General features: G+C 69.6%; 55 protein-coding genes and 1 pseudogene (1 of these 56 running past the window's edge). 41 read left to right on the top strand and 15 right to left on the bottom strand.

Annotated features, from left to right (window positions below):
• The 3 genes in view from ON21_RS17850 to ON21_RS17840 are tightly spaced (at most 29 nt apart) and all read left to right on the top strand, a layout consistent with a single transcriptional unit that may run on beyond the window.
• On the top strand, positions 1-439 hold the 3' portion of the coding sequence (locus ON21_RS17850; RefSeq protein WP_039799280.1) for a VOC family protein. It extends 23 nt beyond the left edge of the window; the window shows 439 of its 462 coding nt (coding positions 24-462); its start codon lies beyond the left edge, outside the window; its stop codon occupies positions 437-439.
• A gap of 29 nt (positions 440-468) precedes the next feature.
• Positions 469-1,350 (top strand): pyridoxamine 5'-phosphate oxidase family protein, encoded by an 882-nt coding sequence (locus tag ON21_RS17845; RefSeq protein ID WP_039799278.1) that lies wholly within the window; start codon positions 469-471, stop codon positions 1,348-1,350.
• A 24-nt stretch (positions 1,351-1,374) separates the two neighbouring features.
• Positions 1,375-1,824: a nuclear transport factor 2 family protein gene (locus ON21_RS17840; protein ID WP_039799276.1), complete on the top strand. Its 450-nt coding sequence runs from the start codon at positions 1,375-1,377 to the stop codon at positions 1,822-1,824.
• Between the two features lie 69 nt (positions 1,825-1,893).
• Here the strand turns inward: ON21_RS17840 and ON21_RS17835 are convergent, their stop codons facing one another.
• Positions 1,894-3,303, bottom strand: a complete 1,410-nt coding sequence (locus ON21_RS17835) for an MFS transporter (protein WP_039799274.1) — start codon at positions 3,301-3,303, stop codon at positions 1,894-1,896.
• 99 nt (positions 3,304-3,402) lie between these two features.
• Between ON21_RS17835 and ON21_RS17830 the strand changes: the two genes are divergently transcribed.
• The 3 genes from ON21_RS17830 (at position 3,403) to recX (ending at position 6,491) form a co-directional block, all read left to right on the top strand.
• Positions 3,403-4,425, top strand: coding sequence for an Lrp/AsnC family transcriptional regulator (locus ON21_RS17830; RefSeq protein ID WP_039799273.1), 1,023 nt, complete (start codon positions 3,403-3,405; stop codon positions 4,423-4,425).
• 169 nt (positions 4,426-4,594) lie between these two features.
• A complete protein-coding gene (recA, locus tag ON21_RS17825) occupies positions 4,595-5,638 on the top strand; it encodes a recombinase RecA (protein WP_039799269.1) in 1,044 nt (347 codons plus the stop codon).
• A 196-nt stretch (positions 5,639-5,834) separates the two neighbouring features.
• The gene (recX, locus tag ON21_RS17820; RefSeq protein ID WP_083880698.1) at positions 5,835-6,491 is read left to right on the top strand and encodes a recombination regulator RecX; all 657 of its coding nucleotides are present in this window, start codon (positions 5,835-5,837) and stop codon (positions 6,489-6,491) included.
• Between the two features lie 486 nt (positions 6,492-6,977).
• Here recX and ON21_RS17815 read toward each other — a convergent pair whose 3' ends face one another.
• The 8 genes and pseudogenes from ON21_RS17815 to ON21_RS17785 form a co-directional block, all read right to left on the bottom strand.
• Positions 6,978-7,430 carry a GlcG/HbpS family heme-binding protein gene (locus tag ON21_RS17815; protein WP_039799266.1) on the bottom strand — a complete coding sequence of 151 codons (453 nt, stop codon included), beginning with the start codon at positions 7,428-7,430 and terminating at the stop codon, positions 6,978-6,980.
• Entirely contained in the window at positions 7,378-8,331 is a 954-nt protein-coding gene (locus tag ON21_RS17810) for a DMT family transporter (protein ID WP_039799264.1), read from the bottom strand. Before ON21_RS17810 ends, ON21_RS17815 begins: the two co-directional genes overlap by 53 nt.
• Positions 8,321-9,334, bottom strand: a complete 1,014-nt coding sequence (locus tag ON21_RS40175) for a flavin monoamine oxidase family protein (RefSeq protein WP_245562641.1) — start codon at positions 9,332-9,334, stop codon at positions 8,321-8,323. The genes ON21_RS17810 and ON21_RS40175 overlap by 11 nt, the downstream gene beginning before the upstream one ends.
• A 169-nt stretch (positions 9,335-9,503) precedes the next feature.
• Positions 9,504-9,842 (bottom strand): annotated as a pseudogene (locus ON21_RS40170) (FAD-dependent oxidoreductase); the annotation flags it as partial.
• A 198-nt stretch (positions 9,843-10,040) separates the two neighbouring features.
• A complete protein-coding gene (locus tag ON21_RS17800; RefSeq protein ID WP_039799261.1) occupies positions 10,041-10,943 on the bottom strand; it encodes an amino acid ABC transporter permease in 903 nt (300 codons plus the stop codon).
• Entirely contained in the window at positions 10,940-11,620 is a 681-nt protein-coding gene (locus ON21_RS17795) for an amino acid ABC transporter permease (protein ID WP_039799259.1), read from the bottom strand. The genes ON21_RS17800 and ON21_RS17795 overlap by 4 nt, the downstream gene beginning before the upstream one ends.
• 108 nt (positions 11,621-11,728) lie before the next feature.
• The gene (locus tag ON21_RS17790; protein ID WP_039799258.1) at positions 11,729-12,565 is read right to left on the bottom strand and encodes a glutamate ABC transporter substrate-binding protein; all 837 of its coding nucleotides are present in this window, start codon (positions 12,563-12,565) and stop codon (positions 11,729-11,731) included.
• A 51-nt stretch (positions 12,566-12,616) separates the two neighbouring features.
• Positions 12,617-13,345 carry an amino acid ABC transporter ATP-binding protein gene (locus tag ON21_RS17785; protein ID WP_039799304.1) on the bottom strand — a complete coding sequence of 243 codons (729 nt, stop codon included), beginning with the start codon at positions 13,343-13,345 and terminating at the stop codon, positions 12,617-12,619.
• A gap of 260 nt (positions 13,346-13,605) precedes the next feature.
• On the opposite strand from ON21_RS17785, the gene miaB reads away from it, so the two are divergent.
• On the top strand, positions 13,606-15,159 hold the full coding sequence (gene miaB, locus ON21_RS17780) for a tRNA (N6-isopentenyl adenosine(37)-C2)-methylthiotransferase MiaB (RefSeq protein ID WP_083880697.1): 1,554 nt from the start codon (positions 13,606-13,608) through the stop codon (positions 15,157-15,159).
• Entirely contained in the window at positions 15,156-15,887 is a 732-nt protein-coding gene (locus ON21_RS17775) for an Rv2732c family membrane protein (RefSeq protein ID WP_245562640.1), read from the top strand. The genes miaB and ON21_RS17775 overlap by 4 nt, the downstream gene beginning before the upstream one ends.
• A gap of 18 nt (positions 15,888-15,905) precedes the next feature.
• Here the strand turns inward: ON21_RS17775 and ON21_RS17770 are convergent, their stop codons facing one another.
• Positions 15,906-17,282 carry a DUF349 domain-containing protein gene (locus ON21_RS17770; protein WP_039799257.1) on the bottom strand — a complete coding sequence of 459 codons (1,377 nt, stop codon included), beginning with the start codon at positions 17,280-17,282 and terminating at the stop codon, positions 15,906-15,908.
• A 240-nt stretch (positions 17,283-17,522) separates the two neighbouring features.
• On the opposite strand from ON21_RS17770, the gene ON21_RS17765 reads away from it, so the two are divergent.
• The 8 genes from ON21_RS17765 (at position 17,523) to ON21_RS17730 (ending at position 26,324) form a co-directional block, all read left to right on the top strand.
• The gene (locus ON21_RS17765; RefSeq protein ID WP_039799255.1) at positions 17,523-18,287 is read left to right on the top strand and encodes a class III extradiol ring-cleavage dioxygenase family protein; all 765 of its coding nucleotides are present in this window, start codon (positions 17,523-17,525) and stop codon (positions 18,285-18,287) included.
• Positions 18,284-19,216 (top strand): tRNA (adenosine(37)-N6)-dimethylallyltransferase MiaA, encoded by a 933-nt coding sequence (gene miaA / locus ON21_RS17760; RefSeq protein ID WP_039799254.1) that lies wholly within the window; start codon positions 18,284-18,286, stop codon positions 19,214-19,216. The genes ON21_RS17765 and miaA overlap by 4 nt, the downstream gene beginning before the upstream one ends.
• Positions 19,213-20,049 (top strand): TrmH family RNA methyltransferase, encoded by an 837-nt coding sequence (locus tag ON21_RS17755; RefSeq protein ID WP_039799253.1) that lies wholly within the window; start codon positions 19,213-19,215, stop codon positions 20,047-20,049. The genes miaA and ON21_RS17755 overlap by 4 nt, the downstream gene beginning before the upstream one ends.
• 33 nt (positions 20,050-20,082) lie before the next feature.
• On the top strand, positions 20,083-20,964 hold the full coding sequence (dapF, locus tag ON21_RS17750) for a diaminopimelate epimerase (RefSeq protein ID WP_039799301.1): 882 nt from the start codon (positions 20,083-20,085) through the stop codon (positions 20,962-20,964).
• A 190-nt stretch (positions 20,965-21,154) separates the two neighbouring features.
• A complete protein-coding gene (gene hflX, locus ON21_RS17745; protein ID WP_051020909.1) occupies positions 21,155-22,582 on the top strand; it encodes a GTPase HflX in 1,428 nt (475 codons plus the stop codon).
• Positions 22,583-22,820: 238 nt separating this feature from the next.
• A complete protein-coding gene (locus ON21_RS17740) occupies positions 22,821-23,717 on the top strand; it encodes a lysophospholipid acyltransferase family protein (protein ID WP_051020907.1) in 897 nt (298 codons plus the stop codon).
• A 442-nt stretch (positions 23,718-24,159) separates the two neighbouring features.
• Positions 24,160-25,305 (top strand): acyl-CoA dehydrogenase family protein, encoded by a 1,146-nt coding sequence (locus tag ON21_RS17735; protein WP_039799252.1) that lies wholly within the window; start codon positions 24,160-24,162, stop codon positions 25,303-25,305.
• Between the two features lie 116 nt (positions 25,306-25,421).
• The gene (locus ON21_RS17730) at positions 25,422-26,324 is read left to right on the top strand and encodes an alpha/beta hydrolase fold domain-containing protein (RefSeq protein WP_039799249.1); all 903 of its coding nucleotides are present in this window, start codon (positions 25,422-25,424) and stop codon (positions 26,322-26,324) included.
• A 33-nt stretch (positions 26,325-26,357) separates the two neighbouring features.
• On the opposite strand, the gene ON21_RS17725 is transcribed toward ON21_RS17730, so the two are convergent.
• The gene (locus ON21_RS17725; RefSeq protein ID WP_039799248.1) at positions 26,358-27,842 is read right to left on the bottom strand and encodes a sensor histidine kinase; all 1,485 of its coding nucleotides are present in this window, start codon (positions 27,840-27,842) and stop codon (positions 26,358-26,360) included.
• Positions 27,835-28,512 (bottom strand): response regulator, encoded by a 678-nt coding sequence (locus ON21_RS17720; RefSeq protein ID WP_039799247.1) that lies wholly within the window; start codon positions 28,510-28,512, stop codon positions 27,835-27,837. The genes ON21_RS17725 and ON21_RS17720 overlap by 8 nt, the downstream gene beginning before the upstream one ends.
• A gap of 115 nt (positions 28,513-28,627) precedes the next feature.
• Between ON21_RS17720 and ON21_RS37180 the strand changes: the two genes are divergently transcribed.
• From ON21_RS37180 to ON21_RS17620, 21 genes are all read left to right on the top strand, one after another.
• The gene (locus ON21_RS37180; protein WP_051020906.1) at positions 28,628-29,002 is read left to right on the top strand and encodes a PepSY domain-containing protein; all 375 of its coding nucleotides are present in this window, start codon (positions 28,628-28,630) and stop codon (positions 29,000-29,002) included.
• Positions 29,003-29,247: 245 nt separating this feature from the next.
• Complete coding sequence (locus ON21_RS17710) at positions 29,248-29,622, top strand: hydrogenase maturation nickel metallochaperone HypA/HybF (RefSeq protein ID WP_039799245.1); 375 nt, start codon at positions 29,248-29,250, stop codon at positions 29,620-29,622.
• Positions 29,580-30,425 carry a hydrogenase nickel incorporation protein HypB gene (gene hypB / locus ON21_RS17705; RefSeq protein ID WP_051020905.1) on the top strand — a complete coding sequence of 282 codons (846 nt, stop codon included), beginning with the start codon at positions 29,580-29,582 and terminating at the stop codon, positions 30,423-30,425. The genes ON21_RS17710 and hypB overlap by 43 nt, the downstream gene beginning before the upstream one ends.
• Before the next feature lie 92 nt (positions 30,426-30,517).
• On the top strand, positions 30,518-31,573 hold the full coding sequence (locus ON21_RS17700) for an NADH-quinone oxidoreductase subunit B family protein (RefSeq protein WP_039799244.1): 1,056 nt from the start codon (positions 30,518-30,520) through the stop codon (positions 31,571-31,573).
• An 11-nt stretch (positions 31,574-31,584) separates the two neighbouring features.
• Entirely contained in the window at positions 31,585-33,381 is a 1,797-nt protein-coding gene (locus ON21_RS17695) for a nickel-dependent hydrogenase large subunit (RefSeq protein ID WP_039799243.1), read from the top strand.
• Between the two features lie 32 nt (positions 33,382-33,413).
• Complete coding sequence (locus ON21_RS17690; protein ID WP_039799295.1) at positions 33,414-34,328, top strand: NifU family protein; 915 nt, start codon at positions 33,414-33,416, stop codon at positions 34,326-34,328.
• Positions 34,325-34,960, top strand: coding sequence for a DUF5947 family protein (locus ON21_RS17685; protein WP_039799242.1), 636 nt, complete (start codon positions 34,325-34,327; stop codon positions 34,958-34,960). The genes ON21_RS17690 and ON21_RS17685 overlap by 4 nt, the downstream gene beginning before the upstream one ends.
• Positions 34,957-35,604, top strand: a complete 648-nt coding sequence (locus tag ON21_RS17680; RefSeq protein ID WP_039799241.1) for a DUF6084 family protein — start codon at positions 34,957-34,959, stop codon at positions 35,602-35,604. The genes ON21_RS17685 and ON21_RS17680 overlap by 4 nt, the downstream gene beginning before the upstream one ends.
• The gene (locus ON21_RS17675) at positions 35,601-36,929 is read left to right on the top strand and encodes a hypothetical protein (RefSeq protein WP_039799240.1); all 1,329 of its coding nucleotides are present in this window, start codon (positions 35,601-35,603) and stop codon (positions 36,927-36,929) included. Before ON21_RS17680 ends, ON21_RS17675 begins: the two co-directional genes overlap by 4 nt.
• Before the next feature lie 13 nt (positions 36,930-36,942).
• Positions 36,943-37,062: a DUF6893 family small protein gene (locus tag ON21_RS41015; protein WP_085994907.1), complete on the top strand. Its 120-nt coding sequence runs from the start codon at positions 36,943-36,945 to the stop codon at positions 37,060-37,062.
• A gap of 22 nt (positions 37,063-37,084) precedes the next feature.
• The gene (locus tag ON21_RS40165; RefSeq protein ID WP_051020904.1) at positions 37,085-37,402 is read left to right on the top strand and encodes a hypothetical protein; all 318 of its coding nucleotides are present in this window, start codon (positions 37,085-37,087) and stop codon (positions 37,400-37,402) included.
• A gap of 13 nt (positions 37,403-37,415) precedes the next feature.
• Positions 37,416-37,919, top strand: a complete 504-nt coding sequence (locus tag ON21_RS17665) for a hydrogenase maturation protease (RefSeq protein WP_039799239.1) — start codon at positions 37,416-37,418, stop codon at positions 37,917-37,919.
• Positions 37,920-37,921: 2 nt separating this feature from the next.
• Positions 37,922-38,164 carry a HypC/HybG/HupF family hydrogenase formation chaperone gene (locus ON21_RS17660; RefSeq protein ID WP_039799237.1) on the top strand — a complete coding sequence of 81 codons (243 nt, stop codon included), beginning with the start codon at positions 37,922-37,924 and terminating at the stop codon, positions 38,162-38,164.
• Entirely contained in the window at positions 38,161-40,491 is a 2,331-nt protein-coding gene (gene hypF, locus ON21_RS17655) for a carbamoyltransferase HypF (RefSeq protein WP_039799235.1), read from the top strand. The genes ON21_RS17660 and hypF overlap by 4 nt, the downstream gene beginning before the upstream one ends.
• 16 nt (positions 40,492-40,507) lie before the next feature.
• Positions 40,508-40,834 carry a HypC/HybG/HupF family hydrogenase formation chaperone gene (locus ON21_RS17650; RefSeq protein ID WP_039799234.1) on the top strand — a complete coding sequence of 109 codons (327 nt, stop codon included), beginning with the start codon at positions 40,508-40,510 and terminating at the stop codon, positions 40,832-40,834.
• A complete protein-coding gene (gene hypD / locus ON21_RS17645; RefSeq protein WP_039799233.1) occupies positions 40,831-41,943 on the top strand; it encodes a hydrogenase formation protein HypD in 1,113 nt (370 codons plus the stop codon). Before ON21_RS17650 ends, hypD begins: the two co-directional genes overlap by 4 nt.
• Complete coding sequence (gene hypE / locus ON21_RS17640) at positions 41,936-43,012, top strand: hydrogenase expression/formation protein HypE (protein WP_039799232.1); 1,077 nt, start codon at positions 41,936-41,938, stop codon at positions 43,010-43,012. Before hypD ends, hypE begins: the two co-directional genes overlap by 8 nt.
• Positions 43,013-43,099: 87 nt before the next feature.
• Complete coding sequence (nicT, locus tag ON21_RS17635; protein WP_218004103.1) at positions 43,100-44,158, top strand: Nickel transporter NicT; 1,059 nt, start codon at positions 43,100-43,102, stop codon at positions 44,156-44,158.
• A complete protein-coding gene (locus ON21_RS17630; RefSeq protein ID WP_039799290.1) occupies positions 44,158-44,904 on the top strand; it encodes a DUF6390 family protein in 747 nt (248 codons plus the stop codon). Before nicT ends, ON21_RS17630 begins: the two co-directional genes overlap by 1 nt.
• 694 nt (positions 44,905-45,598) lie before the next feature.
• A complete protein-coding gene (locus tag ON21_RS17625; RefSeq protein ID WP_039799230.1) occupies positions 45,599-46,108 on the top strand; it encodes a DUF2231 domain-containing protein in 510 nt (169 codons plus the stop codon).
• Between the two features lie 28 nt (positions 46,109-46,136).
• A complete protein-coding gene (locus ON21_RS17620) occupies positions 46,137-46,547 on the top strand; it encodes a hypothetical protein (RefSeq protein ID WP_039799228.1) in 411 nt (136 codons plus the stop codon).
• Positions 46,548-46,619: 72 nt separating this feature from the next.
• On the opposite strand, the gene ON21_RS17615 is transcribed toward ON21_RS17620, so the two are convergent.
• Together ON21_RS17615 and lexA are read right to left on the bottom strand one after the other, a co-directional pair.
• Entirely contained in the window at positions 46,620-48,650 is a 2,031-nt protein-coding gene (locus ON21_RS17615; RefSeq protein WP_051020902.1) for an ArnT family glycosyltransferase, read from the bottom strand.
• Positions 48,651-48,770: 120 nt separating this feature from the next.
• Positions 48,771-49,499 (bottom strand): transcriptional repressor LexA, encoded by a 729-nt coding sequence (lexA, locus tag ON21_RS17610; protein WP_039799288.1) that lies wholly within the window; start codon positions 49,497-49,499, stop codon positions 48,771-48,773.
• Positions 49,500-49,767: 268 nt separating this feature from the next.
• Here lexA and ON21_RS17605 point away from each other — a divergent pair, with 268 nt between their 5' ends.
• The 3 genes from ON21_RS17605 to nrdR all read left to right on the top strand — a co-directional run bounded on the left by ON21_RS17605 (position 49,768) and on the right by nrdR (position 52,293).
• Positions 49,768-50,235 (top strand): hypothetical protein, encoded by a 468-nt coding sequence (locus ON21_RS17605; protein ID WP_039799227.1) that lies wholly within the window; start codon positions 49,768-49,770, stop codon positions 50,233-50,235.
• Between the two features lie 125 nt (positions 50,236-50,360).
• Complete coding sequence (locus ON21_RS17600; RefSeq protein WP_039799226.1) at positions 50,361-51,614, top strand: hypothetical protein; 1,254 nt, start codon at positions 50,361-50,363, stop codon at positions 51,612-51,614.
• Positions 51,615-51,822: 208 nt separating this feature from the next.
• On the top strand, positions 51,823-52,293 hold the full coding sequence (nrdR, locus tag ON21_RS17595) for a transcriptional regulator NrdR (protein WP_039799225.1): 471 nt from the start codon (positions 51,823-51,825) through the stop codon (positions 52,291-52,293).
• Position 52,294: 1 nt separating this feature from the next.
• On the opposite strand, the gene hrpA is transcribed toward nrdR, so the two are convergent.
• On the bottom strand, positions 52,295-56,398 hold the full coding sequence (gene hrpA / locus ON21_RS17590; RefSeq protein ID WP_039799224.1) for an ATP-dependent RNA helicase HrpA: 4,104 nt from the start codon (positions 56,396-56,398) through the stop codon (positions 52,295-52,297).
• 210 nt (positions 56,399-56,608) lie between these two features.
• On the opposite strand from hrpA, the gene ON21_RS17585 reads away from it, so the two are divergent.
• The coding region (locus ON21_RS17585; RefSeq protein WP_039799223.1) for an aminotransferase family protein at positions 56,609-57,671 on the top strand (1,063 nt) is incomplete at its 3' end.

Genomic DNA, 57,671 nt, shown 5'->3' with positions numbered 1-57,671 from the left:
GCTCAGCACCGGGCACATCGGCCTGAACGTCTCCGATCTGGATCGCTCGGTGGACTTCTACCGCCGGGCCCTCGGTTTCGAACAACTCGCCGCGAGCGGCGATCACCAGCGCCGCTGGGCCTTTCTCGGTCGCGACGGCAAGCTGGTCGTCACGCTGTGGGAGCAGAGCGACGGCGCGTTCTCCACCGAAACGCCGGGACTGCATCATCTTTCGTTCCAGGTAGACAGCATCGACGAGGTGCGCGCGGTGGAGCGGGTGCTGCGTGAACTCTCGGTCGCTTTCGCCCACGACGGGGTGGTGGCGCACGGCGAGGGCGTCGCCTCCGGTGGAATCTTCTTCACCGATCCCGACGGCATCCGGCTGGAGGTATACGCGCCCAGTGGCGCCGAGTCCGCTCCGGCGCCCAGCGGTGCGGCCCCGACCTGCGGATTCTTCTGATTCTTCTGGGTGACGAAGGGAGTACCGCGATGGAGGCGTTCCACCGTGGGGAGGTCGCCGTGCAGCGCAGGATGGGGCAGGCGGATATCGCCGAACGGGTCGGCCGCATGATCCGTCCCGATATCCCCGCGGTCGCCGCCGGGTTCCTGGCCGAACAGCGGATGGTGGTGCTCGCCGCCGCCGACGCGGCGGGCAGGCTGTGGGCGAGCGAGCTGGTCGGGCAGCCGGGATTCGTCCGGGCGGTGGACGACCGGACCATTTCGATCGGCACCCGGCCCGCCGCCGCCGATCCGCTGCACGAAGCGCTGACCCACCGCTCGCGCGTCGGCATGATCGCCCTGCAACCGCAGCGGCGCAGGCGGATGCGCGTCAACGGGAGGTCGGCGCCGGACGGCGCAGGCTTGCGCATCGTCACCGATCAGGTGTACTCGAACTGTCCCAAGTACATCTCCCGGCGGGACATCGAGAGTTACACATCCGGCGCGGCGTCCGAGGTGCGTCACGGCGCCGAACTGGATGAGGATCAGCGGGCGGCGATCGTCTCGGCCGACACGTTCTTCGTCGCGACCGCGGACGAGGAGGGCAACGCCGACGCCTCGCATCGCGGTGGGAATCCCGGTTTCCTGCAGGTGCTCTCGCCCACGCGGCTGCGCTGGCCGGACTACCGGGGCAATTCGATGTTCATGACGCTCGGCAACCTCGCGGTCGATCCCCGCTGCGGGATCCTGATCCCGGACTGGTCCACGGGCGCCACGTTGCAGCTCACCGGCACCGCCGAACTGGTCTGGGCGCCGGAGACTTTCACAGCCGGTGCGCAGTGCTCCCTCGATTTCACCATCGAAGAGGTGGTCGAGCGATCCGCGGGAGCGCTGCGGTGGGGTCCTGCCGAGCTCTCCCCCGTGAATCCCTGAAACTTCGAGAAAAGGAACTGCCCCATGCGACCTCCGCTACCACCGTTCGATGCGGAATCTGCGATAGCCAAGGTGCGGGCTGCCGAGAACGCCTGGAACACGCGCGATCCCGAACGGGTCGCCGCCGCATACACCGAGGACTCGGTGTGGCGCAATCGCGACGAGTTCTTCACCGGCCGCGACGCCATCGTCGAGTTCCTCGCCAGGAAGTGGTCCATCGAGAACGGTTACGCGCTGCGCAAGGATCTGTGGGCCTTCGACGGCAACCACATCGCCGTGCGGTTCCAGTACGAATGGCACGACGAGTCCGGCCGGTGGTTCCGCAGCTACGGCAACGAGCAGTGGGAATTCGCGCCGGACGGGCTGATGTCCCGGCGCGAGGCCAGCATCAACGATGTCCGGATCGAAGAAGCCGAACGGCGCATCTTCGGGCCGCGTGATCCGGGCGACGAGTCGGTGCTGCCTCTGCGCTAGGGCGGCCGGATCCACGCGAAACGGCGGCGCCCGGCCGGGACGCCGCCGTTTCTTCGTGCCGGATCGCGATCAGGCGGCGACGGCCTGCCGCTCGGCTTCGGACGATCCGGCGTCCGCCCGCTGCCGGTGGAACAACCCGAACGCGACCAGTCCGAATCCGATGCCCACCGCCGCCGCGACGCCGAACGCCGCGTCGAGTCCGGCGACGAAGTGCGGCAGCGTCATCGGCTGTTCGGCGTCGGCCACCCCGCGGAAGACGGTGCCGAGCACCGCGACGCCGAGCGCGAGGCCAAGTTGCCGGGCCGTGTTCACCGCACCCGCTGCGGTGCCGGCCTGCTCGGGAGCGACCGCCGCCATGCCGACCGAGACCAGTGCGGGCGCGTTGACGCCGATCCCGGTGCCGATCACCACGAATCCGGGGATCAGCGCGACCCAGGAGGACTCGGCGCCCACGATCATCAGCAGCCAGCTACCCAGGCCGACCACCACCAATCCCGCGCCGATGGTCCACTTCGGCGCGACATCGTGCAGCAGCCGACCGAAGGCGCCCGCCACCACGAACGCGGTCGCCGCCATCGGGAGCATGGCCAGACCCGCGTGCAGTGGTGACATGTGCAGTTGCTGTTGCAGCCACAGCGAGATCAGGGGAGTGCTCGCGAACGCGGCGAACGTCTGCCCGGACGCGCCGAACAGGGTCGCGCTGAACTCGCGGTTACGCAGCAGCGCCAAGGGGAACATCGGGGCGGCGCCGCGCGCTTCGACCCAGCCGAAGATCGCCGCGGCGGCAGCGCCCAGCGCGAACGCGGTCACGGCGGCCGTGTCGGTCCAGCCGTGCTCGCCGCCGCGGATGACGCCGTAGGTGACCGCCGTCGCCGCGGTTGCGAAGGCCGTCATGCCCGGCACGTCCACCGCTCGGCCCCCGCGCCGCCGGGCGGGCGGGAACACGGTGGCGGTGAGTCCGATCGCCAGCACGGCGATGGGCAGGTTGACGAAGAAGATCCAGCGCCACGACAGCGCCTCGGTGAGCACGCCGCCGAGGACCACTCCGATGCCCGCCGCCGCACCGGACACCGCGCCCCAGACGCCGAAGGCGACGCCGCGGTCGCGGCCGGTGTAGGTGGCGTGCAGCAGTGACAGTGTGGTGGCGAACATGGCCGCGCCGCCGACGCCTTGCAACGCCCGCGCCGCGACCAGGCTCGCCGCGCTCTCGGCGACGCCGCACCCGAGCGACGCGATCGCGAAGACGACCAGTCCGGCCAGGTACGCGCGCTTCGCGCCGACCCGGTCGGCGAGCGAGCCGAGCACCAGCAGCAGCGCCGCGAGCGCCAAGGCGTAGCCGTCCACCACCCACTGCAGGCCGGACAATCCGGTGTCCAGATCGGCGGCGATGTCCGGTAGGGCGACGTTCACGATGGTGACGTCGATGAGCAGCATCAGCGTGCCGAGGCACGCGGCGAACAAGGGGAGCCATTTCCTCACGGGAGCCTCCACGGCGGATTCGAACGATTTTCGACGCCAAGCGTGCGGGAATCGGATGGATCCACCTAGTCGCAGCGATATCCGCGTTAGATTCCTCCTATGCGTGCCGACAGCCCGAGGGAATCCTCCGAATTGGATGTGCTGGACAAACAGATCGTGCACGCGCTGGTGCACGACGCCCGGATCCCGTTCGCCCGGCTCGGCGGCGCGCTCGGCGTCTCCGAGCAGACGGTGGCGCGGCGTTACCGCGCGCTGCGGCAGCGCGGGATTCTGCACGTGGCCGGACAGGTGAACGCGGCGCCGCTCGGCCACGCGCGCTGGGTGCTGCGCCTGAGATCGACACCGGACAAAGCGCTGCGGCTGGCCGAATCCCTGGCGCGGTTCCCGGATCTGAGCTGGGTGACCCCGTTGTCCACCGGCTCCGAGGTGACCTGCGTGGGCAGGCCGCGCTCGACCGAGCGGCGCGACGCGCTGCTGTTGCAGATCCTGCCGCGCGCCCCGCAAGTGCTGGCACTGACCGCGTACGAGGTCATCCACCGTTTTCCGCTCGACGAGGAGTGGCCGCGCTATCGGCACCTGCTCACCGCGGCTCAGCTCGACGAGCTCGGCCCCGCTCGGCCCCGGGCCGCGGATGCGGGACCGGACGCGCCGGTGGACCTTTCGGCGGCCGACGAGGCGATGCTCGCCTCGCTCGGCCGGGACGGGCGCGCTCCGTATGCCCAGCTCGCGGCCGTGACCGGGTGGACGGCGCCGCGGGTCGCGCGGCGCATGGCCGAGCTGACCGCGGCGGGGGTGCTGTATTTCGACGTCGATTTCGCGATCGAGCGGATGGGCTACGGCGTGCGGGGGGCGCTGTGGCTGCGCGTGCGGCCCGCCGATCTGGACGCCGTGGGGCGCGCGATGGCGACGCACCCGGAGATCGTCTTCGTCGCCGCCACCACCGGGCCGTCCAACGTGTTCGCTTCGATCATCTGCCGCGACACCGCGGACCTCTACCGGTACGTGACCGAGCGGCTCGGCGCGCTGGACGGGATCACCGACGTGGAAGTGACGCCTTCGCTGCGCGTGCTCAAACAGGCGCAGACACTGCTGGACACCGACCGGATCGCGCTCGTGCGCTGATCGCGGGGCGTTCGCCGGGGGCGGAGGGAGCGGCGTGATGCACGCCGGGCGCGTCGCTTGACTCGAACATCTGTTCGTCTAGGCTGGGCGCCAGAACTTGTCGGTGCCGCGCTCTACTGTAGGCGCCAACCACAGAACGAGACTTACCCGTCGAAAAGGGGATCAGGACATGGCACCACAGGCGTACGACCGGGACAAGGCGCTCGAGCTCGCGCTGGCCCAGGTGGAGAAGAGCTTCGGCAAGGGCGCCGTCATGCGCCTCGGCGAGGAGGCGCGCCAGCCCATCTCGGTGATCCCCACCGGCTCGATCGCGCTCGACGTGGCGCTGGGCATCGGCGGCCTGCCGCGCGGCCGCATCGTCGAGATCTACGGTCCGGAATCCTCGGGTAAGACCACCGTGGCGCTGCACGCGGTGGCCAACGCGCAGGCCGCGGGCGGGGTGGCGGCGTTCATCGACGCCGAGCACGCGCTCGATCCGGACTACGCCCGCAAGCTGGGCGTCGACACCGACGCGCTGCTGGTCTCCCAGCCCGACACGGGTGAGCAGGCGCTGGAGATCGCCGACATGCTGGTGCGCTCCGGCGCCATCGACATCATCGTCATCGACTCGGTGGCCGCGCTGGTGCCGCGCGCCGAGATCGAGGGCGAGATGGGCGACAGCCACGTCGGCCTGCAGGCCCGCCTGATGAGCCAGGCGCTGCGCAAGATGACCAGCGCGCTGAACAATTCCGGCACCACCGCGATCTTCATCAACCAGCTGCGCGAGAAGATCGGCGTGATGTTCGGCTCGCCGGAGACCACCACCGGCGGCAAGGCGCTGAAGTTCTACGCGTCGGTGCGTCTGGATGTGCGCCGCATCGAGACGCTCAAGGACGGCAGCGACGCGGTGGGTAACCGCACCCGCGTGAAGGTCGTGAAGAACAAGGTCTCCCCGCCGTTCAAGCAGGCCGAGTTCGACATTCTCTACGGGCACGGCATCTCCAAGGAGGGCTCGCTCATCGACATGGGCGTCGAGCAGGGCTTCATCCGCAAGTCCGGCTCCTGGTACACCTACGAGGGCGATCAGCTCGGCCAGGGCAAGGAGAACGCCCGCAAGTTCCTGCTGGAGAACGTCGACGTCCGCGACGAGATCGAGAAGAAGATCAAGGAGAAGCTCGGCATCGGCGCCGACGTGACGGCCGATGCGGCCGCGGAGGTGCCCGCCGATTTCTGAGCCGACGCACAGCCGTCGCTCGCCCGGAACGGCTCCGGCCGATTCCGGGCGGTCACGGGCCGACGCGGTGCAGGAGATGCGGCGTCGGCTGGAAGAACTTCTGTCCGCCTCCGGGTCGCCAGACGGGGTCCGGTCCCGCGGACAGGACATCGAGCTCGTCCGGAGAGCCGAAGATGGTTCGGTTGCGCCGGACACCATGGGAACTCGGCCGGACGCGTCCGATCCGCAGCGGGCGCGTCCGGCTGGGTCCCGGCCTGGTCCCCGGGGCGCGCGGGCACGTTCCGGCTCGCCTTCGGCCGACGCCGGTCTCGCCGAAGGACGCTCAGCCGATCCGGGAGCGGCCGGATCCGAAGGCGGAACGGTCGAACAGGCGAAGGAGGCGTGTCTCCGCTTGCTCGCCGTTCGCGCCCGCAGCCGTGCCGAGCTGGCTCGGCGTCTGGCCGCCAAGGGGTACTCGGCCGAAGTGAGCGAACGGGCGCTCGATCGCCTCGGCGAAGTGGGTCTCGTCGACGACGCCGCCTTCGCCGAGCAATGGGTGCACTCCCGGCACACCTTCTCCGGTAAAGGCAAACAGGCGCTCGCGCAAGAACTCCGGCGCAAGGGCGTCCCGCGATCGGATGCCGCGGCGGCGCTCGACGCCATCACCACCGACGACGAGGAAACCCGCGCCGCCGAGCTGGTCCGCCGCAAATTGCGCTCGCTACCGCGAGATCTGGACCGGGACAAGATGATTCGCCGCCTCGTCGGCATGCTCGCCCGCCGTGGCTACGGCCAGTCCACGGCGTATCGGGTGGTCAAGGCCGAACTTGCCGATCAGGGGTTCGAGGGCGACCTCGACGAGACCATCGACTGAACTCGCCCATGCGGCTCCCGGCGATCGGGAGCCGTACTCCACCAGTTCGAGGTGTTGTCGTGTACCGGCGGCAGGCGAACCGCGCGAGTTGGTGGAAGTTCGTCGGCCGTACCGACCTCACCGGAGTCGGCACCTGGTCACCACCGCCGAAGCCTTGCGCGGTCGTGCGGGGAGAGCGCGCACGGTCGGCGCCGACCGGATCCGGCCCGGTGGGGCGAAGCCGTATCCCGCTCACAACTGCGCTCCACGCCGGTCGGCTGTGCGGGATACGGATGGTCGATGTGCGGCTATTGCTCGGGGTACGGCCCGGCGCAGCCGCCGTGCTAGCGAAATCGCGGGCGACTACGGCGTTTTCGATCGGTTTGCTGATTGTCGCTGCTCGGACAGCCGATCGGGGCTCGGCCCGCGGCGGTCGAGGTCTGTACCCTTCGTACCGCCGCGGCGGAGGTGCAACGCTGCGCGGGTTTGGGGTGCGGCATCGTCGGGCTACACCTCTCCTGTGTCGGCGAATAGACCGGCGGCCTCGATGCCCGCCACGGCGGCGCGTTCGTCCTCCAAGGAGGTCGCCGCCCCCGTGGAACCGACCGCGCCGAGGATCCCGCCCGCCGCGTCCCGGATGAAGACACCGCCGGGCACGTCGAGAATGCGGCCTTCGGCGAGCGCGGCCACCGAGGTGAAGAACGTCGGCGCGGCCGCCGCGCGGCGGGCGATCTCGCGGTTGGAGACGCCGAGGCCGAGCACGCCCCAGGCCTTGGCGATCGCGATCTGCGGTCGCAGTATGCCGGAGCCGTCCTGGCGTTGTAATGCGACGAGATGGCCGCCGGGATCGAGAACCGCCACCGTGAGCGGGTCGAACCCCTGCGCGGCGCCGTAGGCCAGCGCCTCGCTAACGATGAGCGTCGCGTGTTCCAGCGTGATCGAGGTCGTGGTTACCGTCATTTCCTACTCCTGTGTCGAGGATTTTCGAATCGTGCTGGCTGTAGGTCAGCGCCGCGAGCACGAGACCCGCACCGGCGATCTGCGGCCAGGTGATGCGTTCCGCGCCGGCCGTCACCGCGAACACCGCCGCCGCCACCGGCACCGCGAACATGAAGACCATCGTTTGCGCCGACCCCACCCGCCGCACGCCCCAGTACCACGCCACGAGGCCGTAAATGGTCACCGCCAGCACGGAAAAGGCGAGCGAGACCACGGTCGTTCCGGACCACCTCGGCAGCTCGCGCGGCGGTGCCGGTGCGGATGCCACGGGCAGCAGCAGCAGTATCGCGGCGCCGATCACCGAAGCCCACGCTGTCACCCGCAGGGGGCTGTGGTCGGTGAGCAGGGGGCGGGTGACGACCGGGTAGGCGCCCCACAGTGCCGACGCGGCCAGGGCAGCCGAGTCACCGAGCACGCGGTTCGGCGCAGAGTGGCCCGCCCCGCGGCCGAGGACCACCAGGATCACACCGGCCATCGCCACGCAGGCGCCGATCAGCACGGCGGCGCGGACGGGCTCTCCGGTCAGCCGCGCCAGCAGCGCGGTCCACAACGGTGACAGCGCGATCAGGATGGCGGACTCGGTGACCGTGGTGAGCGCGACGGCGGCGCTGAAGGCCAGCTGATACGCCACGATGCCGATCGCCGCCGACAGGGCCAGGCGTGGCCACCACCGGCGTGCGATGACGGGCCTGCCCTCCACGGCGAGCGTGAGGAGCAGCAGTAGCGGCGCGGCCGCGGCGAAGCGGATCGCGTTGAAGGTCACCACGTCCAGTTCGCGCAGGCCCCAGCCGGTGACCGTGTAGCTGGCGCCCCACACGGCGCTCACCGAGGCGAGCACCCAGGTCGCGCGATCAAGCCGCACGTGGCACGCTCACCTGATCCAGCACTTGGCGCACCGACTCCAGCGCCGATTGCAGCGCGCCTTGGATCCAGGCGTGCGCGACCGAGAGATGCTCGCCGGCGAAGAACACCCGCGGCGCCGAATGCGGATGCGGGGCGCCGATTTCCGCGAGGTAGCGCGCGTGCTGTCCCGGCGCGAGGTAGGCGAACGCGCCGCCGCCGATGCCGACCTGCTCGTCCCAGGTCCAGTGCACGACGTCGTCGACGACGCCGGTCAGGCCGGGATGCAGCTGCTCGAGCGAGGCGAGCACGATTCTGGTGCGGTCGCTCTCGGGCAGCGCGGCGAACCGCCTGGCGTTGTTCTCCCACAGGTATGCCGCGGTGAGCACGGCCGGCGCGTGCGAGCGTTCGGGATCCGCGGCGCTCCAGCGGGTCGTCCCGGGAGCGAGCCGGGCGTTGTCGGACGGGTACCACACCTGCTGGATCGGCAGATCGGTGAAACTGCCGCCGCCGAAGATGCCGTCGACGTGCTCCCAGTGCCGCTCCCGGACGTGAACGAGGGTCTTCGTGCTGCTGGCGTAACTGATGCCGCGGATCGCCTGCCGCTGGGGCGCGGGCAGCACGGGGGAGATGTCGATCTGGTCCAGGCCGGGTGCGGGCACCGCGCAGATCACGAAGTCGACCTCGTCGGTGAGCGCGGCGCCGTGCCGCTCGCCGCGCAATCGCACGCCCTCGCCGGTGACGTGCAGCTCGGTGATGCGGGTGGCCAGCCGCAGGCTGCCGGGGCGCAGCGCGTCGGTGAAACCGCGGATGAGCGCGTCGGTACCGTCCACCAGTTCCAGCTGGTCCACATTGAACAATCCGAAGTAGTCCACGAGCACCTCCAGCAGCGAGGCGTGCTCGTAGTGCAGCAGTCCGCTGGCATGCCCGATCAGATCCCAGGCGTCCGGCGAGAGGCCGTTGCCGGGTGAACTGCCACAGCGAGGTCGCCGCGAGCCGGTCCAGCTCCGGGTCGGCCACGTCACCGGCCAGCAGGGCCTTGCGTCGATGATCGCCGAGGCCGAGCCAGGCGTCGCGCAGCAGCCGCTCGAGCACCAGCAAGGGGTCGGTGCGCTCGGCCTCGTACAGCTGATAGGCGGGCAGCACCTGTTCCACCTGGGACCTGCGCACCCGGTGGCCACGCAGCAGATAGTACGCATCCGGATTCGCGTTGACGAAAGGCCTTGTGGCCAAGCCGAACTCGTCGACGTAGTGCAGCGTGCAGTGATGGTTGCCCGGAATCCGCATCGCACCGAGTTCACCGTGGGTGCCGTCCCAGAACCGCCAGGTGCGCACCCGCCCGCCGGGACGCGCCGTGCGCTCGTAAACGGTCACATCCAGACCGTGGCGTTGCAATTCGTAGGCGGCGGCCAGACCGCTCGCGCCCGCGCCGATCACCGCGACCCGCGCGGGGCCCGCGTGGCCCGGGCGGCGCAGTTCGCCAGGGAAGGAGAAGGACTCGTCGAAGAGAAGGTCGGAGGTACGGCTGGTCATCGATCAACTCCCGTAGGTATGACGCATTGATGACCGTCCCACCGGTCGAATACCGGGGATCGGCGTATGCCTACGAGATTGACCGGGCGCCGCCGGGGGCACGAGTGTTGCGCTCAGCTCGAGCGCAACACTCCGGCGCCGTGCACTATTGCCGCGCGGTAACCAGTTCGCTTGCGCGGCAACGATTTCGCAGTCGGCTCAGGGTTTCTGCCCGAGGTCGACGCCGGGCGCGGCGTCGGTGATGACCGAGTCCGCGGCGACGACCGCGCCGCCGCCCTTCCCGCGCTTGCGTGCCCGCAGCCGCTGCTCCAGCTTGGTCGCCACCAGCGTCAACGCGCTGTTGAGCGCGATCATGATGATCGCGATGACGATCAGCGCCGGAATCGTGTTCTGTTCGGCCGCGCCGAGTTGCTGGCCGGAACGCACGATTTCGACATAGGTGATCTGGTAGCCCAGCGCCGAATCCTTGAGCGCCACCACCATCTGCGATACCAGCGCGGGCAGCATGGCCGTGATCGCCTGCGGCAGCAGGATCAACCGCATCAGCTGGTTCTTGCGCAGGCCGAGCGCGACGGCCGCCTCGGTCTGCCCCTTCGGCAGCGAGCGGATGCCCGCGCGCACGATCTCCGCGATGACCGAGCCGTTGTAGACGGTCAGCGCCGTGACCACCGCGGCGAGGGCGAGATCCTCGGATTCGAACACGTCGTACTCGGAGTACATCGCGAACAGGAAGATCATCAAGATCAGCACGGGGATGGCGCGTGCCACCTCGACGACGGCTCCCGCGACCCAGCGCACGATGCGATGGTCCGACAGCCGCAGTACGCCGAAGATCATGCCGATGATCAGCGCGAACACGATGGACAGCAGCGCGGCGACGACCGTGCCGCGCAGACCGGGCAGCAGGTAGGTCGACCAGACCTCCGCCTCCAGGAACGGCTTCCATTTCTCGGCGGTGAACTGTCCCTTGTCGGCGAAACCGCGATAGAGCACCCAGCCCGCCGCGACCACGGCGACCACGACCAGCAGGGAGTAGACGTTGTTGCGCAGCCGAGCCTTCGGGCCCGGCGCGTCGAACAGGACCGAAGCGCCTGCGCTCATCGGGCCACCTCGTATTTCTTGGCAAGCCAGCCGAAGAACAGGCCGGTCGGCAGGGTCAGGATCACGAAGCCGAGCGCGAAGATCGCGCCGATCGCCAGGACCGCGGCCTCGGTCTCGGTCATCTCCGCCATCAGGGTCGCGGCTTCGGCGACGCCGATCGCCGAGGCGATGGTGGAGTTCTTGGTCAGCGCGATCAGCACGCTGCCCAGCGGGGCGATGACCGATCGGAAGGCTTGCGGCAGCACGACCAGCCGCAGATTCTGCAAGAAGCCGAACCCGAGCGAGCGGCCCGCCTCGGACTGGCCCATCGGCACGGTGTTGATGCCCGCGCGCAACGACTCGCAGACGAAGGAGGCTGTGTAGATGCTCAGGCCGACGACCGCGAAGCGGAAATTGTTCTGTGCCAGCGAGTTCGGCCCCTCACCCGCGAGGCGCCAGCCCATCGTGGTGTAGAGGCCCAGCGACATGAACACGATGATCAGCGTGAGCGGAGTATTGCGGAAGATGGTGACATAAGCGGTGCCGACCCAGCGGGCGACCGGCACGGGAGACACGCGCAGCGCCGCCACGACGGTGCCGAGGATCAGCGCGCCGACCGCGGACAGCACGGTCAGCTGGATGGTCACCCAGAAGGCTTCGAGGATTTGGCTGTCGTACCTCGAGATCAGGTCGAACACGGCGGACGCGTTCCTCCGATCGGGTCTCGATGGTCAGGGGAGGTGCGGCGGGTGGCCCGGCCCGGTCGGGGACGGGCCACCCGTACTGGGGCGAACGGGTGCGGACGCTCAGTACCGGTTCACCGTCGGCGGCTGCGGGGCCTGGTAGCCCGAGGCGCCGACGGTCGAGTCGAACGCCTTCTTCCAGGAACCGTCGGCGATCATCGCCTCGATCGCGTCGTTGACCTTGTCGCGCAGTTCCTTGTCGCCCTTCTTCAACCCGATGCCGTAGTTCTCCGTGGTGAACGGCTTGCCGACCACCTTGAACGCGCCGCTGCTCTGCGCCGCGTAACCGGCGAGGATGATGTCGTCGGTGGTGACCGCGTCCCACGATCCGGCGCGCAGGCCCTCGAGGCACAGCGAGTAGGTGTCGTTGGTCTGCAACTGCGTGTCGGGGTAGTTCTTCTCGATGTTCTGGGCCGGAGTGGAGCCCTTCACCGAGCAGACCTTCTTGCCCTTCAGGTTGTCCGGGCCGTTGATGTCGGTGTTGTCGGCGCGCACCAGCAGCGACTGTCCCGCGACGTAGTAAGGCCCGGCGAAGTCGACCTTCTCCTTGCGCTTGTCGTTGATCGAGTAGGTGGCGACGATGTAGTCGACCTGTCCGTTCTCGATCAAAGTCTCACGCTGCGGCGACGGCGCTTCCTTGAACGTGATGTCGTTCGGCTGCACACCCAGTTTCCCGGCGACGTACTTGGCCACCTCGACATCGAAGCCGCTGTAGGACCCGTCCTTGTTCCGCAGGCCGAGGCCCGGCTGGTCGAACTTGATGCCGATGGTGAGCTTGCCGTCCTTGGCGTGATCAAGGGCGGATTTGTCGCCGCCGCCGCCACACGCGGTGGCGGTCGCGGCGGCGAGTGTCAGGGCGATCGCTCCGACACCGATGCGCAGAGCGCGATTGATCCTCATCGAGTTCCTTCTCCCTATCCAGTGGGTGTGCTGGCCGCTGTGTCCGGCAGGTCAGTGGCTCAAGATCTTGCCCAGGAAGTCCTTCGCTCGCTCGGACTTCGGGGCGGTGAAGAAGGCGTCCGGCGCCGCGTCCTCCACCACCTGGCCGTCGGCCATGAACAGCACCCGATTCCCCGCGCGGCGCGCGAAGCCCATCTCGTGGGTGACGACCAGCATCGTCATCCCGTCCTTGGCCAGAGACACCATGACTTCCAGCACCTCGTTGACCATCTCCGGGTCCAGCGCGGAGGTCGGTTCGTCGAACAGCATCACCTTCGGGTTCATCGCCAGCGCCCTGGCGATGGCGACGCGCTGCTGCTGGCCGCCGGACAACTGCGCCGGGTACTTGTCGGCCTGGTCGGCGATGCCGACCCGGTCGAGCAACTCCATGGCGCGGGTCCGGGCATCGTCCTTCTTGATCTTGCGGACCTTGACCGGCGCGAGCATGACGTTCTCGAGGATCGTCTTGTGCGCGAAGAGGTTGAACGACTGGAAGACCATGCCGACGTCGGCGCGTAGCGCGGCCAGAGCGCGGCCCTCGGCGGGCAGCGGGACGCCGTCGATGGCGATGTCGCCGGAATCGATCGGCTCCAGCCGGTTGATGGTGCGGCACAGCGTCGACTTACCGGACCCCGATGGCCCCAGCACGATGACGACCTGCCCTTTGGGCACCTCGAGGTTGATGTCCTTGAGTACGTGCAGGTCGCCGAAGTGTTTGTCCACTTTGCGCATCAAGATCATCGGCGGTCCGCTTGTGGCGGCATTGACGGCCCCGGCAGAGGCGTCCCCGGTCGTGGCGGGCGCGGCGTCGTCGTCGGTCATGGTCATGACCTTAGGCAAAAATCGGAAATTTGCCCGACTTTCCGCGACACACCGTCCCGCCGCGCCGATCCGACACGTGGGTGTAACCTCCCGGTTCCTCCGCCGTCGACCGCGGATCGCCCCGAGTCCTGCGTCGATGCCCGCGAAAGCCGCTGGAGGCCGCCCCGTACCCTGGACGGGTGGATTCGATCGGACAGGCAGTGTTGTCTCCTGCGCCCGCCGAGGGCACAGCACGCAGCTACGAGGTCCGCACCTTCGGTTGCCAGATGAACGTGCACGATTCCGAACGCTTGTCGGGTTTGCTGGAGGACGCGGGCTACGTGAAGGCCGCGCCCGGCGCGACGGCCGACCTCGTCGTCTTCAACACCTGCGCGGTGCGCGAGAACGCCGACAACAAGCTCTACGGCACGCTCGGTCACCTGGCGCCGATCAAGGCGGGCCATCCCGGCATGCAGATCGCCGTCGGCGGCTGCCTGGCGCAGAAGGATCGCGACGTCGTCGTGCGCAAGGCGCCGTGGGTGGACGTGGTCTTCGGCACCCACAACATCGGTTCGCTGCCGGTGCTGTTGGAGCGGGCGCGGCACAACCGGGAAGCTCAGGTGGAGATCCTGGAGTCGCTGGAGGCGTTCCCGTCCACGCTGCCCGCCAAGCGCGAATCCGCTTACGCGGGCTGGGTGTCCATTTCGGTGGGCTGCAACAACACCTGCACCTTCTGCATCGTGCCCTCGCTGCGCGGCAAGGAGGTCGACCGCCGCCCCGGTGACGTGCTCGCCGAAGTGCAGGCGCTGGTGGACCAAGGCGTGCTCGAGGTGACGCTGCTCGGCCAGAACGTGAACTCCTACGGCGCCTCGTTCGCCGACCCGGACGAACCCCGCGACCGCGGCGCGTTCGCCAAGCTGCTGCGCGCGTGCGGGCACATCGACGGCTTGGAGCGGGTCCGCTTCACCTCGCCGCACCCGGCGGAGTTCACCGACGACGTGATCGAGGCCATGGCCGAGACCCCGAACATCTGCCCGCAGCTGCACATGCCGCTGCAATCGGGTTCGGACCGGGTGCTCAAGGCGATGCGCCGCTCCTACCGCAAGGCGCGCTACCTCGGGATCATCGACAAGGTGCGCGCCGCGATGCCGCACGCCGCGATCACCACCGACATCATCGTGGGCTTCCCCGGCGAGACCGAGGAGGATTTCCAGGAGACCCTCGACGTGGTCCGGCAGGCGCGTTTCACCAGCGCGTACACCTTCCAGTACTCCAAGCGGCCGGGTACGCCCGCGGCCGACATGCCCGATCAGCTGCCCAAAGCCGTAGTCCAGGAGCGCTACGACCGGCTCATCGCGCTGCAGGAGGAGATCTCCCTTTCCGCCAACCGCGAGCTGGTCGGCACCGAGGTGGAATTGCTGGTCGCCGAGGGCGCCGGCAAGAAGAATGCCGCCACCGCGCGCATGAGCGGTCGCGCCCGCGACGGCAGGCTGGTGCACTTCCGCCCGGGCGGCACCGCCGAGCCGATTCGCCCCGGCGATCTGGTCACGGTGGACATCACCGCCGCGGCGCCGCACCACCTGGTGGCCGATGCCGCGATCAAGAGCCACCGCCGCACCCGCGCCGGTGACGCGCACGAACGCGGTGTCACGCCGAAGACCGCGCCGATCGGGGTCGGTCTCGGGCTGCCCCGCATCGGCGCACCCGCCCCGGAACCCGCGGCCGCGGGCTGCTCGACCGGCTGCGGCGCATGACCACGAGCCCGGACGACAACGACGACGCCACCCGTGGCGCCGATGGGGCTGTCCCCGCGTCCGGCGAGAACCAGCGCGGCGCGTCCGCGGCCGACCAGGGGCACGAGCCCGCGCGCCCCGACGCAGACGAACGAAACGAGGACTCAGTGAGCTCCGCCGAGAGCACCGCCGATTTCGAACAGTTCCGCGACGATCTCGACGCCGTCGAGCGCAAGATCGCCGGTGAGATCGATCCGGGTGTCCGCGCGATGGTCGTGGCCGGGGCGGTCTTTCTGCTGCTGGCCTCGCTGGTGCTGCCGCACGCGGGCGGGGCGCGCGGCTTCGACGTGCTGCTGAACACCGACGTCGCGCGGGCCGAGCACATCGGGCTGCCCTCGCGGATCTTCGTCTGGTTCGTCGTGGTGTTCGGCATCGGGTTCTCGATGCTTGCGCTGATGACCCGCCGCTGGGTGCTGGCTTGGATCGCGGTCGCGGGCAGCGCCGTGGCCGGCGTGTTCGGCGTACTGTCCATCTGGCACCGCCAGACGCCCGGGCTCGGCAACTACGTCGGCGCGGGCCCCGGCATCGGCCTGATCCTCGGCGCGATCGTGACCGTCGTGCTCACCTTCCATTGGATCCGGGTGGTGTGGAGCCGTACCGCGCTGCACCTGGCCGCCGAGGAGCAGCGCCGCAACGCCGCCGCGGCCGCGGAAGAACGCGACCGCCGTCGCCTCATGGGCGATTCCTGACCGCACCGGCCTGCGATCTCAGCGATTGCTGACGGCGCCCTCGGCGGCCTCGGCCCACTCCCGCCACTGCTTGGCCTGTTCCAGCGCCTTCTCCGCGTCGCGGGCCTTGCCCGCGGCCTGCGCCTTCGCGGCTTGCTCCTCGAACTGTGCCACCCGCTCGCGGAACTGGGCGGCGCGGGCCATCGCCTCGGGGTCGGTGCGCCGCCATTGCGCGTCGACCGCGTCGCGCACACGCTTCTCGATCGACCGCAGCTTGCCTTCCAGCTCCTGCATGCGCTCGCGCGGCACCTTGCCGATGGCGTCCCACTTCTCCTGGAGTTCGCGCAGCGCGCTGCGGGCCGTTTCCAGGTCGGCGGAGGGATCGATGAAGGCGTAGTCGTTCAGCAGTTCCTCCTTGGCGGCCGCGTTCTGCTCGAACTCGGCGTCGCGCTCGGAGACCGCGGCGTTGCGGGCGGCGAAGAAGACGTCCTGCGCGCTCTTGAAGCGCCGCCACAGCGCCTCGTCGGCTTCACGTGGTGCGCGCCCGGCGGCTTTCCACTCGGTGAGCAGGTCGCGGAAGACGCCCGCGGTGGCCACCCAGTCGGTGGAGCCGGACAGTTCCTCGGCCTGCACGCACAGTTCTTCCTTGCGAGCCTTGGCGGCGGCGCGTTCGCGATCCAACTCGGCGAAGTGCGCGCCGCGACGGCGGTTGAACGCCTCGCGCGCCTTGGAGTAGCGCTTCCACAGCGCGTCGTCGACCTTGCGGTCCACGCCCCTGATCGACTTCCACTCGTCGAGGATCTCGCGCAACCGATCGCCCGCGGCCTTCCACTGGGTGGACTCGGCGGCGATCTTCTCCGCCTCGGCGGCCAGCGCCTCCTTGCGTTCGGTGTGCTCGTGCCGGGCGCGTTCCTTCTCTTCCTTCGCGTGCGCGGCGGCCTCTTCGGAGTGCTCGGCGATGGCCTGCAGGCGCCGGGCCAGGCCCTCGATGTCACCGATCACGGCGGCGGTCGGCAGCGACTCGGCCAGCGCGACGGCGGCGGCCTTGGTCTTACGCGCGTCCGCGCCCGCGGCCAGTCTGGCCTCCAGCAGTGCCACCTCGGTGGCCAGATCATCGAACCGGCGGCCGAAGTGGGCCAGGCCCTCGGCGGCGTCACCGGCCTGCCACGAGCCGACCTGGCGTTCGCCCTCGGCGGTCTTCACCCACGCGGTGCCGTCTTCGTCGACCCGGCCCCACAGGCTCGGATCGGAGACGGTGGGCACGACGACGGGATGGGGATGCTGCTGGGCCGGGCCCGGGGCGGGTTTGACCGCGTGCGGTTTGGGCGGTTGAATCGAGCGGCCCGGTTTCGGGGCACCGGAAGAACGGGGCATCTTGCCGGGGCCGGCTTTCGCGGTTCCGTTGCTGTCGGTCATTTTTCCTCGTCCCTGCCGCGCGTCACGGCTGCCTGATTACGCCCTAGCTCATCCCATTCAACCCGGTCCGAGCCCTTGTGACCATCGATCCATGCCTTCCCACGGAGGAATCCCGGGGATTCCAACCCCTGATGACCTGGGTTGTAGCTCCTCGAACACTATCAATCCCGGCGGTGTTTCCGGCAGAGACACTCGAAGCCGGGAGGTACCGGTGGTCCCCGCAACGACTACGGTTACGACGTGTTCTCCGTCGCCGCCCTCGTTCCATCGCCGCCCGTGCTGGTCCCCGAGCTGTGCGGTGGTCCGGCGGACACGGCGGGAACAGCGGATTCGGATCCGCGCGCGGTGCTGCGGTCCGCCGTGCTCGACATCGTGCGCGCCTTCGCGGCCGTGACGGGCGACTGGACGGTGGTCGGCGTCGGCGCCGGTGACCGTACGTTCGGTCCCGAGACCGTCGGCACGTTCCGTGGCTTCGGCGTGGACGTGCGGGTCGGCCTTTCGCGTGCGGCGGTCGCCGGAACGCGACCGGCCGACGCCGAATTGCCGCTGGCCGTCCTGATCGGCGGGTGGTTGCGCGGGCAGGTCGCTCCGGACGCGGTCGCCGAGGCGCGCATCGTTCCCGCGGACGCGCCCGCGGAGCATTGCCAGGAGACCGGGGCGAAGCTGCGTGCCGAGCTGGACGGCGACGACGAGGCGCGCGGTGTGCTGGTCGTCGCCGACGGCGCGGCGACGCTGTCTGTCAAGGCCCCCGGCTACCTCGATGAACGGGCCCGTCCGGTGCAAGACCGGCTGGACCACGCGCTGAGCGCGGGTGATCGCGCCGCGTTGCGGGCCCTGGACCCCGGGTTGTGCTCCGAACTGGGCTTGGCGGGCCGCCCGGCCTACCAGGTGCTGGCCGGCTTGTTCGGCGCCGACCCGCTGGTCGAGACGCGCTACTGCGACGCACCGTTCGGCGTCGGCTATCACGTGAGTCTCTGGCGGCCCGCGGGAGACGACGCGCCGTGACGGCCCGCGGCATCACTCCGATCGCGGTCGTCGGCCCCACCGCCACCGGCAAATCCGATCTGGCCCTCGACCTGGCCGAACGACTCGGCGGCGAGATCGTGAACATCGACGCCATGCAGCTGTACCGCGGCATGGACATCGGCACCGCGAAGCTGCCCGTCGCGCAGCGGCGGGGCATCCCGCACCACCAGCTCGACGTGCTCGACGTGACCGACACCGCGTCCGTGGCCGCCTACCAGGCGGCGGCGAGCGCGGACGTCGTCGCCATCATGGGACGCGGCCGGGTGCCGGTCATCGTGGGCGGCTCGATGATGTACGTCCAGGCACTGTTGGACCAATGGGAGTTCCCGGCCACCGATCCGGCCGTGCGGGCGCGCTGGGAGTCGGTGCTCGCCGAACAGGGCGTCGCGGCCGTGCACGCGGCGCTGCGCGAGGCCGATCCCGCGGCCGCGGCCACCATCCTGCCCACCGACGGGCGCCGGATGGTGCGTGCGCTCGAGGTCGTGGAACTCACCGGTCAGCCGTTCGCCGCCTCGGCGCCCACCATCGGGCAGCCGCGCTGGGGCACCGTCATCATCGGCGTCGACCGGGAGACGGCGGCCTTGGACGCGCGGATCGAGCGGCGCACCGCCGCCATGTTCGAAGGCGGACTGGTCGAGGAGGTACAGGGCCTGATCGAGTGCGGCCTGCGCGAGGGCGTCACGGCCCGGCGGGCCATCGGCTACGCACAAGTCCTGGCCCATCTGGACAACGAATACGACCTGAACCACGCTCAGGAACGCACCCTGATCGGTACCCGGCGCTACGTGCGCAGGCAACGCTCCTGGTTCCGGCGCGATCCCCGGGTGCGGTGGGTGGACGGCGCTGCCCCGGATCCGGCCGCGACCGCGCTGGCCCTGCTCGACGAGAAAGAACGGACTCCGCAGTGACCCGACGTGTGAGCACGCGCAACGCCTCCGTCCAGGTGTGGCAGGCCTACCTCAACAACCGCACCAAGCGTCATCGCGACGGTCGTTTCCTGGTGCAGGGGGTGCGTCCGATCACGCAGGCCATCGCCAACGACTGGCCGCTGGAGACGCTGCTGTACCGCCTCGGCGGCCCCGAGCTGTCCGGCTGGGCGCGCGAAGTGCTGGACACCTGCGGTGTGCCGCAGGTCGGCCTGGTGCCCGAGTTGATGGCCGAACTCGGCGAGAAGTCCGGCGCGGTACCGGAGCTGGTGGCGGTCGCGGAGTCGCGGCAGCCCGAGCTGGAGACCTTCGAACCGGGTGAGCCGGGGGAGGACGCGCCGGTGGTCGTGGTGTTCGACCGGCCCAACTCGCCGGGCAACTTGGGCACGCTGATCCGCTCGGCCGACGCGTTCGGCGCCAGCGGCGTCATCGTCACCGGGCACGGCGCCGACCAGTACGACCCCCAGGCCGTGCGCGCGTCGACCGGTTCGCTGTTCGCCGTGCCGGTGATCCGCGCCGCCGGGCCCGCGCAGGTGCTGGAGTTCCGCAACCGGCAGATCCGCCGCGGCATCCCGACCCGCATCGTGGGGACCGACGAGCACGGCACGCACGCCGCCTACGACTACGACTTCACCGAGGCGACCATCCTCGTCGTCGGCAACGAGACCAGCGGCATGAGCGCCGCCTGGCAAGCGGCCTGCGACGACATGGTGCACATCCCGATGGGTGGCACGGCCAGCTCGCTGGGTGCGCCCTCGGCGGCCGCGGTGACGCTCTACGAAATTTCCCGGCAGCGCCGGACGTTTGCCAAGTGACGACGAGACAGGGAGACATCGCACGTGCCGGATATCGAGTTCACCAAGGGCCACGGCACCGAGAACGATTTCGTGGTGCTGCCGGACCCGGAAGCCGCCCTCGCGCTGACGGCCGAGCAGGTCGGCGCGCTGTGTGATCGCAGGCGCGGGCTCGGCGCGGACGGCGTGCTGCGGGTCGCGCGGGCCGGTGCGCTGCGGGCCGCCGGTGTGCTCGCGGAGCTTCCGGAGGAAGTCGGCGCCGACGACTGGTTCATGGACTACCGCAATGCCGACGGCTCGATCGCCGAGATGTGCGGCAACGGCGTGCGGGTGTTCGCGCACTACCTGCACGCCTCGGGGCTGGAGACCCGCGACAGTTTCGTGGTCGGCAGCCGCGCCGGGGCGCGCCCGGTCACCGTACACACCGGGAACACGGTCACCGGGGACGTCACCGTCGGCATGGGCCGCGTGCGCGAACTCGGCCCGTCCACCGCGACCATCGCGGGCTGGGCGCTGCCCGGCATCGGTATCGATGTCGGCAATCCGCATCTGGCCTGTGTCGATCCGGGCATGTCCGCGGACGCGCTCGGCAAGCTCGACCTCACCGTGCCGCCCGGCTTCGATCCGGACCTGTTCCCGCATGGAGTGAACGTCGAGATCGTCACGGCGCTGGACGCCGAGCGGTCGGTCGACATGCGGGTCTACGAGCGCGGCGTGGGCGAAACTCGTTCCTGCGGAACGGGAACCGTCGCCGCGGCCGCCGCGGCGCTGGCCGCCGACGGCTTCCGGATCGGCGCGGATTCCGGCCGCGTGACGGTCCGGGTGCCCGGCGGCGCACTGACCGTCGGGCTCGAACGCGGCTCCGCCTGGCTGCGCGGGCCGTCGGTCCTGCTGGCCACGGGCCGCCTCGCCGGGTCCTGGTGGGACGGCCGGTAGCGGCATCGCGCCCGATAACCGGGTGCGTGCTGCGGTGATGTCGTGGCAGCATGGATGGTGTATGAGGAAATCAGAGACGTATGAATTCACTCCGGCGGACGCGAGCGACCGCGCCGCCGAAGCGGCCGACGGCGGCGTATCCGGCGGAGACACGGTGACCGGCGACGTCGTGGCCGAGCACCGGGCACGGATGGAGCGATCGGGCTGGTCGGCCGATCCCACCACCGGTGAACTGCAGTTGGAGGACCGTAGCTCGCTGCGCCGCGTGGCGGGCCTGTCCACCGAGCTCACCGACATCACCGAGGTCGAGTACCGGCAGCTGCGCCTGGAGCGCGTCGTGCTGGTCGGAGTCTGGACCACGGGAACCGCCACGCAGGCCGAGGCCAGCATGGCGGAGTTGGCGGCGCTCGCCGAGACCGCCGGTTCCGAGGTGCTGGAAGCGCTGATCCAGCGCCGCGACCGGCCGGATCCGGCCACCTACATCGGCTCCGGCAAGGCCGACGAGCTGCGCTCTGTGGTGCTGGAGACCGGCGCGGACACCGTCATCTGTGACGGTGAGCTGACCCCGGCCCAGCTGACCGCACTGGAGAAGGTGGTCAAGGTCAAGGTGGTCGACCGGACCGCGTTGATCCTGGACATCTTCGCCCAGCACGCCACCTCCCGGGAGGGCAAGGCGCAGGTCTCGCTGGCCCAGATGGAGTACATGCTGCCCCGGCTGCGTGGCTGGGGTGAGTCGATGTCCCGGCAGGCCGGTGGCCGCGCCGGCAGCAACGGCGGTGTGGGTCTGCGCGGTCCCGGTGAGACCAAGATCGAGACCGATCGTCGTCGCATCCGGGAGCGCATGGCCAAACTGCGCCGGGAGATCCGCGAGATGAAGACCGCGCGCGACACCATGCGGGCGCGCCGCACTTCCAGTGGCATCCCGTCCGTGGCGATCGTCGGCTACACCAACGCGGGCAAGTCGAGCCTGATGAACAAGCTCACCGGATCCGGCGTGCTGGTCCAGGACGCGCTGTTCGCCACCCTCGATCCGACCACCCGCCGGGCCGAGTTGGACGACGGGCGCGAGGTCGTGTTCACCGACACCGTGGGCTTCGTGCGGCACCTGCCGACCCAGCTGGTCGAGGCGTTCCGCTCCACCTTGGAGGAGGTGACCGGCGCCGACCTGCTGCTGCACGTGGTGGACGGCTCCGACGCGTTGCCCGCGGAGCAGATCAAGGCGGTTCGGGAGGTGATCACGGACGTGATCAAGGAATCCGGCACGCCCGCCCCGCCCGAACTGCTGGTGGTGAACAAGACCGACGCGATGGGGCCGACCGAGCTCACCAACCTGCGTGCGCTGCTGCCCGACGCGTCGTTCGTCTCCGCGCGCGGCGGCCAGGGCATCGACGCGCTGCGCGAGCGGCTCGCCGAGATGCTCGGCGGCTTGGACGTGGAGATCAGCGTGCTGCTGCCGTACACGCGCGGTGACCTGCTGGCCCGCATCCACGCCGACGGCCGCATCCTGGGCTCCGACCACGAGGAGGGCGGAACCCGCGTCCGCGCGCGTGTGCCGCATGCTCTCGCCGCCGCCCTGTCGGAGTACGCGCACGCGGGGACGAACGGTACGCAGGAGTAGGGCGAGCGCCCGTTTCGACAGTGAACGTCAGTGGTCCGTGCCGTGTGGACGTGCCTCGGAACGTGCGCCGACGCCCGCGTTGCCGTCCCCGAAGTGCGAGTTCGCGGCGGGCTTGCCGGGACGGCGAACGAGCTGGTCGATCGACCGGATCGGGCGTGTCGGGACGCGACGCGCACATCCGGTGCGACGCAGTCGATTTCGTTGCGCTATCGTCATCGAATCGACACCAGGAGGGTTCATGTCGGACGTCCGCTCCGATTCCCGCACCCGGCGCTCCGGCACCGCGAACAGCGCCGATCCGGCGCTCAGCGACGGTGCGCCGCTGTCGGTTTCGCTGACCGACACCGATCTGCGGGTGATCGACACCCTGCTCGCGCCACTGCGCGCGTGGACCAGCCCGCGCTTCTACGGCTTGGAGAACATCCCGGCCGACGGCCCGGTGCTGCTGGTCGGTAACCACAACCTACTTGGCGGCATCGACGCTCCCATGCTGCTGCCCGAGGTGCTGCGCCGCCGCGGCCGCCTGATCCGCGGTCTCGCGGAGAACGTACTGATCAATGTGCCCGGTGTCCGTCACATCCTGCACCACTACGGCGCGGTGCGGGGGACGCGGTCGAACTGCCTGGCCCTGCTCCGGCGTGGTGAGGCCGTGATGGTGTTCCCCGGCGGCGGCCGGGAGGCGGTCCGGCGTAAAGATGAGAAGTACCTGCTGAAGTGGGAGGGACGCAGCGGTTTCGCGCGCATGGCCATCGAGGCGGGCGCGCCCATCGTCCCGGTCGCGATGATCGGCGTCGACGACGCCTACGACATCGTGGTCGACGGCGACCATCCGGTCCTGCGCCCGCTGCGCTGGACAGTGGAAGCGCTCGGTCTCAGCCGCGACCTCACGCCGCCGCTGATCCGGGGCGTCGGCCCCACCGTCATCCCGCGGCCGGAGCGCTTCTACTTCTCCGCGGGCGCGCCCATCGACCCGGCGCCCTGGCGCGATGCGGGCGACATACACGCCGCCACCTTGGAATTCCGCGACGTGGTGCGCAAAGCGCTGGAGGAGGAGATGAACTTCCTCTTCGCCGAGCGCGAGCGCGACGAAGGCCGCACTCTGGTGGGCCGCTTGCGGGGCTGGCTGAAACGCTGACGTCGGGCTCGGTGAGCAGCGGTCGGTGGCGATCCAACCCCGGCGCCCGGAGCGCGCTCACCAGCGCAGGACAGCCTCTGTTTCGTCATCGACCAATTCTCCGGTGGGCTCGAAGCCGAGCGAGCGATAAAGCTCGCGATCATGAAACGCCACAGGGATACACCCGGCTCGTCGGTGTCCATGCCGAGGTCGAGCATGAGGAAGCCGGTCGCCGCTGCGGATACGACGCGCGCGCCGCCTGTCGCGGACGATGCTGTGCGATGCCTCGGCGTCCTCCGCCGTGTTTGCCGGAAATCTCGTCTCCTGAACTCGACGCAGGCAACCGCTCCTGGTGAGACCATGGTTCTGGCCCCAGAAGTGAACAGCGATTCTCTTTCCGGGTACGGTATGGGGCAACGACTGGTCGGTGTGGACCGGCCGGTGTGGTCACTAGGAGGTTGGCGTGGAACGCACACTGTTCGAACCCGAGCACGAACTGTTCCGGGAGTCGTTCCGCAAGTTTCTCGATCAGCACGTCGCGCCCGATCACGCGAAGTGGGAGGAGCAGGGGATCGTCGACCGGGAGGTCTGGCTCGAGGCGGGCAAGCAGGGCTTCCTCGGCATGGCCATGCCGGAGCAGTACGGCGGCGGCGGGGTGAAGGACTTCCGCTACAACGCCATCGTCTCGGAGGAGTGCGTACGCGGCCAGTACTCCGGCCTCGGCTTCTCGCTGCACAACGATGTGATCGCGCCTTACCTGCTCGAGTTGGCCAACGACGAGCAGAAGCAGCGCTGGCTGCCCGGCTTCTGCGCGGGCGAGATCATCACCGCGATCGCGATGACCGAACCGGGCACCGGTTCGGACCTGCAGGGCATCAAGACCCGCGCGGTGCGCGACGGGGACGACTGGATCCTCAACGGCGCCAAGACCTTCATCACCAACGGCATCAACTCCGACATCGTGATCGTGGTGGCGCAGACCGACCCCGAGAAGGGGGCGATGGGCTTCAGCCTGTTCGTGGTCGAGCGCGGCATGCCCGGCTTCGAGCGCGGCCGCAACCTGGACAAGCTCGGCCTCAAGGCCCAGGACACCGCCGAGCTGAGCTTCACCGACGTGCGCGTGCCCGGCAAGAATCTGCTCGGCACCGAGGGGATGGGCTTCATCCACCTCATGCAGAACCTGCCGCAGGAACGCCTGTCGATCGCCGTCATGGCGGCGGCGGCGATGGAGTCCTGCCTGGATATGACGGTGCAGTACGTCCGCGACCGCAAGGCGTTCGGCAAGCCGATCGGCGCGCTGCAGAACACCCGGTTCGTGCTCGCCGAACTGGCCACCAAGACCACCGCGGTGCGCCTGATGGTCGACAAGTTCATCGAACTGCTCAACGAGGGCAAGCTGACCGCGGAGGACGCGGCGATGGCCAAGTGGTGGAGCACCGAGGAGCAGCTCGACCTGATCAACCGCTGCCTGCAGCTGCACGGCGGATACGGGTACATGAAGGAATACCCGATCGCCAAGGCCTACATGGACGCCCGCATCCAGACCATCTACGGCGGCACCACCGAGATCATGAAGGAGATCATCGGGCGCAGCCTGAAGCTCGCCTGATCACACGAGGTCCGGCTCGGGGCGACAGCTGGCGTCGGCCCGGGTTGCGGCACAATCGCCTCCCGAGGTGATGACGGACTCGTCGTCCGCCGGTCGCCCGGAGTGGAGGAGTTGCGATGCCGAGTCTGGCCAACCAGGTCGTGCGCGGGTACCTGAAAGCGACCCGGGCCAATCGTGTGTTCATCGATGCCGACGCGGCGCGCAGGCGGGTCCTCGAGCGGAGCGTGCGGCCTCGCAACTACGGTCCGCCGCGGCGGCTGCGCGCGGATGTGACGATCACGGTGGAGCGTCGCGGCGGCTGGCCGGTCTACACCCTGACCCCGCGCGGCCACAGGCCACGGGGGAACGTGGTGTACGCGCACGGCGGCGGCTGGGTGCACGAGATCGCGCCGCAGCACTGGGCGCTCTGCGCGGCGGTCGCCGCGGAAGCCGGTGCGGCCGTGACGGTGCCGATCTACCCGCTGATTCCGTTCGGGACGGCGGGGCAGGTCGTCGCGGGCTTCGTGGAGCTGGCGCTCGCCAACCGGGAGACCTACGGAAATGTGTGCGTGGCAGGGGATTCCGCCGGAGGGCAGATCGCACTGTCGGCCGCGGTGGCTCTGCGGGACGAGCACGACGTGCGGCTGCCCGGCACCGTGCTCATCGCCCCCGCGCTCGATCTGTCGCTGACCAATCCGGAAATCGAGGTCGTGCAGCCACGGGACCCGTGGCTGGGCGTCGCGGGATCGCGGGTGTTCATCGAACACTGGCGCGGCGATCTCGAGCTCGCCGACCCGCGCGTCAGCCCACTGGCCGCCGACCCGCGCGGACTCGGCCCGCTGACGGTCTTCTGCGGCACCGATGACATCCTGTGGCCGGACACCCTCCTGCTGGTCGAGGCGGCGCGCGGCGCCGGGGTCGTGGTGGACTACCACGAGGCACCCGGCCTGCCCCATGTCTATCCGCTGACCCCGACCCCGGAAGGGCGTGCTGCGCGTCGGGTCGTCATAGAGAGTCTGCGTGGCGCGCTCGCCAGTTGAGCGACGGTTCGGTGCCGAATCGCGCGCGCCCGGCTACGTACCGGCTGCGGGCAGCGTGACCACGAAACGGGCTCCGGGCGCGCCGTCGGCGACGTGAATGGTGCCCCCGTGGCGTTGCACGACGTCGCGGACGATGGCCAGGCCGAGGCCCGCGCCGCCTTCGTCGCGGCTGCGCGCGTCGTCCAGGCGGACGAATCGCTGGAAGATCCGCTCGCGGTCGGCGGGCGGCACACCCGGCCCGTCGTCGGTGACCGATAGCACCACCGGCCCGTCGGCATCGCGGTCCACGGCGACGTGAACGGTCTTCGCGGCATGCCGCTGCGCGTTGTCGACCAGGTTGCCCAGAACGCGGGCGAGCTGGGTACGGCTGCCGGTGACCGCCACGGGCTCTTCCGGTATCGAGATCCGCACGGCCACCCGGTCCCGGACGCGGTGCTCCAACTCCTCACGGACCAGCACGGTCAGGTCCACCCGATCCGCGCGCGGTTGCTCACCAGCGTCGAGCCGGGCCAGGAGCAAGAGGTCCGCCGCGAGATGTTCCAGCCGGATGGTGTCGCCGATCAGTCCGTCCAGTTCCAGCAGTTCGGGGTGCGCCTGGGCCACCTCGAGCTGGGTGCGCAGGCTCGCGATGGGGCTGCGCAACTCGTGTGCGGCGTCGGCGATGAACCGCCGCTGGCGCTCCGCGGACTCCTCCAGCGCGGCGAGCGTGACGTTGGTGGTGCTCGCCAGCCTGCCGATCTCGTCGCGAGAGCCCGGTTCCGGCACGCGGCGGGAGAGATCGCCGTCCATGATCTCGGCGAGCTGCCTGCGAATCGCCTCCACCGGGCGCAGGGCGCGCCGGGTGACCAGCCAGATCACCAGGGCGACCACGGCGAGCAGTGGGGGCAGGCCGATCAGCATCGCTTGCCGTGCGTCCGCCACCGCGCTGTCGGCGGTCTCCAGCGAGGAGCCCGCGTAGACGGTGGCGGGCTGTCCGCCCCGGATGGTCACCGCGAGCGCGGCGACCCGGAACGGATGCGGCCCGTCCTCGTCGTCCACCGTCAGCCGCACGTCGCCGAATTCGGCGTCGGCCGCCGTGGGGTCCGTGGGTTGCGCCAGGCTTTCGCGGTCCGGCTTCTCGTCCTCGTCCTCTTCGTCGTCCTCCTCGTCGTCCTCTTCTTCTTCGTCATCGTCATCGGAAGTCTCGGCGTACGGGCCGAACTCGGCCATGGGCGGTTTGCCCGCGAGGTCGTCGTCGGCCGCGAGCACGCGGCGGTCGAGCGAAACGACCTGCACCGGTTCGCTTTCGGCATCGGGAAGCCGCAGCCGGGCGAGATCCGTGCCCGTCGCGAGCTGCGTCGCCACGTCCTGCGCGGTGGACTCCGCCTGCACTTCGGCGCTGTGCACCAGGTTGTGCCGCAGCACGGCCAGCACCACGAGCCCGGCCGCGGTCAGCGCCACCGCGACCACGACCGTCGCCGCGACCGTGGTGCGCACGCGGACCGAGCGCCACCAGGCCCGTGCGGCTCGCTCAGGCACGATCGGCCGTCAGCCGGTAGCCCGCACCGCGAACGGTGGTGATCGATCGGCGCCCGAACGGCGCGTCGATCTTGCGGCGCAACGTGCTGATGTAGACCTCGACGATGTTCGGGTCGCCGTCATAGGCGAAATCCCAGACATGGTGCAGGATATCGGCTTTCGACACCACCTCCCCGGCACGCACGGCCAAGTGCTCGAGTACGGCGAACTCCTTGGCGGTGAGCGTCACGTCCTGCACGCCGCGACGGCAGGTCCGGGTGCTCGGGTCCACGGTCAGATCACCGACGCGCAGCACACGGGCGCCGCCACGGGTCCGGCGGCGCAACAGCGCACGGATGCGGGCCAGCAGCACCAGATAGGAGAACGGCTTGCTGAGGTAGTCGTCCGCGCCGGTGTCCAGTCCCTCGGCCTCGTCGTATTCGCCATCTTTCGCGGTCAGCATGAGCACGGGCGTCTCGTGGCCACCGGCACGCAGCGCGGCGCAGACGCGGTAGCCGTTCATGCCGGGCAGCATGATGTCGAGGATGATCAAGTCGTAATCGGTGGTCGTCGCCAGGTGCAGTCCCTCGGCGCCATCGTGTATCACATCCACGGCGAATCCCTCCGCCGACAACCCTTTTGCCAGCGTGAGAGCCAGACGTTTCTCGTCCTCGACGATCAGCAGACGCATTCCCCAAGAGTGGCAGACCGATCCTGAAACCGTCTTCAGGTGACTTCAGCTCGCCTTCAGTTCCGTTCGCCACAGTGGACGCATTCGAGATCAGCACTCCCGCAGGAGGTTTCCCATGACAACCGTAATCCGCCGCGCCTACGCCGGTCTTCGCTGGCTGCTCGTCGGCACGGCCGTCGCGGCCGCCGTCGTCGGTCTGAGTGTGGTCCTGGCCGCGGTCGCCACCGGCGGTCCGGACGATCACACCGTCGCGTTCCGGTCGGTCACGGCGGACTGGTCGCTGGTGGCCGACACCGGGATCAGTAGGCAGCAGGCCATCGACAAGGCGCTGGCAGCCGTGCCGGGCGGACAGGTCGTGTCCGTGGATCTCGACACCGACCGCGGGGTCGCGGTGTGGGAGGTGGAGCTCACCACTCCCGCGGGCGTGGAGCACGACGTGACGATCGATGCGAACAGCGGCCAGGTCCGCGCCGTGGTCGACCACGACTGACCGGCTCGGCCCTTCCGCCGGACGCAGGTGTGACGGGTCGGTGCACGGGTAAGCACGAGGTGTTTGCTGCCGGGCGGCAGGGATCCGGAGGGAGATCCCGGCCGCGGCTTCACCGGTAGCCGAGACCGTGGCGCACGGTAGGTATGACGCCATGCGGACGCGTTCGCCGAGCATCGAGGATTCGCCACGCAGAGGGTTTGCCCGGGAGTAGCCTCAAGTTGTCCACTCGAGGAATCGAGGTCCGGATGCACGAGATGGCCATCACGCGCAGTGTCATCGACGCCGTTTGTGAGCACGCGGCGGGCCGGCGGGTCCACTCCGTCACCGTCGAGGTCGGCGCGCTGTGCGCCGTCGTGCCCGATGCCATGCGGTTCTGTTTCGAAGTCGCGGCCGAGGCGACGGTCGCCGAGGGCGCGGAACTGGTTGTGGTCGAGATCCCGGGTGTGGCGGCATGCCGTAGTTGCGGCGCCGAGTTCCGGCTGCCCGACCCCATCCTGCTGTGTCCCTGCGGCAGCGCCGATGTCGAGATCCGCTCCGGGCGCGAGCTGCGTATCCGATCCATGGAGGTGAGTGAGGCATGTGCGCAACCTGCGGTTGCGGCGACGACGCCGCCGCGCTGATTCGCGTCCCACACGATCACCAGCACGCCGACGGGCACGACCACACCCATGCGGACCATGAGCACCACCATCCCCACGAGCACGGCCCCGGCGCCGACCACGTCCACGTGCCCGCCACCGAGACGGTCACCCTGGAACTGAAGGTCCTCGCCAAGAACGACGAACTGGCGCAGCGCAACCGGGCCTGGCTGGCCGAGCGCGGCATCGTCGCGCTCAACATGACCAGCTCGCCCGGTGCGGGTAAGACCACGCTGCTGGAGCGCACCATCCGGGAGTCCGGCCAGGCCCCGATCGCGGTGATCGAGGGTGACCAGGCGACGTTGCTCGACGCCGAACGGATCGAGGCGACGGGGTGCGGTGTGGTGCAGGTCAACACCGGGGCTGGATGTCATCTCGACGCCGAGATGATGTATCGCGCGCTGGAGACGCTCGACCCCGCGCCGGGCACGCTGCTGTTCGTCGAGAACGTCGGCAATCTGGTCTGCCCGGCGCTGTTCGATCTGGGGGAGCGGGAGAAGGTGGTCGTCATCTCGGTGACCGAGGGGACCGATAAACCGCTGAAGTATCCGCACATGTTCCAGGCCGCAGGGCTGGTGCTGGTGAACAAGACCGACCTGCTGCCGTATGTCGATTTCGATCTGGACCGATGCCGGGAATACATCCATTCGATACATCCGGGCGTCGAGGTCCTTCCGCTGTCGGTCAACAGCGGTGAAGGCCTGTCTACCTGGTACGACTGGCTGGCCGGGCAGCGTCGCGCGGCCGGTCCGGCGGCTCTTGAGGATGCCGCCGGGCGCGCTTAAGGTGAAGTGATCAGGATCACATCTGCGGGTGACCCCTTCTTCGAGAAAGGCGAGATTCGGCCCCCGTGGTCCGCTGCGGAAGGTGGCGAGAGATGCCCACTCGCGAAGCAGTACGAGCCGAACAGACGCTGATCCACGTTCTGTGGATCAACGCGGGACTCAGTTGTGACGGTGACTCGGTCGCCTTGACGGCGGCCACGCAGCCGAGCGTCGAAGAGATCGCCCTCGGCGCGCTCCCCGGTCTGCCCAAGATCGCCGTGCATTGGCCGCTGATCGACTTCGAGTGCGGACCCAACGGCGGTGCGGACGACTTCCTGGAGTGGTTCTTCAAGGCCGACCGCGGGGAACTCGAACCGTTCGTTCTGGTGGTCGAGGGCTCGATTCCGAACGAGCAGTTGAAGAAGGAGGGCTACTGGTGCGGGTTCGGCAACAATCCCGCCACCGGCCAGCCCATGACGACCAGCGAATGGCTCGACCGTCTGGCGCCGAAGGCCACGGCCATCGTGGCGGCGGGCACCTGCGCGACCTACGGTGGCATCCACGCCATGGCGGGCAACCCCACCGGCGCGATGGGCGTGCCGGACTATCTCGGCTGGGACTGGAAGAGCAAGGCGGGTATTCCGATCGTCTGCGTGCCGGGCTGCCCGATCCAGCCGGACAACTTGTCGGAGACGCTGACCTATCTGCTCTACATGGCGACCGGCCAGGCGCCGATGATCCCACTCGACGAGGCGTTGCGGCCCAAGTGGCTGTTCGGGGCGACCGTGCACGAAGGCTGCGACCGCGCGGGTTACTACGAGCAGGGTGAGTTCGCCACCGAGTACGGCTCGCCGAAATGCATCGTGAAACTCGGCTGCTGGGGACCCGTGGTCAAGTGCAACGTGCCCAAGCGTGGCTGGATGAACGGCTTGGGCGGCTGCCCGAACGTCGGCGGCATCTGCATCGGCTGCACCATGCCGGGATTCCCGGACAAGTTCATGCCGTTCATGGACGAACCACCCGGCGGGAAGTTCTCGTCCACCGCATCGGGGCTCTACGGATCGGTGATCCGCAGCCTCCGTCATATCACCGGACGCACGGTCGACAAGGAGCCGCACTGGCGGCACCGGGGCCGGAAGCTGGAGACCGGCGCGACCCGCACCTGGTAGGAGGTTCTCTGATGACCCAGATCATCCCGGAGCCGTCGCACAAGACGATCGAGCCGGACCGCCTCGTCGAGATGGCGTGGGATCCGATCACTCGTATCGTCGGCAGCCTCGGCATCTACACCAAAATCGACTTCGAGAATCGGGAAGTGGTCGAGTGCCACAGCACCTCGTCCATCTTCCGCGGCTACTCGATCTTCATGAAGGGCAAGGACCCGCGCGACGCGCACTTCATCACCAGCCGCATCTGCGGCATCTGCGGCGACAACCACGCCACTTGTTCGTGCTACTGCCAGAACATGGCCTACGGCGTGCGCCCGCCGCACCTCGGCGAGTGGATCGTCAACCTGGGCGAGGCCGCCGAGTACATGTTCGACCACAACATCTTCCAGGAGAACCTGGTCGGCGTCGACTACTGCGAGAAGATGGTCTCCGAGACCAATCCGGGCGTGCTGGCCAGGGCCGAGAACACCGAGGCGCCGCACGCGGGCGACCACGGGTATCGCACCATCGCCGACATCATGCGGGCGCTCAACCCGTTCACCGGTGAGTTCTACCGGGAGGCGTTGCAGGTCAGCCGGATCACGCGCGAGATGTTCTGCCTGATGGAAGGCAGGCACGTCCATCCGTCCACGCTGTATCCCGGCGGGCCGGGCACGGTCGCGACGATCCAGTTGATGACCGACTACATGTCCCGGCTGATGCGCTACGTGGAGTTCATGAAGAAGGTCGTGCCGATGCACGACGATCTGTTCGACTTCTTCTACGAGGCGCTGCCCGGCTACGAGAAGGTCGGCCTGCGGCGCACGCTGCTGGGTTGCTGGGGCTCGTTCCAGGACCCGGAGGTCTGCAACTTCGAGTACAAGGACATGGCGGACTGGGGCCGCAAGATGTACGTGACCCCCGGCGTTGTCGTCGACGGCAAGCTGCTGACCACCTCCCTGGTCGACATCAACTTGGGACTGCGGATCCTGCTGGGCAGTTCGTACTACGAGGACTGGACCGATCAGGAGATGTTCGTCAAGACCGATCCGCTGGGCAACCCGGTGGACCGCCGCCATCCCTGGAACCAGCACACCAACCCCCGGCCGCAGAAACGCGACCTGGACGAGAAGTACAGCTGGGTCATGTCGCCGCGGTGGTTCGACGGCACCGATCACCTCCCCCTGGACACCGGCGGCGGCCCGCTGGCCCGGCTGTGGTCGACGGCGCTGGCCAACCTCATCGACATCGGCTACGTGAAGGCCACCGGGCACAGCGTGCAGATCAATCTGCCCAAGACCGCGCTCAAGGGCCCGGTCACGCTGGAGTGGAACATCCCGGTGCACGGCAGCAACACCCTCGAGCGCAACCGCGCGCGCACCTACTTCCAGGCGTACGCGGCGGCCTGCGCGCTGCACTTCGCGGAGAAGGCGATGGCGGAGATCCGAGCCGGCCACACCAAGACCTGGGAGAAGTTCGAGGTGCCGGAAGAGGGCATCGGCTGCGGCTTCACCGAGGCGGTGCGCGGCGTGCTGTCGCATCACATGGTGATCCGCGACGGCAAGATCGCCAACTATCACCCGTACCCGCCGACGCCGTGGAACGCCAGCCCGCGCGACAGCTTCGGCACGCCCGGACCGTACGAGGACGCGGTGCAGGGCCAGCCGATCTTCGAGGAGAACGACCGCGAGCATTTCAAGGGCATCGATGTCATGCGCACCGTGCGCAGTTTCGATCCCTGCCTGCCCTGTGGCGTGCACATGTATCTCGGCAAGGGCAAGACGCTGGAGAAGCTGCACTCACCGACGCAGACGCTCACGCCCGAGTGAGTCCGCGTCGGGCGAAACGACCGGAGGTGACGGTGGAGGATCGCCCGGACGACCGGGACGACGCGACGCTCGACGATTCCCGGTGGCGCGAAGCCGGTGATCGCATCGAGACCTTGCTGGAAGCGAGTTCGGCGGGCGGTGCGCTCGCCCGCGAACGCGCGGAGCAACTCGTGCGCGAACTGGTCGGACTCTACGGCGCGGGACTGACCCGCGTCGTCGAGCTGCTCGACGACGCGGCGGTCGAGCGGTTGACCCGCGACGATCTGGTCGCGAGCCTGCTGCTCGTGCACGGGTTGCATCCGCACGATGTGGCCACCCGCGTGGGGAACGCGCTGGACAGCGTGCGCCCGTATCTCGGTTCCCACGGCGGCGACGTCCACTTGGTCGACATCGTCGACGGCGTGGTCCGCTTGGAACTGGCGGGTAGTTGCAAGAGCTGTCCGTCCTCGTCGGTGACGCTCGAACTGGCCGTGGAGGACGCGGTGCGGGCGGCCGCGCCGGAGATCGAGTCCATCGAAGTAGTCGCCGCACAAACCGAGTCGGCGGGGGTGATCTCCGCCGATTCGCTGTTCTCGCGCGTGCGCGCGGACGGCGCGCGGTCCGGCAACTGGGTGGCCGTCCCCGAACTGGCCGAACTGAACGCGGGCGAGGTGGGTGGTTTCACCGTCGCCGGGCTGACCGTGCTGGCCTGCCGGGTCGGCGCGGAGGTGTACGCCTACCGGGACCACTGCCCCGCGTGCGATCGCTCGCTCGCGGGTGCGGCACTGGAGCGGCGCCTGGGGTTCCCGGCCGGTGACGCGGTGCTGCGGTGTCCGGCCTGCCGGGCGCACTACGACGTGGTGCACGCGGGCGCCCGAGTCGACGGCGAAGGGCACCTCGAGCCGCTGCCCGTGCTCGTGCGCTCCGGCGAACTGTCGGTGGCGGTGCCGGTGGAGGTCAACGGGTGAGCACACCGTTCCGCGCGCTCCAGCGGATCGCCGCCGATCGCGGACCCGCCCCCCGGCCCGGCGAGCGGTGCGAGATGTGCGCCGAACCGATCGCCGAGCGGCACCAGCATGTGGTGAACGTCGAGGGCAGGCAGCTGATGTGTGTGTGCCGCGGTTGCTACCTGCTGTTCGTCGACCAGAACGCGGCGCTGCGCTATCGAGCGGTGCCGGACCGGTATGTCTCGTTCCCCGATTTCACGATCAGCCAGGGGGAGTGGGACGCACTGGACATCCCGGTGAATCTGGCGTTCTTCTTCCGCAACTCCGCGCTGGACCGGACGGTGGCGTTCTATCCCGGGCCCGCGGGCGCGACCGAATCGGAATTGCCGCTGGAGCAGTGGAATTCGATCCTGCGCCGGCATCCCGAGTTGGACGTGCTCGCCCCGGATGTGGAAGCGCTGCTCATCCGAGTGCCCGACCGCCGCACCGAGCAGGCCGCCTGCCTGCTGCTGCCGATCGACGCCTGCTACGAGTTCGTCGGCCGGATGCGGCTGCTGTGGCGGGGATTCGACGGCGGCCAGGACGTGCACGAGTACCTGGAGCAGTTCTTCACCGAGGCGTCGGCGCGCGCGAAACCCGGTGGTGCGGCATGAGCCCGGTGTACTCGACGACATTCGCGGTGCTCGAGATCAAGCCCGAGCCGTACGCCGTCGCGCCGATCCTGTCCGCGCGCGTCGGCATCGCCGCGCTCGCGGAGGAACCCGTGCACGCCATCGCCCTGCGCGCGCAGGTGCGCATCGAGCCGTTCCGCCGCGGTTACTCCGACGAGGAGGCCGCGGGGCTGGTCGACCTGTTCGGTCCGCGCGAACGGTGGCACGAGACCCAGCGGTCGTTTCTCTGGATGCACTGCGCCACCATGGTGCCGAGCTTCTCCGGCGGTGCCGAAGTGGACCTGCCGATGCCGTGCACCTACGACTTCGAGGTGACCGGATCGAAATACCTGCACGCGTTGCGCGAGGGTGTGGTTCCGCTGTTGTTCCTGTTCAGCGGAACGGTCTTCATCCGGGGCACGACCGGATTCGCCATCCAGCAGATTCCGTGGGACCGCGAGGACAAGTTCGAGATGCCCGTGTCGGTGTGGCAGGGCCTGATGGACGCGTACTACCCGAATTCCGGGTGGGTGCGGCTGCACAACGACACGCTCCGGGCGCTGGCCGGCTACAAATCCAGCCACGGCCTGCCCGGCTTCGACGACGCGGTGACCCGGCTGCTGACCAGCACCGAGGAGACGCCGTGACGACCGCCGAAGCCCGAGCCCGAGCCCGCGCCGTGGCCGACGCGGTGCTCTACGAGGGTTACCTGCTCTATCCCTACCGGGCCGACGCGCGCAAGAACCAGTCGCGTTGGCAGTTCGGTGTACTCGGGCCGCACGGGGCCGCCGCGGCGGGGCTCGGCGAGGAGCCGACGCTGTCGGCCCAGTGCCTGATCGACCCGGGCGAGAATCCCGAGCTCACCATGACCGTGCGGTTCCTCCAGCTCCAGCGCCGCCAGGTGGTGGACGGCGACGGCGCGCCCGTGGCGGAACTGACCGACGGTGCGCGGTCGTGGCTGTCCTGGGACGAGGCGGTCGAGCAGGAGGTCGTCGTCGGCCCGCTCGCGCCCGGCCGCCTGGTCCGGCCGCTGGACATCCCGGGCGGCTCCGACGCCGAGCGGATCGCCACGGACGTTGCCCCCGTGCCGGGCACCTTCGTGCGCAGCAGGCTGCCGCTGGCGGGTGAGCTGGAACTCGCCGCCGACCGCGACGACGGCTTCCTGCGGCTGACCGTCGTCCTGCGCAACGTGGGCGCACCCGCGACCGACAAGCGCGACGCCATCGCTCGCTCGCTGATCGGCGCGCACATCATCGCGGAGATCACCGACGGCCGGTTCGTTTCCCTGTTGGAACCGCCGCCCGACGCCACCGCCGTGGCTGCCCGCTGCGATCGGTACCGGTGTTTCCCGGTGCTCGCGGGGCCGCCCGGGGACTACAGCGTGCTGCTCATCTCGCCGATCATCCTCTACGACCATCCGGAGATCGCGGAGCAGAGCGAAGGCGCGCTGTTCGACTCCACCGAGATCGACGAGATCCTCACGCTGCGCATACTCACCATGACCGACGCGGAGAAGGCGCGGGCCCGGGCCACCGACCCGCGCGCGGCGGAGATCATCGACCGCTGCGAGGCCATGTCGCCGGACGCGATGCGGCAGCTGCACGGGGTGCTGCGCGACCCGCATGCCGAGGGGCCCGGGTTGATCCCGGAGGTCCCCGAGGGCGTCGATTGGTGGGACCCGCTGGCCGACGGCGCCGTTCGCCCGGATCTCGACGCCGTGCCGGTCGCGGGAGCGCTGGTGCGCAAGGGCAGCCGGGTCCGGCTGCATCCGGCGCGGCGGGCCGACGCCCAGGATCTGTTCTTCGACGGGCAGCGCGCCCGGGTCGTCTCGGTCCATCAGGACGTGGACGGGCAGGCGCACGTCGGGGTGGTGCTGGACGCCGATCCGGCGGCCGAGCTGCACGAATGGTACGGGCGCTACCTGTATTTCGCGCCCGACGAACTGGAGCCGCTCGACGGCACCGAGGAATGAAAGGAAGTCCGCTATGGAAACCGTGGGAGTGGTCTCGACGACCGTCGTCGCCGTGCTGGTGGCGGCGGGAGTGTATCTCGGCGTGCGGTCGATCCCGGATCTGCGGCGATACCTGAAGATCCGGCACATGTAGCGGGGAACCGGAAAGGAGCATCATGGGTGAGTATCGCGAAGAGCCGCAATCGGCACGTGGCGCGCCGGGTTCGCGCGACGCGGGCACGGGCGTCGCGGCCGGAGGCCCGGCGGACCGGGAACCCGGGCACATCGATCACGAGGAGATGACCTCCGCGCATTCGGATGACACCAAGAAGGGCGCCGAGTTCACCTCGCAAGCCCCTTCCGGCGCCGAAGCGGCGACACCTCCATACGACGAACGCAAGGACACCGCCAACGCCCCCGCGGAGACGGCGACCGGAAAGGTCGACGACGCGCGCGTGGGTGGCGCGACAACGCCCACCGAGAAAGAGGGGTGACCCGACGGCCGCGGTGCTGATCGCCGGGATCGGCAACATCTTCCTCGGCGACGACGGATTCGGACCGGAGGTGGTGCGCAGGCTGCCGCGTCACCCCGACCCGGGCGTGCGCGCGGTGGACTACGGCATCCGCGGCATGCATCTCGCCTACGACCTGCTCGACCCGTGGGCGGCGCTGGTGCTGATCGATGCGCTGCCCGACCGCGGTGCGCCAGGCCGGATCGAGGTGTTCGGCGCCGCCCCTGAGGACACCGGCGCCGCACAGCTCGACGCCCACGCGATGAGTCCGGACGCCGTCTTCGCCGGGGTACGCGCGCTGGGCGGCGCGTTACCGCCCACGGTGGTGATCGGCTGTCAGGTCGCCTGTGTGGAGGAGGGCATCGGTCTGTCCGCGCCGGTGGCCGCGGCGGTGCCGGACGCGGTCGCCGCCGTCGGTGCGGTGCTCGCCGCGTTCCTGCCCGCCGGGGCATCCGATGACTCCCCGCTTCCGCGGGCCACAGCGCGACAGGAGGACTGACCATGTGTCTGGGTATCCCGGGACGGGTGCTGGCGATCCCCGACGGCTACCACGGCCAGATCGCGCTGGTCGACGTGTCCGGCGAGCAGCGGAAGGTGAACATCGGCCTGCTGGAAGACGATCCGGCCCGGCCGGGTGACTGGGTGATCATCCACATGGGCTTCGCGGTGGAGAAGACCGACGCCGCGGGAGCCGAGGCGGCGCTGCACGGGCTGCGTCTGCTGCAACGCGGGGACCGGCCATGAGCACCGTGCGGCTGCGGCGGCGTCTGCTGGTGCGCGGTGTGGTGCAAGGCGTCGGGTTCCGGCCGTTCGTCTACACCACCGCCGCGGAACTGGCGCTGTCCGGCAGCGTGAGCAACGACAGCAACGGCGTGATCATCGAGATCGAGGGAGCGCCGAGCGATCTGGACGAGTTCGCCCGGCGGTTGCGCCTGCGTCCGCCGCCGCTGGCGGTGATCGAGTCGGTGGAGCAGGCCGACATCCCGGCGCGCGGCGGCACCGGATTCCACATCGCGGGCACCACGCGCGAGGGCGGCGGTCGCACGCTCGCCTCGCCCGATGTCGCGATCTGCGCCGACTGCGAACGCGAGCTGCGCGATCCGCGCGATCGCCGCTATCGCCATCCGTTCGTCAACTGCACCAACTGCGGTCCGCGTTTCACCATCATCGCGAGCCTGCCCTACGACCGCGAGCGCACGTCGATGGCCGACTTCGCCATGTGCGACCGGTGCGCACGGGAATACGCCGATCCCGCCGACCGCCGCTTCCACGCGCAGCCGATCGCCTGCCCCGACTGCGGACCCACGCTCGCCTATACCGGACCGGGAGCAGGCGCGCCGCTGACGGCCGCGCGGCGACTGCTGCGCGAGGGCGGCATCCTGGCGGTCAAAGGCATCGGCGGGTACCACCTCGCCTGTGACGCCACGAACGAGGCGGCCGTCGCGGAACTGCGCGGGCGCAAGCGTCGCGGCGACAAACCTTTCGCCGTCATGGTGCCGGACCTGGCCACGGCACGGGCCATCGTCGCCGTCGACGACGCCGCCGCGACGCTGCTGACCGGCCCGGCGCGCCCCATCGTGTTGCTCGCTCGCCGTCGCCCGCCCGAGGGAGCTGCCTCGAGCGATCCGGAGTACTGCTCGGCGGTCGTGCACCACGAGGCGGTGCCCGCGCCATCGGTGGCGCCCGGCAACCCGGATCTCGGCGTCATGCTCGCCTATACCCCGCTGCATCTGCTGCTGTTCGGTCTGCCCGGCGACCCGCCCGGCCCGCAGGTGCTCGTGATGACTTCGGGCAATCTCGGCGGCGAGCCGATCTGCTACCAGGACGACGACGCCCGTACCCGCCTCGCCGGGCTCGCCGACGGTTGGCTGTCGCACAACCGGCGCATCCTGGTGCCCTGCGACGACTCGGTGGTGCGCTCGCTCGGCGGCCGCGAGCTACCGGTCCGGCGCTCGCGCGGGTACGCGCCGCTACCGCTGTTGCTGCCGGTGCCGCTGCCGCCGACGCTCGCCGTCGGCGCCGACCTCAAGAACACCTGTGCCATGGCCGACGGCCGCTACGCCTGGCTGAGCCAGCACATCGGCGACATGGACGACCTGGCGACGCTGCGCTCCTTCGACGCCGCGCAGCGCCACCTCGGTGAACTCACCGGGGTCCGCCCCGCGCAGTTGGTCGCCGACGCACACCCGGGTTACCGCTCCACCGCTTGGGCGCGCAGGCACGCGGGCGAGCGAGCCGTCTACACCGTCCAGCACCATCACGCGCACATCGCCGCCGTCATGGGCGAGCACGGACTCGGCCCCACCGAGCAGGTGATCGGCATCGCCTTCGACGGCACCGGGTACGGGCCGGACGCGGCGGTGTGGGGCGGTGAGGTCCTGCTGGCGGGCTACAAGGGCTATCGGCGCCTGGCGCACCTGAAGTACGTGCCGCTCGCGGGCGGCGACATCGCCGTGCGCAGGCCCTACCGCATGGCGCTTGCTCATCTGCGCGCGGCCGGGATCGACTGGTCCGAGGACATTCCCGCGGTCGCGGCGTGTCCGCCCGCCGAGCGCTCGGTGCTGGCCCACCAGTTCCGCACCGGGCTGGGCTGCGCGCCCACGTCGAGCATGGGCCGGTTGTTCGACGCGGTGTCCTCGCTGTGCGGCGTGCGGCACGTCGTCGACTACGAAGCCCAGGCGGCGATCGAGCTGGAAGGGCTCTCGCGTGCGGGGGCCGAAGGCGACACCGCCTACCGATTCCCGCTCACCGACGGCGATCCGGCCGGGATCGATCCAGCACCGGTGATCGCGGACGTGGTCGCCGACGTTCGCGCGGGCGCGCCCGCGCAGGTGGTGGGCGCGCGCTTCCACGCCGCCGTCGCTCGGTTGGTGCTCGACCTCGCGGCCCGTTACGCCGCACCGAGAACGGTCGTCGCCCTGTCCGGCGGCGTCTTCCAGAACGCCCTGCTGCTCGCGCGCTCGTGCGCGCTGCTGCGCGACAACGGGTTCACCGTGATCACCCACCACCGACTGCCGCCCAACGACGGCGGCCTCGCGTTCGGGCAACTCCTCGCGTGTAGCGAGGGATGAGCGAAGGAGAGCAACGATGTGTCTTGCGGTACCAGGCAAAGTGCTCAGCCTGCACGAGCGGGACGGCACGCTGATGTCGATCGTCGACTTCGGCGGCGTGCACAAGGACGTGTGCCTGCAATACATCCCGGACGCGGCGGTCGGCGACTACGTCGTGGTCCACGTCGGTTTCGCGATCCAGCGTCTGGATGAGGAATCCGCGCTGCGGACCCTGGCCGAGTTCGAGCACCTCGGCGTACTGAACGAGGAATTCGGCGACGGGTTCGCCATCGCCGCGAAGCAGGCGGGTCTGGACAATCCCGCCGTCGAGCCGTCACCCGAGGAACCGGAGGCTCAGTCATGAAATATCTGGACGAATTCAGCAATCCCGAGCTGGCCCAGCGCCTGCTCGACCGGATCCGCACCACGACCAGCCGCCGCTGGGCGATCATGGAAGTCTGCGGCGGACAGACCCACTCGATCATCCGCCACGGCATCGACCAGCTGCTGCCCGACCAGATCGAGATGATCCACGGCCCCGGCTGCCCGGTGTGCGTCACCCCGCTGGAGGTGATCGACAAGGCGCTGGAGATCGCCGCGCGACCGGGCGTGATCTTCTGTTCGTTCGGCGACATGTTGCGCGTGCCGGGCAGCTCCAAGGACCTGTTCCGGGTGAAGAGCGAGGGCGGCGACGTCCGGGTTGTCTACTCGCCGCTGGACGCGCTGAACCTGGCGAAGGAGAACCCGGACCGCGAAGTCGTGTTCTTCGGCATCGGATTCGAGACCACCGCTCCGGCCAACGCCATGACGGTGTACCAGGCGAAGCGCCTCGGGATCAGGAACTTCTCGCTGCTGGTGTCGCACGTGCTGGTGCCGCCCGCCATCGCCGCGATCATGGAGTCGCCGACCTGCCGGGTGCAGGGGTTCCTCGCCGCCGGGCACGTCTGCACCGTGATGGGCACCGCCGAGTACCCGCCGCTGGCCGAGCGGTACCGGGTGCCGATGGTGGTCACCGGCTTCGAGCCGCTGGACATCCTGGAGGGCATCCGCCGCACCGTGCTGCAACTGGAGTCGGGCAGGCACGAACTGGAGAACGCGTACCCGCGCGCGGTGTCCGCGGCGGGCAATCCCGCGGCGAAAGCCATGCTGCAAGACGTTTTCGAGGTCACCGACCGAGCCTGGCGCGGCATCGGCGTCATCCCGCGCAGCGGCTGGCGGCTCTCGGAACGCTACCGGGAGTTCGACGCCGAACACCGCTTCGCCGTGGGCGACCTGCACACCGCCGAGTCGACCATCTGCCGCTCCGGCGAGGTGCTGCAAGGACTGATCAAACCGCACGAGTGCGCCGCCTTCGGCAAGCAGTGCACGCCGCGTAACCCGTTGGGCGCCACCATGGTGTCCTCCGAAGGCGCGTGCGCCGCCTACTACCTGTACCGGCGCCTCGATCTGCCAGCGGAGGTGGCGCATGCCTGAGGAAGGCACCGCCCCCGTGACGATCGACATGGAGGGCTGGGTCTGCCCGATGCCGCTGCGGGATTCGCCGAACATCGTGATGGGCCACGGCGGCGGTGGCGCGATGTCCGGCGAACTGATCGAGCATTTGTTCCTGCCCGCGTTCGGCTCGGCCGCGAACGCGGACCTGACCGATTCCGCGGTGGTCACGCTCGACGGCGCGCGGCTGGCCTTCTCCACCGACTCGTTCGTGGTGAAGCCGCTGGTGTTCCCGGGCGGCACGATCGGTGAGCTCGCGGTCAACGGCACGGTGAACGATCTGGCGATGTCCGGTGCGCGCCCGATGGTGCTGTCCACCGCGTTCATCCTGGAGGAGGGCACCGCGCTGGCCGACATCGCGCGCATCGCGCAGGCGGTGGGCACCGCCGCGCTGGCGGCGGAGGTCCAGCTGGTCACCGGGGACACCAAGGTGGTCGACGCCGGGCACGGTGACGGGATCTATATCAACACCGCGGGCATCGGCGTGGTGGCTCCCGAGGTGGACATCCGGCCGCAACGCGCGACCCCGGGCGACGTCGTGCTGGTCAGCGGCGAGATCGGGGTGCACGGCATCGCGGTGCTCAGCTGCCGCGAGGGACTGGAGTTCGGTACCACCGTGCTCAGCGACACCGCGCCGCTGCACGGTCTGGTCGCGGCGATGCTGGCCACCGGCGCCGATGTGCACGTGCTGCGCGACCCCACCCGCGGCGGCGTCGCGGCCTCGCTCAACGAGATCGCCCGCGCCGCGAAAATCGGCGTGGCCCTGGACGAGCGACAGCTGCCGGTGCCCGACGGCGTGCGCGACGCGTGCGGGCTGCTCGGGTTGGACCCGATGTACGTGGCCAACGAGGGCAAGCTCTTGGCGTTCGTAGCGCCCGAGGACGCCGATCGCGTGCTCGCGGCGATGCGGGAACATCCGCTGGGCGCGCAGGCCGCCGCGATCGGCCGCTGCGTCGCAGAACATCCCGGCATGGTGGTCGCCCGCACGGCACTCGGCGGCACGCGGGTGGTGGATCTGCCCGCGGGCGAGCAACTGCCACGGATCTGCTGACCGGGCAAAGGTATCGGTCCCGAGCCAGAAGGCGAGGTGTGGATCATCGTTCGGATCGCCGACACGCCTGCGGCGCCGCGTGCCCCGCTGGACGGGCGGCAGCGGCGCGACGTCGCGGGGATGGCCGCGGTCGTCGTCGCCTTGCACGTCTTCGGGTGGTCCGCGCTGCTGCTGCTCGTGGTCCCCGGCGGATACGCGGTGGACGGTGCGGTGTTCGGCGTCGGCCTCGGCGTCACCGCCTACACGCTCGGGATGCGCCACGCGTTCGACGCCGACCACATCGCCGCGATCGACAACACCACCCGCAAGCTGGTCGCGGACGGGCGCAGGCCGCTGTCGGCCGGATTCTGGTTCTCGCTCGGGCATTCCACCATCGTCTTCGTCCTCGTCGCGCTGCTGGCGTTCGGCGTCAAGGCGCTGGCGGGCAACCTGCGCGACGAGAACTCCGGGTTGCAACGGTGGACCGGCCTGTTCGGCACCGGGATCTCCGGCACTTTCCTGCTCGCCATCGGGGCGTTGAACCTGGTCTCACTGATCGGGATCTGGCGGGTGTTCCGGTCTATGCGTCGCGGGAGCTACGACGATGCCGCGTTGCGGCAGCGGTTGCAGGACCGCGGCGCTGTGCAGCGGGTGATCGGGCCGCTGACCCGGGCGGTGCGCGCGCCGTGGCAGATGTACCTCGTCGGGCTGCTGTTCGGTCTCGGCTTCGACACCGTCACCGAGGTGAGCCTGCTGGTGATCGCGGGCGGCGCGGCGGCGACCGACCTGCCGTGGTACGCGATCCTCGTGCTGCCCGTGCTGTTCTCGGCGGGTATGACGCTGTTCGACGCGCTGGACGGCGCGTTCATGAACTACGCCTACGGGTGGGCGTTCGCCGGGCCGCTGCGCACCGTCTACTACAACATCGTCGTGACCGGTCTGTCGGTGGCCGTGGCGCTGCTGATCGGCGCACAGGAGATGATCTCGCTGCTGGCCGACGAATTCGGCATCGCCGATGGACCACTCGCGTGGGTCGGCGGGCTCGATCTGGGCGCCATGGGGTTCGTGATCGCGGGGCTGTTCGTGCTGACCTGGGCGCTCGCGGTCGGGGTGTGGCGATTCGGCCGGATCGAACAGCGGTGGTCCCCCGGCGGAGGGCCGTGCTGATGGCGGACAGCGGAGCGGAGATGTTCGCCCGGTACGCCTATGCCCCGAATCGGCTCGGCTACTGCGGGCCCCCCGACGCCACGGCCCTGCGCGACGGCTCGGAGGAGCAGGTGCGGGCGGTGGCGCGCCGGTTCACCGGAGCATGGCCGTACCTGCGCGTGATGGCGCGCATGACGGGCATCGCGGACCCGCTGGACCGCAGGCTGGTCGAGGCCTACTGGCTGGGCGGCGGCGTCGGCGCGGATCTGGATGCGCGCGAGTTCACCGCCGAACTACTGGATCTGCTCGGCCCGGTCGCGGGCGGTTACTGGACGCACCTGACACCGCGCCTGGCCGAGGAGGCGGCCGCCAACCATTGCTTCCACGTCTTCGGCGTGTACCCGTGGTCGCGGCTGCTGCGGCACGGTAACGAACATCCTCTGCGCGTCCTCGACAACTGCCGGATCACCTGGGGAACGGTGCTCGACCGCGCCGGCGGCGAGATCGTGTTGCGCTGCCGCGGGCTGAGCTGGGACGGGGAACGTCTGGCGTTGTCGGCGGAAACGGCGCGTTCGGTGCCGATCCGGGTGGACGGCTACGCGGCGCTGCCGGACGTCGCGGTAGGGGAGCGGGTCGCGGTGCACTGGGGACGGCTGTGCGGGCGCCTGGACGAGGCCCAGACTCGCGCTCTGGCAGCGGCCACGGTGCGGCAGCTGGAGTCCACCAATCGGCGACTGGCCGCACCGGAGAGCCCGGTGATCAAATGATGAGTTGTAGGCGGCCTCGTCCACGGTGGACACCGAAGCCGGTGGCTGCACCGCCACGCGCCGAAACGCCGCTTTTTCGGACAGGGTGCCGAACCGTTGAATTGCGGTGAACTCGATGGTTCTAAAAAGGGTCGGCGTGTTTGGGGCACCTCCGTGCGCGTATCCTGTATATAGCTGTCGAGCCCGATCTCGGGGAGCGACACGTGTATTTCATCGTTAGTTGTCCGGGCTGAAGTCCAGAAACGGTGTGTCGGCGCGTCCCCCCGCCATCGTGCCCGACGGGCTGATCCGCATTTCGGATCGCACCCGAAGGGAGGTGAACTGCCGTGATGGATCAGATGATGGGGATGTTGCGCGATATGTGGAACAGCATGTTCCCGGGCATGTCGATGCCGATGCTCCCGATGATGTCGTAGCCGCTCCATAAGCGGGAAAGTGCAGTTGTGCGACCGGCCGAGAATTCGGTGTCAGGGCGGTGGAAACGGTTTTCCCCGACGAGGTGTGCAATTTCCGTACGGTGGTACGTCCACTTTGTGACCCTCCGTAAGAGATGCAATATCACCGCACATAAGAGAGTGATAGCCGCCGGCCATCGGCGCGGACGGAGTGAAATGACTCGGCGGACCGTCGCCGAGTCTCGGCTCGGTCGCCGGTCGGCGGATGTGAATGTGATCGACCTCGGCGGAGGTGCGCCATGACCGGGGATACACGGCAGGCGAAGCAGCCGGTGAGTGCCATGCTGGCAGGCCCGTATGGGCATCCGTTCCATCCGATTCTGGTCACCGTCCCGATCGGCGCCTGGGTCGCCAGTCTGGTGTTCGACCTCGCATCCCGATGGGTCGACGATCCGGAGTTCCTGGTCAGGGGGTCGTCGTGGCTGATCGCGATCGGCGTGCTCGGCGCCCTGGCCGCCGCGACGATCGGTTTCCTCGATCTGCTCGCGATCCCGACCGGGACGCCCGCCTTCCGCACCGGTTTGCTGCACATGACCCTCAATCTGCTGGTGACCATCGCCTATGCGGTCGGTTTCGTGTGGCGGCGGGGCGCCGACACCACACGCGCCGTCCCGGTCGGCCCGCTGGCGCTGTCGGTGGTGGCCCTGGCGGCCTTGGGTTTCTCGGGGTATCTCGGCGGCAAGCTCGCTTACCGGTACGGCGTACGTGTCGCCGACGAGACCACTCAGGCAGGCGGCTTCACACACTGAATCCCTTCCCACCGTCAGGAGGCACACCATGGGCATCGCGGCACTGATCTTCTGGCTGCTCACCGCGGGCGGCGGTTTCTTCCTGCTCGGCACCTGGATCGCCAAGGGCGGCACCCGCCAGCCGAATTCGACGCAGCTGCCTGCCCCGGTACTGTTCGGGCACTTCCTGCTCGCGGTGGCCGGACTGATCGTCTGGATCGTGTACCTGGTCGTCGACAGCACCGCGCTGGCGTGGATCGCGTTCGTCCTGCTGATCCCGGTGGCGCTACTCGGATTCACCATGTTGCTGCGCTGGATTCCCACCTACCGGGCGCGTTCCGCCGGAACCGCCGAACCACCCGAAGGGCACTTTCCCGTAGCCGTCGTCGCGGCTCACGGCGTATTCGCTGTCACGACCGTCGTGCTGGTATTTCTGACCGCCCTCGGCGTCGGGAGCTGACCCCCGATACGGACCGGCCGCCACCCGGATCATCTCGGCTGACGGTTGGCCCACGACCGCGGAACTACGCGCTCATTTCGCGCAGGCCGCGGCCGATGACGATGGTGCGCCGTCGCAGGCCGGGGCGGTGAGGTCGTAGACCGCGACGTTGCCCATGTGCACCGCGGTGTAGTGCGCCGCCACCCAATCGGCGATGTCCTTGTGTCCGGCCGGTCGCCACCATCCGTTGTCGGGAACGTCGGTTCCGGCGGACTGATCGCGCACCCGCCACGAATCGGGCAGCCGCACCTCCTGCGCGAGGTAGTACGTCACCTGATGGGTGCGCACCATGGTCCGGAAGTCGTCGAGGCTGGGTACGGGATCGTCGGAGGTGAAGCCGCCGATGGCGACGACCGAGGTATGGCTGGCGAGTTCGAGCGACGCGGCGACCGACGAGCGATCCACGGCGGCCGACCAGGGCGTTGAGGTGCCGCGCAACAGCGCGGCGAGCTGTGGTTCGACCTCCCGGCCGACGAACGCGGTCACCTCGCGACGCGCGTCGTTCGCCGGTACGGCCGCCGCGGTCCGCGCCGGGCCCACCGTAGGACTGCCTCCCGTGTGCGCCTGCGGCAGCGTGGCCGCGGCGTAGGCCGTCGACCCGCCGATTCCGGCGAGCACGCCCACGGCGACGAGCACCGATACGGCTCTGGCTCGCACTCGTCGAGCGCCGGCCGGGAACGCGGCGGCGACCAGTCCGAGCGCCACAGCCAGCGAGATCGCCAGGAGTGTCCAGCGCAGCGGCGGCAGCCACCCGGGATTGCGGTTCAGCAGGACGAACGCCCACAGCCCCGAGGTGAGCACCAGCGCGGCGGCGCCGATGCGGCCGAACGCCTCGGATCGGCGCCGCCACATCTCGGCCACCCCGACGGCGAACATCCCGGCCACGGCGGGACCGATCGCCAATGTGTAGTAGGCGTGCATGCCGCCGCGCATCACGGTGAACGCGACGCCGTCGACGATCAGCCACAGCCCGAACGCCAAGGCGGCGGCGCGAATCGGATCCGTCCGCTGCGCGCGTAGGCGGGAGGCGAGCACCAGTGCGAAGGCGAGCAAGGCGGCCGGAAGCAGCCAGGAGATCTCGAAACCGATCTCACCGGTGAACAGGCGAGCCGGACCCGGCCCGCTGAATCCGGCGAACCCGCCGCCGTGCCCGGTAGCCGGGGGCATCTCGTATCCGGCGGGCAGCGCGAATCCGCTGCCGCCGTGGTGATTGTGGCCCAGGAAGCGGGCGAATCCGTTGTATCCCAGCACCAGATCCATGAACGTGTTGTCCGTCGAGCCCGCCAGATACGGCCGCGCCGTGGCCGGCCACAGCATCGTCAGCAGCACATACCAGCCCGACGAGACGACCAGGGTCGCCGCGGCGGCCGACAAGTGCAGCAAGCGGTTTCGCACCGAGGTCGGCGCGACGATCAGATAGGTGAGCGCCAAGGCGGGCAACACCATGAGACCTTCGAGCATCTTCGCCAGGAACGCGAACCCGAGCGCGACGCCCGCCAGCATCAGCCAGCGCACGCTCGCCCGCCGCGCCGACCGGAGCGTGCAGTACGCACCCGCGGTCATCAGCAGCACCATCACGGCATCCGGATTGTTGAACCGGAACATCAACGCCACCACCGGTGTTGCCGCCAGCACGGCACCGGCGAGCAGACCGGCGGCCCGGCTGCTGGTGGCCCGCGCGACCATCGCGTACATCAGCGCCACCGCGGCGACGGCCATCAGGGCTTGCGGCACGAGCATGCTCGCGCTGCCGAATCCGAACAGCTGACCCGACACGCCCATCACCCATTGCGAGACCGGCGGCTTGTCCACCGTGATGAAGTTGCCCGGGTCCAGGGAACCGAACAGCACCGCTTTCCAGTTCCGCGCACCCGACCAGGCTGCCGCGGCGTAGAAGCCGTTGCCCATCCCGTTGACCGTGATGTGCCACAGATACGCGGCCGCGGTCCCGATCAGCAGCGCCGCCAGACCCACCCGTTCCCGTAGGCGTGCGGGCGGTAATCCGCCCGGCTCGAGCGGAGTGGCAATCGGATTCGCATCGGGCTCGGCGGGGATCGCTGTCACCGCAGGAGTCTCGCAAGCGTTCCGGTGGATCTCCTGCGCGGCGGCTGGCAATCAGCTGTGAGTGCCGGACGTCCACCCCCGACAGGCGCCCCGTCGGCGGTGGATCGGTCCGCCGGGCCGTCAGATCTTACGGATCACCGTGACGACCTTGCCCAGAATCTGCGCGTCGTTGCCGGGGATCGGCTCGAAGACCGGGTTGTGCGGCATCAGCCAGACGTCCTTGCCGGTGCGCTTGAAGGTCTTCACCGTGGCCTCGCCATCGATCATCGCCGCGACGATGTCGCCGTTCTCGGCCACGTTCTGCTGCCGCACGACCACCCAGTCGCCGTCGCAGATCGCCGCGTCGATCATGGACTGACCGACGACCTTCAGCAGGAACAGCGAACCGTCGCCGACCAGTTCGCGCGGCAGCGGGAAGACGTCCTCCACGGCCTGCTCCGCCAGGATCGGGCCACCGGCGGCGATGCGGCCGAGCACCGGGACGAAGGTGGGGACGGGGCGATCGACCTCCACGGAGATCTCACCGTCGTCGACCGCCGCGACCGGCAGGCTGGTCACCGACCGCACCACTTCGTCCAGGCCACGGACGTCGACGGCACGTGGCCGATTCGGGTCGCGGCGCAGGTAGCCCTTGCGCTCGAGGGCACGCAGCTGATGGGCGACCGACGAGGTGGAGGTGAGGCCGACGGCGTCACCGATCTCCCGGATGCTCGGCGGGTAGCCGCGCTCGCTCACCGAGGTGCGGATCACCTCGAGCACCTTGCGCTGACGCACGGTGAGATCCGCCCCGGTACCCGCCGCGTCGGCGCCGCTGTCGGTCTCGTCACCCGTGTCGTCCGTCTGCCTCACCGCAACCGCCCTTTCCTGCTGTGCCAGGCCGGTCCGCGCCCGGCGTGTGTCCGCATGGCCTGTCATGTCTTCGGTCCTTCGAATCTAGTCCGGTCGCGCCGTTGGATCAAACATCTGTTCGACGCATGTCGGGTGTTCGGGCTGACTTTGTCGCCGCGGCGTGGTAGAAATCGAACACCAGTTCTTCGAACATTTGAGCGAATGAAGTCTGAACACGTGTTCGAACGGCTCGAACGGCGACGGAGCACCCACTACGGAGGTTTGTCCGATGAGCACTGCGATCAGCCATGTCACCCGTTCCGTCGGCGCGGCGGAGGCCGAAGGCGGGCGCCGCGCCGCCGATCCCGTTTCGGTGCAGGACGATCTCGGGTACGAGAGCGCTCGGCGGCTGCTGTGCGGCGGCGCGCGCCCGCGTGCGCTGACGCCTGCGCACCGATCCGCGGTCGACCGGCGCCCGCCCGGCGCGCGTCCCGGCGCGGGCATGGTCGCCTACGACCGGGGCGCGCGCACTTCGGCGCGGCGGCGCTCCCGTGGCGAACATCCGATGCGCCGGGTCGAGCAGGCGCAGATCGGGTTCGCCGCCTTGGCCGTCGCCGCGCTGCTCACCGCTTCGGCGGTGGTCGGGCTGATCGCGGTGGCGCATGTGCGGGCGGGTGAGTGGGGCGGCGGACCCGGTCGGTCGGTACCGGCGGTGGTGGATGGCTCGAGCGTGCCGGGGAGCGGCAATTCGCGTTGAGCGCAAGGGAAATCGGCCACTCTGGGCGACCGGAATTGTTGATCGCCAAACTAGAACGTGTTGCTACCGTGCTGAAAACGTGATCCGGGCAACAGCGCCCGAACGAAGTCGGGACTTTTCAGCACATGACACTCCGCACCGCCGGCCGCTCGGTTCGGGTCTTCACCCGCGTGGCCGCCTTGTCCCTCTGTCTGGTCTTCGGGCTCGGCACGGCAGTCGTCGCCAGGGCGGAACCCGCCTACGCGCCATATCTCGACCTCCCGTCCGTCAACGGCGACGGTGCGGGGCCGGGCGGGCTCAATTCCTCTCTGCCGCTGGACGAATCCGAACTCGCGGAGGCGTTGCGCCAGGCGCGGGCCGATGGCGTGGCACCGCGCCGGTACGCCACGCTGCTGCATCAGTACTGGCTGGTGGTCGCCACCCGCAACGCCGACATCGACGTGGCGGCGTGGGATCCCGGTCGCGGCCCGCGCGCGAACGAACGCACCTTCAATCAGGTCTACGTCAACTACCTGCGGCTGGCCACGCAGCACCCGGAGTTCTACTGGGCGGGGCTCGCCGGGATCGCGGGTGGATCGTTCGCCTCCGGCTTCTTCGACATGAGCGACGCCGGCGCCGTCCTGGACGTGCCGGGCATCCATCAGCTCGGCGACACGGTCGCCGAGCTCCTGCGCGCCACCCCACCGGAATTGGCGCGCGCGCTGCCGGAGGACATCCGGCTGCTCGCCACCGAGGGGTCCCGCCTCACCGCGGCGGACGTCGCCTGGTACCAGACGCGCCTGATGATCATGCAGAAGCACATCTTCACGGATCTGGTGCCGATGCACGAGGCCTACGTCGCGCTCGGCATGCGCGGGATCGATGAGATGCGGGCGGCCGGGGTGCTCGACGACGACATCCACACCGCCTGGCGGTCGATCGCCTCGGGTACCCGGGACGGCCTTGTCGACGCGCTGGTCCGAATGACCGATCGGGAGCAGAACCACGTCGTGGCCGACCAGTGGGACGAGACCTCGGCGGGCCGTGCGCCGATCGGCCGCGTGCTCACCTACGTCAGCACCGTCGCGGGCAAACCCGCTGTTCCGGGCGTTCGCGCGCCGGGCGTGTTCGCCCCGACGGTGGTCAGCGCCGAGATAGGAGGCCGCAACCTCGAGCTGCGCGTGCCATTGCCCGCCTTCAACTGGGCCGACCGCGATACCCGATGGAACTACATCACCGGTGATCTGGTGCCCCGCCACATCGATATGGAGACCGATCCCGTCGCGGCCGGCGCAGTCCTCGGCGAGGCGTTCTGGAACAAGCTCGCCCGCGGTCGCCTGGCCGCCCGGTTGCCGGACCTGCTGGCGGACTTGACCGCGCACTGGCAGATCTCCGGTTGACCGAGCCCCGTCCGGTAGCCGGGGTGAGTGCGACAAACCGGAAACTCGGACGGGTATCCTCGAAGTGTTATGCAGGTGTTCCGCGTGTCGTACGAGGAATGTCTGGTGCCGGGGTATAGACCTCTGTACACGGGCTCGCCGGACCGATCGCCGCGCGATCGGCGCCCGGTCCGGACGCGAGCACGCGCATCGACGAAGGATTTCTCGGATGCATTGCCCGTACTGCCGACACCCCGACTCCCGGGTGGTGGACTCGCGCGAGGCCGACGAAGGCGCGGCCATCCGCCGCCGTCGCGCCTGCCCGCAATGTGGACGGCGGTTCACCACGGTGGAGACGGCCATCCTGTCGGTGGTCAAGCGTAGCGGCGTCACCGAGCCGTTCAGCCGCGAGAAGGTGATCCGGGGTGTGCGCCGGGCCTGTCAAGGCCGCGAGGTCGACGACGATGCGCTGAACCTGCTCGCCCAGCAGGTGGAAGACGCCGTGCGGGCGAAGGGCTCTCCCGAGGTGCCCAGTCACGAGGTGGGTCTGGCCATCCTCGGCCCGCTGCGTGATCTGGACGAGGTGGCCTACCTGCGCTTCGCCTCGGTCTACCGGTCGTTCACCTCGGCCGAGGACTTCGAACGCGAGATCCGGGATATGCGCCGGGCGCGCGCGGAAGCGTTGTCGGCCGCCGACTGACTCAGCGCCGGACGGCGGCGATCGCCTTCTCGATGCGCTTGGCCGATACCGGGAATGGGGTGCCGAGCTTCTGCGCGAACAGGCTGACCCGGAATTCCTCGATCATCCACCAGATCTCGGTGACGGCGGGCGCATGCCTGCGGTTCTCCGGTAGCGACGCGACCAGGCGGTCGTATGCGGCCAGTACCCGATCGAGTTCGGCCATGCCTTGCCGATCGCGAACGGCGGAGCCGGGCAGCGCCTCCAGCCGCGCCACCGCGGCTTGAAGATAGCGGGGCAGCTCACGCAGCCGGGCCGCGCCCGTCTCGGACACGAAGCCGCGGAACACCAGGTTGTCGAGCTGGTGACGGACGTCGTCGGCGATGTCGCGCTCGCTCGTTCGCTCCAGCGCCGCGGAGACCTGGTGTGCGCCGGCGAGAATCGGCACAACCACGCGTACGAAGCGAGCGACGGTGGCGGCGAAATCGGGCCTGATCCGGGCGACGAGCGCGTCGAACTCCGCCGGGTCGTGTACCGGCCCGCCCGCGGCCGCGAGCAGTTCGTCGGCGGCGGCCGCACGGCAGTCCTCGAGCAGCGCCTCCAGCGAGCCGTACGGATTCTGGCTCAGGGCGAGGCGGTCGGCGGGTGACATGCCCGCGGTCGCGGAGCGGACCGAGGTGGGCAGTGCGTGCAGCAGCAGTGCCCTGGTGCCGAGGCGCATGGCGGCGGCCTGCTCCGCGGGGGAGCTGAGCACCCGAACCGCCACGCCGTCCCCTTCGGCGACGAGCGCCGGGTATCCGGTGACGGTCTGCCCCGCGACCTCTCGCCGCACCGTCGGCGCGATGACGCCGAGCGATTCCGAGGTCCACACGGTGGCCGGCGGGCGTTCCGCGCCCGCGGTGGCTCGGGCAACCGAGGCGGAGACCTGTTCGGCCAGTTGCGTTTTCAGCGCGGTGAGACTCTTGCCGCGGGCGAGCGTGGCACCGTCGTCCCCGACGGCCGCGAAGGTCATGCGCAGGTGGTCGGGCAGTGCGGAGAGATCGAAGTCGGTGGGTGCGATGGAAACCGAGCCGAGCCGGGACAGCTCGCGCGCCAGCCCGGCGCGCAGCGGCTCCGCACGGGGGGTGAGCGCCGCCAACGCGGCGGCCGCGAAATCGGGGGCGGGAACGACGCTGCGCCGCAACGTCTTCGGCAATGTCTTGATCATCGCCGCGGCCAGCTCGTCGCGCATGCCCGGCACCAGCCAATCGAAACCGACGGCGCGGACGTGGGCGAGCTGTTCCACCGGGATCCGCACGGTCACACCGTCGTCCTCGTTGCCCGGTTCGAACTGGTAGGAGAGCGGAAAACTGAGTTCGCCCTGCCGCCACGAGTCGGGGAAGGCCGCCGGGTCCAGCGCGGCCGCGCCCTCGTTGACCACGGTGGAGGTGGAGAAGTCCAGCTGAGCCGGGTCTTCCCGGCGTGCGGTGCGCCACCAGCTGTCGAAGTGCCGCACCGAGACGATGTCGGCGGGCAGGCGCTTGTCGTAGAACTCGAACAGCACCTCGTCGTCGACCAGGATGTCGCGGCGGCGGGCGCGGTGCTCCAGGTCGGCGACATCGTCGAGCAGCGCGCGATTGCGGTGGAAGAACTCGTGCCGGGTCTGCCATTCGCCCTGCACCAGGGCATGGCGGATGAACAACTCGCGCGACAGTTCGGGGTCGATGCGGCCGTAGTCCACTGGCCTGCCGGTGACCAGCGGGATCCCGTACAACGTCACCCGTTCGTAGGCGCGCGCCGAGCCTCGCTTGGCCGACCAGTGCGGTTCGGAGTAGGTGCGCTTGACGAGGTCGCCCGCTAGCCGCTCGGCCCATTCGGGCTCGATCTTCGCGGCCATCCGGCCCCACAGCCGCGACGTCTCGACCAGTTCGGCGGCCATCACCCAGCGGGGCGGCTTCTTCGCCAGCGACGAACCGGGGAAGATCATGAATTTGGCATTGCGGGCGCCGAGGAATTCCCGGCTTTCCGCTTCGCGGACGCCGATGTGCGACAGCATGCCCGCCAGCAGCGCCTGATGGATGGACGTGGCATCCCAGGGGAGTCCGTCGCTGTCCACGACGGCTGCGGTGGCGGATCTGCCACGTTCGGAGCCGGCGCGGCCGTCACCGCCGCGACGTCGGCGTGACCTGTTGCCGGACTTGCGATCCGGTGCCGCCGCTTCGGCCCCGCCCGGTTCCGCGCCGTCCGCCGAACCCTCCGCCCGCGTGGACCAGCCGAGGCCCCTGGTGATCGTGCGCAGTTGGCCGTGCAGATCCTGCCACTCCCGAATTCGCAGGTAGTGCAGGAACTCCTCCCGGCACAGGCGCCGGAACTGATTGGATGACAACGACTTGCGCTGTCCGCCGAGGTACTCCCACAGGCGCAGGTAGGCCAGGAAATCGGAACCGTCCACGGTGAAGCGGGCGTGCTTGGTATCGGCTGCCTGCTGCTGTTCGGCGGGACGCTCGCGGACGTCCTGGATCGACAGCGCCGCGACGATCACCAGAACGTCGGCCAGGCAACCGGTGCGCTGCGCCTCGACCAGCATCCGCGCCATCCGCGGATCGACCGGCAACTGCGCCATCTCGCGGCCGATCGGCGTCAGCGACAGTGCGGCGTCGTCGCCACTCGCCCGGGCCGCGCCGTCCCGGCGCGCGAGTGCGCCGAGTTCCTCGAGCAGGGCGACGCCGTCGCGGATCGCGCGCCGATCCGGCGCCTCCACGAACGGGAAGTTCTCGATGTCGCCGAGTCCGAGCGCGGTCATCTGCAGGATGACCGCGGCCAGGTTGGTGCGCAGGATCTCCGGATCGGTGAACGTGGGCCTGGATTCGAAGTCGTCCTCCGAGTACAGCCGGATGCAGATGCCGTCGGCGACGCGACCACACCGCCCGGAGCGCTGCCGCGCCGATGCCTGGGACACCGGTTCGATCGGCAGCCGCTGCACCTTGGTCCGCATGGAATAGCGCGAGATCCGCGCGGTGCCGGGGTCGACGACGTACCGGATGCCGGGCACCGTGAGCGAGGTCTCCGCGACGTTCGTCGCGAGCACCACCCGGCGTCCGGTGTGCGGGGCGAACACGCGATGCTGTTCGGCGGTGGACAGCCGGGCGTACAGCGGGAGGATCTCGGTGCGCGGCAGCTTCAGATCGCGCAGCGCGTCCGCGGTGTCGCGGATCTCGCGCTCGCCGGACAGGAACACCAGCACGTCGCCGTCGCCCGCGGCGAACAGCTCGGTCACCGCGTCGCCGATGGCGTCCACCGGGTCCCGGTCGACGATGCGCGTGTCCTCGTCGTCTTCGTCCTCGGCGACGCTCGGTAACTCCAGCGCGAGCGGCCGGTAGCGGATCTCCACCGGATACGAGCGCCCGGAGACCTCGACGATCGGTGCGGGCGTGCCGTGTTCGTCCGCGAAATGCCGGGCGAACAGTTCGGGATCGATGGTCGCCGAGGTGATGATCACCTTGAGATCGGGCCTGCGGGGCAGCAGCTGCTTGAGGTAGCCGAGCAGGAAGTCGATGTTGAGACTGCGTTCGTGCGCCTCGTCGATGATGATCGTGTCGTAGCGTCGCAGCAGCCGGTCGCGCTGGATCTCGGCGAGCAGGATGCCGTCGGTCATCAGCTTGATCAAGGTGTGCTCGGAGGCGTGGTCGGTGAACCGCACCGTGTAGCCGACCACGTCGCCGAGTTCGGTGCCCAGTTCTTCGGCGATGCGCTCGGCCACGGTGCGCGCCGCCAGCCTGCGGGGTTGAGTGTGCCCGATGGTGCCGCGGATGCCGCGGCCGAGTTCGAGGCAGATCTTCGGGATCTGCGTGGTCTTGCCGGAGCCGGTCTCACCGGCGACGATGACCACCTGGTGCTCGGCGATGGCCGCGGCGATGTCCTCGCGGCGGGCGGTGACCGGCAGCTGTTCCGGGTAGCGGATCTCCGGCACCGCCGCGCGCCGCGCCTCGACGCGCAGTTCGGCCGCCGTGATCTCGGCCTCTACCGCGCCCAGATCGCCGCCGCGGGCCTTGTCGAGCCTGCGCCGCAACCGGTGTTCGTCGCGAAGGGAGAGATTCGCCAGGCGGGTGCGAAGGTCGCGGAGATCGGTGGCGGCTGTCCTGGTCATTGCATCGACCAGCCTAGCGAAATCCGCCAGCGGATTTTTCCGGCAGGCGGTGCGGCCGGTAGCCGAGGGGAGCTGGTGGGGGCGCCCGAGCGGTGCGGCACCCGGATATGTGCGGGTCAGCGCGCTGCACACGGTGCCGGGCCCTGATTCGCGGAGCGGTGCGGGTTCGCGGGTATGGACCGCGGCGGGGGAACCGGCAAAGGTGGAGGCATGAACGCGCTATGGCATGGCTTCGCCGACATGGGCGCCGTCGAGCGGGACGGAGCGTTCGTGGTCGCCCGCGGGGACGGCGCCTACGTCTTCGACCGGGAGGGCAATCGCTACCTGGACGCGACCGCGGGCCTGTGGTTCGCCAACGTGGGCCACGGACGCGGCGAGATCGCCGACGCGGTGGCCGCCCAGCTGCGCACGATCGCGCACTACTCCAATTTCGGTGACATCACCGAGCCCGCCACCCTGGAGCTCGCCGAGCGGCTGGCCGGGCTCGCGCCGGTGCCCGGCAGCAAGATCTTCTTCACCTCGGGCGGCTCCGACTCCGTCGACACCGCGACCAAGCTGGCCCGCCGCTACTGGCACGAACTCGGACAGCCCGGCAAGACGCTCGTGGTCGGGCGGCGCATGGCCTATCACGGCATGCATGTCGGCGGCACGGCGCTGGGTGGCCTCCCGGGCAACCGCGAGGGCTACGGCGAGTTGATGCCCGCGGCCCGAACCATCGAGTGGGATGACGCGAAAGCCCTGCTCGCCTTGATCGAGGAGGTGGGCGCCGAACGGATCGCCGCGTTCTTCTGCGAGCCCGTCATCGGTGCGGGCGGTGTGTATCCGCCCCCGGAGGGTTACCTCGCCGAGGTGCGCCGGATCTGCCGCGACCACGACATCCTGTTCGTCGCCGACGAAGTGGTCACCGGTTTCGGCCGTATCGGCGGAGCGTGGTTCGCCTCGTCCCGGCTCGCGCTCGAACCCGACCTGATGACCACCGCGAAGGGACTGACCTCCGGCTATCTCCCGATGGGCGCGGTCTTCGCCGCTCCGCGCGTGGCGGAGCCGTTCTTCGCCGGCGGGGTGTGGTGGCGGCACGGCTACACCTACGGCGGCCATGCGGGCGCGGCGGCCGCCGCGTTGGCGAATCTCGACATCGTCGAGCGGGAAGACCTGCTCGCTGCCGCTCTGCGCCTGGAAGCCACCCTGCACGATCAGCTGGCGGCGCTCGCCGAACATCCCAGGGTCGCCGAGGTGCGCAGCGGATTCGGCGCCGTCGCGGCCGTCCAGCTCG

This window comes from Nocardia araoensis NBRC 100135 (assembly GCF_000308435.1).
Taxonomy (GTDB): Bacteria; Actinomycetota; Actinomycetes; order Mycobacteriales; family Mycobacteriaceae; genus Nocardia; species Nocardia araoensis.
Note: the sequence above shows the minus strand (reverse complement) of the source record. Positions and strands in the feature narration are given on the sequence as shown.

Coding starts and splice junctions, on each gene's coding strand:
- ON21_RS17600 (WP_039799226.1), top strand. CDS start 50,361: ATGACACTCCGCACCGCCGGCCGCTCGGTTCGGGTCTTCACCCGCGTG.
- ON21_RS41015 (WP_085994907.1), top strand. CDS start 36,943: ATGGAAACCGTGGGAGTGGTCTCGACGACCGTCGTCGCCGTGCTGGTG.
- nrdR (WP_039799225.1), top strand. CDS start 51,823: ATGCATTGCCCGTACTGCCGACACCCCGACTCCCGGGTGGTGGACTCG.
- ON21_RS17710 (WP_039799245.1), top strand. CDS start 29,248: ATGCACGAGATGGCCATCACGCGCAGTGTCATCGACGCCGTTTGTGAG.
- ON21_RS17700 (WP_039799244.1), top strand. CDS start 30,518: ATGCCCACTCGCGAAGCAGTACGAGCCGAACAGACGCTGATCCACGTT.
- hypD (WP_039799233.1), top strand. CDS start 40,831: ATGAAATATCTGGACGAATTCAGCAATCCCGAGCTGGCCCAGCGCCTG.
- hrpA (WP_039799224.1), bottom strand. CDS start 56,398: ATGACCAGGACAGCCGCCACCGATCTCCGCGACCTTCGCACCCGCCTG.
- ON21_RS17790 (WP_039799258.1), bottom strand. CDS start 12,565: ATGAGGATCAATCGCGCTCTGCGCATCGGTGTCGGAGCGATCGCCCTG.
- ON21_RS40165 (WP_051020904.1), top strand. CDS start 37,085: ATGGGTGAGTATCGCGAAGAGCCGCAATCGGCACGTGGCGCGCCGGGT.
- ON21_RS17660 (WP_039799237.1), top strand. CDS start 37,922: ATGTGTCTGGGTATCCCGGGACGGGTGCTGGCGATCCCCGACGGCTAC.
- ON21_RS17845 (WP_039799278.1), top strand. CDS start 469: ATGGAGGCGTTCCACCGTGGGGAGGTCGCCGTGCAGCGCAGGATGGGG.
- ON21_RS17840 (WP_039799276.1), top strand. CDS start 1,375: ATGCGACCTCCGCTACCACCGTTCGATGCGGAATCTGCGATAGCCAAG.
- hypE (WP_039799232.1), top strand. CDS start 41,936: ATGCCTGAGGAAGGCACCGCCCCCGTGACGATCGACATGGAGGGCTGG.
- ON21_RS17625 (WP_039799230.1), top strand. CDS start 45,599: ATGACCGGGGATACACGGCAGGCGAAGCAGCCGGTGAGTGCCATGCTG.
- recA (WP_039799269.1), top strand. CDS start 4,595: ATGGCACCACAGGCGTACGACCGGGACAAGGCGCTCGAGCTCGCGCTG.
- ON21_RS17695 (WP_039799243.1), top strand. CDS start 31,585: ATGACCCAGATCATCCCGGAGCCGTCGCACAAGACGATCGAGCCGGAC.
- hypB (WP_051020905.1), top strand. CDS start 29,580: ATGTGCGCAACCTGCGGTTGCGGCGACGACGCCGCCGCGCTGATTCGC.
- ON21_RS17720 (WP_039799247.1), bottom strand. CDS start 28,512: ATGCGTCTGCTGATCGTCGAGGACGAGAAACGTCTGGCTCTCACGCTG.
- ON21_RS17730 (WP_039799249.1), top strand. CDS start 25,422: ATGCCGAGTCTGGCCAACCAGGTCGTGCGCGGGTACCTGAAAGCGACC.
- ON21_RS17770 (WP_039799257.1), bottom strand. CDS start 17,282: ATGACCGACAGCAACGGAACCGCGAAAGCCGGCCCCGGCAAGATGCCC.
- recX (WP_083880698.1), top strand. CDS start 5,835: ATGGGAACTCGGCCGGACGCGTCCGATCCGCAGCGGGCGCGTCCGGCT.
- hflX (WP_051020909.1), top strand. CDS start 21,155: ATGGAGCGATCGGGCTGGTCGGCCGATCCCACCACCGGTGAACTGCAG.
- ON21_RS17605 (WP_039799227.1), top strand. CDS start 49,768: ATGAGCACTGCGATCAGCCATGTCACCCGTTCCGTCGGCGCGGCGGAG.
- ON21_RS17800 (WP_039799261.1), bottom strand. CDS start 10,943: ATGAGCGCAGGCGCTTCGGTCCTGTTCGACGCGCCGGGCCCGAAGGCT.
- ON21_RS17650 (WP_039799234.1), top strand. CDS start 40,508: ATGTGTCTTGCGGTACCAGGCAAAGTGCTCAGCCTGCACGAGCGGGAC.
- ON21_RS17740 (WP_051020907.1), top strand. CDS start 22,821: ATGTCGGACGTCCGCTCCGATTCCCGCACCCGGCGCTCCGGCACCGCG.
- ON21_RS17815 (WP_039799266.1), bottom strand. CDS start 7,430: ATGACGGTAACCACGACCTCGATCACGCTGGAACACGCGACGCTCATC.
- ON21_RS17775 (WP_245562640.1), top strand. CDS start 15,156: ATGACCACGAGCCCGGACGACAACGACGACGCCACCCGTGGCGCCGAT.
- ON21_RS17620 (WP_039799228.1), top strand. CDS start 46,137: ATGGGCATCGCGGCACTGATCTTCTGGCTGCTCACCGCGGGCGGCGGT.
- hypF (WP_039799235.1), top strand. CDS start 38,161: ATGAGCACCGTGCGGCTGCGGCGGCGTCTGCTGGTGCGCGGTGTGGTG.
- ON21_RS17680 (WP_039799241.1), top strand. CDS start 34,957: ATGAGCCCGGTGTACTCGACGACATTCGCGGTGCTCGAGATCAAGCCC.
- ON21_RS37180 (WP_051020906.1), top strand. CDS start 28,628: ATGACAACCGTAATCCGCCGCGCCTACGCCGGTCTTCGCTGGCTGCTC.
- ON21_RS17630 (WP_039799290.1), top strand. CDS start 44,158: ATGGCGGACAGCGGAGCGGAGATGTTCGCCCGGTACGCCTATGCCCCG.
- ON21_RS17830 (WP_039799273.1), top strand. CDS start 3,403: ATGCGTGCCGACAGCCCGAGGGAATCCTCCGAATTGGATGTGCTGGAC.
- ON21_RS17785 (WP_039799304.1), bottom strand. CDS start 13,345: ATGATCTTGATGCGCAAAGTGGACAAACACTTCGGCGACCTGCACGTA.